Source organism: Aeromonas sp. MR7 (assembly GCF_963899385.1).
GTDB classification, from domain to species: Bacteria; Pseudomonadota; Gammaproteobacteria; order Enterobacterales; family Aeromonadaceae; genus Aeromonas; species Aeromonas bestiarum.
Genome location: NZ_CAWQXH010000011.1, coordinates 114,586 through 170,548, shown reverse-complemented (window position 1 = coordinate 170,548; position 55,963 = coordinate 114,586). Strand labels below are relative to the sequence as shown.

Here is a 55,963-nt window from a genome sequence, read left to right as displayed (position 1 = left end):
GGCGGTGGCGACCCCGACTATGTTGCCGGTGCCTATGGTGGCGGAGAGCGCGGTGCAGAGCGCCCCGAAGCTGGAGACATCCCCCTGCTTGCCCTGGCCCTGATCGCGGCCAAATACCAGCCTGAGGGCGAGCGGTAAGCGCACGACCTGAAGCAGACCCAGACGCAGGGTGAGATAGAAACCTGTCCCGACCAGCAGGGCAAGCAGGGGCGGACCCCAGATAAAGCTATCGATGGCGGTTAACGCCGATTGAATTGATGACATGCATCCTCCTTAAAAAACAAAAATTAAGGAGGAGAAGGATGATCTTCCCATAGGTGTCGCGATCGGCCGGAGGCGATCGGATGCAGGCCAAGAATTTGTTCACGCTCTTGCTGCGAGGCCGTGATCAAGGCTCATGTGCTGCCAGGAATCCTCACGTATATCCATACGCTCAGGTTCCTGCGCTGCTCTTTACCTTGCTGACGACCTCTCGTGACAGATAGTGAACAATTCCAAGCTCAGGTACAACCATCCCATCCCCTCTGTCCTTTTGCCTGAGAGTTTCCGGCGCCAGCCTGCCCTTGCGGGTCGTCATGGTGCCTTGCTCCTTCGGCGCCCGATCTAACGGGTCTCTCCAGAGTATCGTCCAGTAGCAGTCCACACCGGTTGCCCGGTACCTGAAAGATTCACTTCTTCGGTGGATGGTCCCCCATCGCTCTCCTGCTACCTTCATCCGAACTAGTTTGGATTAGGAAGCGGGCATGTTAATCCAAAAAATGTGAGCTGTCTCCCACTCGGCCGACCCGCTGCACCACTTTTTTCCCGCCTCGGCCACCACGGGGAGATATGTTATTTGTTCGTTAACTATCAATAGCTTAACGACGCCATGTTGAGCGACCCTCGATAAGGCTGCGCCACCAGGTCGCATATCAGGATGATCTTTCGTCTCGACCAGAAAAACTTGCCAACATATCCAATCAAAATGCTTGCACAGAAACGCAATAGGCCGATAATCCCGCGCATAACTAAGCACTTTGCGATGGAGTTATGCATTGTGTCTGGTTGGTCCCTCCGGACCACTCGCCTGAGCCGGCCGCTGCCGTCTCAACAAACCAAGGCTAGGGCAAATCTGCCCCCTAAGGACTTTCAAAAGAGAATGAACGAGACCCTGATCGCACAAGACTACCGTCAGCTGGTTGAACAATTCGGCTCCCCCCTGCTGCTGCTCGACAAGGCAGCCGTCCGCAAACAGTATCGGGCCCTGGCGGCCGCCCTGCCCGATGTGCGATTGCACTATGCACTCAAACCCCTGCCCCACGAGGCCGTGGTCTCTGTCTTGAAGGAAGAAGGGGCCTGTTTCGATCTGGCCACCAATGGCGAAGTGGATCTGGTGCGCAGCCAGGGGGTTCGCCCGGGACGCTGTATTCATACCCATCCCATCAAGCGCGACAGCGACATTCGCTATGCGCTCGAGTTCGGCTGCACAGTGTTTGTCTACGACAACCCGCTGGAACTGGAAAAATTCATTCCCTACAAGGACGAAGTCAAGCTGCTGCTGCGAGTCAGCTTCCCGAACCCGGAGACCAAGGTCGACCTCTCCAAGAAGTTCGGCTGCACTCCGGAGCAGGCGCTGCCGCTGCTGCAACTGGCCCACGCCAAAGGCATCAAGGTGATGGGGCTGTCGTTCCACGTCGGCTCCCAGGTGCCCCACGCCCGTCGCCATGTGCAGGCCATCGATGCCTGCCGCGAGATCATGGAGCAGGCCTGGGAGCTGGGTCTCAAGCCCTGGGTGCTGGATATCGGCGGCGGTTTCCCGGTGGATTATGAGGGGGACGAGTTCGACATCGACGGCTTCTGCACCCCGATCCGCGCCGCGCTGGCCAAGCTGCCGGCCACGGTGCAAAAGATTGCCGAGCCGGGCCGCTTCATCAGCGCACCGGCCATGACCTCCGTCTCCAGCGTGATGGGCAAGGCCCACCGCGGTGACAAGATCTGGTACTACCTGGATGACGGTCTCTACGGCAGCTACAACGGCCAGCTCTATGACCACGTCACCTACCCGGTGAGCACGCCGCTGGCCCGTGGCGAGCTGCACAACTCTGTGCTCTCGGGCCCAACCTGCGACAGCGTGGACGTGATCCGCGAGGGCATAATGCTGCCGGATCTCGCCATCGGCGAGCTGGTGGTGGGCCGGGTGATGGGAGCCTACACCTGGGCCTCGGCCTCGACTTTCAACTTCTTCCCCAAGGCGAGCATCCTCATTCTGGACAGCAGCCAACAAGGGCAGAAGCTGGTGGCGGTCGCCTGACGCGCCAGGGCGACGCAGATAACAAAGAGGGGAAGCGCAAGCTTCCCCTCTTTCATTTCCCCCGTATCGGTCAGATAAACTGACTGGCCAGCAGCCAGCCTGTGTAGGCCACGAAGCAGGCGAGCAGCAGGCCCCCTTCCAGCCGGTTGATCCGCCCCTGCCCCTTGCGGCCCAGACACATCACCAGCAGCAACAGGGTCAGTCCCATCATGATGCTCCAGTCACGGCTGAGCACCTCGGGCGCTACATCGAGCGGGTGTATGCCAGCCGCGATCCCCACCACAGCCAGGGTATTAAACAGGTTGGAGCCGAGCACGTTGCCAAGGGCCAGATCGTGCTCATTCTTGCGAATAGCGATGAGGGACGAGGCGAGCTCAGGCAGCGAAGTGCCGACAGCCACTATGGTGAGACCAATCACCAGATCGCTGATGCCGAGCGCCTGGGCTATGGTCACTGCGCCCCACACCAGCAGGCGGGAGGCGCCGATCAGCAGTACCAGGCCGACGATGAGCCAGAGGATGGCGCGCTTGAGGGACATGCCTTCGCTGCTGATGTCATCCTCGGTGTCCGTGTCGAGCGCATCCCCCTTGCCCCGCATGCCGGCCCAGATGGACCAGCCCATCAATCCCAGAAAGGTGGCCCCCAGGATCAGGGCATCCGTGCCATCGAGCCGACCATCGAGCAGCAGGGCGCCGGAGAGCAGGGTGATGCCGAGCAGGATCGGGATCTCCTTGCGCACCACCTGGGAGGCCACAGCGATGGGGCTGATCAGGGCGGTCAGACCCAGGATCAAGGCGATGTTGGTGATGTTGGAGCCATAGGCGTTGCCGAGCGCGAGCCCGGGGTTGCCCTGGGAAGCCGCCAACGCGGAGACCACCATCTCGGGGGCCGAGGTGCCAAAGCCGATGATGACCATGCCGATCAGCAGCGGCGGCATGCCGGCATAACGGGCGGTCGCGGCGGCGCCGTCCACAAATTTATCCGCACTCCAGACCAGCAGCGCCAGTCCGGCAATCAGGGCAACAACAGCCAGGGTCATAACGTCTCCATCCCATCGCCTGCAAACAACAGAGCCAGGCACTGTGCCTGGCTCTGTCCAGAAGTGGGCCCAGTGTAGCGGGCCGACTTCCCATTTCAAGGGAAAATCAAACGCCGATTGATATTTTACAGCGCCGCCAGCAGGCTCCCGGCATCCGAGACCTCGAACTTGCCCGGCGCCTCCACGAACAGCTGCTCGACCACGCCATCGTTGGCGATGAGGGCAAAGCGCTGGGCACGGATACCGCCGAAGGCCCCCGTCTCCTTGGCAAGGCCAAGCGCCCGGGTCCAGCTGCCGTCGCCATCGGCCAGCATAGTGATGGCGTCGGCATTCTGGGCCGTCTGCCACGCCTTCATCACGAAGGCATCGTTGACCGACAGACAATAGAGGGCATCGACACCCTTGGCCCTGAACTCGTCGGCCAGCACCACATAACCGGGCAGGTGGGCGTTGGAGCAGGTGGGGGTGAAGGCGCCCGGCACGGCAAACAGCACCACCTTCTTGCCCGCAAACAGGGCCTGGCTATCCTGCACCTGCTTGCCTTCCTGGGTGATGAAGGTGAATTCGCCCAAAGGCAGGGATTGGCCTATCGCTATCATGATCTCTCGTCCGTGGTGGAGGTAGGGAGCCACAGTCTACCCCAGCCCATGCCTGCGAAACACACCCCCATCAGCGCCGCCATTTGAACTAACCTTGAGCAGGATCAGCCGACCAAGGAGGCCTCATGCAGAACTATTACGATGGACTGGAAATTCGCCCCTCCGCCTTGCGAGAGCAGCAACAACTGGATCAACTAAATCACCTGCTCACCCATGTCAGCCAGTATTGCGCCGGTTACTCCAGCGCCTATCGCCAGCGTCGCCTGCAGGATCTGGGCGAGCTGACCACACTGCCCCTGCTCGACGCCGCCGAGCTGTTTGCCGCCCAGCAAGCCCATCCCCCCTTCGCCGGTCTCACCGGCCGCCCCGCCAGCCAGGCGCTGCGGGTCTTCGCCTGCCCGGGCCAGCTGGCCATTCCCGAATATGCCGGCGCCGACTGGTGGGGGGCGACGCGGGCCCTGTTTGCCGCCGGTTTCAAGGCGGGGGAGGTGCTGCTCAACGGCCACGACTACCACATCAGTCCCACCGCCTTCATCTTCGACAACGGTGCCCGCCAGCTGGGGGCACCCGTGGTACCTTGCGGCCCCCACGATACCCGGCGCCAGCTGGAGGCGCTGCAACGTTACCAGCCGACCGGCTTTGTCGGGCCGCTGGCGGCGCTGCTGGATCTGCTGGAGGCGGCGGAGCTGGCCGGGATCCCGAGCGACAGCCTGCATTGCGCCCTGCTGTGTGAAGCCTCTCACCCCGACACGGCACCGCTGCAGGCCGTTCACGGCATACGGGCGCTCAACTGTCTGCTGTTGCAGGATGTGGGGGTGATCGCCTACGAGAGCCAGCCCGGTCACGGCTTCATCGTCAACGAGAGCTGCATCATAGAGATCATCGATCTCGCCAGCGCCGAGCCCGTCATAGGCGACACAGTCGGCCAGCTGGTGGTGACCCGGCTCGATCTGGAGTATCCCCTGCTGCGCCTCGTCACCGAATGGCAGGGTCATTGGCTGGCGGGGGCCAGTTCGTGCGGGCGCACCAACCGGCGCCTCAAGCTGGTGTGACAATGCAAAACGGGCAGCCATCAGGCTGCCCGTTTTGTCTCTGGCGAGGAAACTATCTGAAAAGTGTCAGCGTCTCGCCTGCCAGGTGGCGATGGCGAGCAGGGAGTCTGGGGTGAATTCGGCGGCGCGGGCGGCGATCTCGGCCTGGCTCATCCAGTGCACCTCGCTCACCTCTTCGGCCTGCAAGCGCAGCGGCCCCTGATAATGACAGCTGTAGAGGCCACCCCAGACCCGGTAGCCTTCCCCCTCGGCATAAAAGGACCCTAAGTCCTGCAGGGGGACGCCCTGAATGCCCAGCTCCTCGGCCAGCTCGCGGCGGGCAGCGGGTTCCATCTGCTCGCCCGTGGTCACCACGCCGCCGGCGCAGGCATCCAGCATGCCGGGGCAGAAATCCTTGCTGAGGGTGCGACGCTGCACCAGGATGCGCTCCGCCTCGTCGAGTACCAGGATATAGCTTGCCCGGTGACAGAGGTTCTCCCGCCGCACCCTGGCCCGCTCGGCAACGCCGACCACCCGGTTATCCGCATCCACCACATCCACCCATTCCACGTGCAGGCCCTTTCGCTCATGTCGTTCAACTGCCCGCAGTATATCGGGGCAAGGGCTTGTCATGGCAGCACTTTTTCAACCCGTGCCAGCAGATTTTCCCATGCGGCGATGCCGAATTAAGGATTCATACAAACCTCCACCAACTGTCACATCAGTGTCATCCGGCGACGGCATAGTGTGCCCTGTCCAAACAACAGGTGTTTTGTGATGAAGGTGTTCAAGAACTTGTCTCCCCGCCAGATTGCCCGCCACATCAAGAGCTTCCATCACGGCAGCTTCATGGTGGAGGCGCTGGGGCGGTTCGAATTCAGCGGCGGAGAGATCAATCTGGAGAGCCTGACCTGCCGTCAGACCCTGAGTCTGGCCCGGCAGATCAATCTGGAGGTTCGCGGCCTGCGTCACGTCAGCCTGCTGTTGGGGTAACTTCCATAGTCCTTTCTGTTTGTAGTCTGCTTCCATACACGTCTTTGCCCGCCGCTCACCGAGCGTGCGGGCTATTTTTTATCGGACATTATCGCGCCGGGTCTGCACTCAATGCTGCAGGATCTGGGAGAGGAACAGCTTGGTGCGCTCCGACTGGGGATGGTCGAAGAACTGATCCGGCACGTTCTCCTCGATGATCTGGCCACGGTCCATGAAGATCACCCGATCCGCCACCTGCTTGGCAAACCCCATCTCGTGGGTGACGCAGAGCATTGTCATCCCCTCGTGGGCCAGCTCCACCATCACATCCAGCACCTCGCGCACCATTTCGGGATCCAGCGCCGAGGTCGGCTCGTCGAACAGCATGACCTGGGGGTTCATGCAGAGGCTGCGGGCAATGGCCACCCGCTGCTGCTGGCCGCCGGAGAGCTGCCCCGGGTACTTGAGGGCCTGCTCCGGGATCCTGACCCGGCGCAGGAAAGTCATGGCGATCTCCTCGGCTTCCCTGCGTGGCAGCTGCTTGACCCAGATGGGCGCCAGGCAACAGTTTTCCAGCACAGTCAGGTGGGGGAAGAGGTTGAAGTGCTGGAACACCATGCCCACCTCTTTGCGCACCATCTCTATGTTCTTGAGATCCGAGGTGAGCGCCGTGCCCTTGACCAGGATGTCACCGCTCTGGTGCTCCTCCAGCCGGTTGATGCAGCGGATCATGGTGGACTTGCCCGAACCGGAAGGGCCGCAGATGACTATCTTCTCCCCCTTGCCGACCTGTAGGTTGATGTTACGCAGCACGTGAAAGTCGCCGTACCATTTGTTGACGTCCTTGAGGGCAACCACAGGATCCATTGTCATTTTGAAGTCACTCCCGCTATGGGTGGTTGTTCCATCTGCAGCATAGGCAAGGCGTCATGCTGCGGGTGATTGGCGTCCTTGCGTGCCGCCAGGGTATCCGTTGTCATCTTGAAACCACTCCTAATGCTTGTGACCCGTATTGAGCTTGTGCTCCAGATAGATGGAGTAACGGGACATGCCGAAACAGAACATCCAGAAGATCATGGCGATAAACACATAAGCCTCGGTTGAAAAGCCCAGCCAGGCCGGATCCGCCAGCGCCACCTTGGAGATGGCGAGCAGATCGAACAGGCCTATGATCAGCACCAGACTGGTGTCCTTGAACAAGGAGATAAAGGTATTCACCAGGGAGGGAATGGTGATCTTGAGGGCCTGCGGCATGATGATGAGGCCCATCACCTTCCAGTAGGAGAGTCCCAGCGCCTCACCCGCCTCGTATTGCCCCTTGGGGATCGCCTGCAGCCCCCCTCGCACCACCTCGGCCACATAGGCAGCCTGGAACAAGATGATGCCGATGAGCGCCCTCAGCAGCTTGTCCAGTTCCACCTCGCTGGTCATGAACAGCGGCAGCATGACGGACGCCATGAAGAGCACGGTAATGAGCGGCACTGCGCGCCAGAACTCGATATAGACGGTGGAGAGACTGGCGATGACCGGCATGTGGGAGCGACGCCCCAGCGCCAGCAGGATCCCGAATGGCAGGGCGACCGCTATGCCCACCACCGCCAGCACCAGGGTCAGCATCAAGCCGCCCCAGCGGTTGGTTTCCACCACCTCGAGACCGGCCCCGCCGTGGATCAGCAGAAAGGCGATGACGGGAAACACCAGCAGGGTAAAGAGCGCCAGCCAGCCCTTGCGCGGGGTGCGTGGCCAGATCAGCAAGGCCAGCAGTACCGCCAGCCCGACGAAGGCCAGATTGATGCGCCAATACTGATCCCCGGGGTAGAAACCGTAGAGATACTGCCCCAGCCGGCTCTCGATGAAGATCCAGCAGGCACCGCCCTGCACGCAGTCGGCGCGGCTGCTCCCCTGCCAGCTGGCCGAGAACAGCGCCCAGTCCAACGCCGACCAGAGAGCCGGCAGCAACAGATAGGCCAGCACCAGGGTCAGCAGGCCGTTCCACCAGTTGGGGAACAGGTTCTGCCTGAGCCAGGCGAGGACGCCCCGGCGGCGGTTGGGCGGTGGCAGCGCTTCTTGCAACTCGTTCACGAACATGGCGACTCCCTAGCGCTCGACCAGCGTCATTCTGCGGTTGTAGATGTTCATCAGGACTGACGTCGAGATGCTGATGATGAGATAGACGCCCATGGTCATGGCGATCACCTCGATGGCCTGCCCTGTCTGGTTGAGGGTGGTGCCCATGAACACAGAGACCAGATCCGGATAGCCGATGGCGGTGGCCAGGGAGGAGTTCTTGGTGAGGTTCAGGTACTGACTGGTCAGCGGCGGAATGATGACCCGCATCGCCTGTGGAATGACCACCAGCCGCAGGGTCTTGCTGGCTGACAACCCCAGCGCGGACGCGGCCTCCGTCTGGCCCTTGCTGATGGCCAGGATGCCGGATCGCACTATCTCGGCGATGAAGGCCGCCGTGTAGATGGTCAGCGCCAGCAGCAGGGCCGCCAGTTCGGGCAGCACTGTCAATCCGCCCCGGAAGTTGAACCCCTGCAGGACAGGTATGCTCCAGGAGAGCGGACTCCCCGCCAGCAGGAAGGTAATGCAGGGCAGCAGGATCACCAGCCCAGCCGAGCAGCGCCATACCGGGAATATCTTGCCGATCAACTCCTGGCGCCGACGCGACCAGCGCCGCAGGCCCCAGCTCAGCAACAAGGCCAGCAGCAGGGCCCACAACACATAGCCGAAACCGTCCTCGAACAGGGGCTTGGGAAGATAAAGACCGCGCACATTGAGGAAGGCAAGCTCACCCAGCTCCACACTCTGGCGCGGCGATGGCAGGGTGCGCAGCACAGAGAAGTACCAGAAGAAGATCTGCAGCAGCAGCGGAATATTGCGAAAGGTTTCGATATAGACGGTGGCAATCTTGGCCACCAGCCAGTTGCTCGACAGGCGAGCGATCCCGAGCACGAAGCCGAGCAGGGTGGCAAACAGAATGCCGAGCATAGACACCAGCAGGGTATTGAGCAGACCGACCACGAAGGTGCGGCCGAAGGTATAGGTTTCGTCGTAGGGGATCAGGCTCTGCAGTATGCCGAACCCGGCCGTGTTGCCCAGAAAATCGAAGCCTGTGGTGATGCCACGGGTCGCCAGATTGGTCAGGGCATTGTTGATGATGTAGAACAGGAACGCCATAACGGCCGCTATGGTCAGGCACTGGAAGATCAGCGCCCGCACCTTGGCGTCATACCACCAGCGGCCCTGTTCCTTCCTGTGGTTTGATGCGTGCAGCGCCATGAGGATGACTCCGACAAAGCCAGGGCAAGGGGAAAATGGGGGGCCAGGCCCCCCGGGCGATCATCGACTCAGCGAATAGGGGGGGCGTACATCAGGCCGCCCTTGTTCCAGAGTGCGTTGATGCCGCGATCTATCTTGAGGGGCGAACCGCTCCCCACGTTGCGATCGAACGACTCGCCATAGTTGCCGACCTGCTTGACTATGTTGTAGGCCCACTTGTCATCCAGCCCCAGCACACTGCCCTTGGGCTCTTCCAGCCCCAGCAGACGGCGTATGTCCGGATTGGTGGATTTGAGCATCTCGTCCACATTGGCGCTGGTCACGCCAGCTTCCTCGGCATTGAGCATGGCGTAGAGACTCCAGCGCACCACCTTGAACCACTGATCATCCCCCTGCCGTACCGCCGGGCCCAGCGGCTCCTTGGAGATGACTTCAGGCAGCACCACGGCCTCATCCGGTTTGGTCAGCTTGATCTTGAGGGAGTAGAGCTGGGACTGATCCGAGGTCAGCACGTCGCAGCGACCCGCTTCGAACCCCTTGACGGTCTGATCCGAGGTATCGAACACCACAGGGGTATATTTCATGCCACCGTTGGCACGGAAATAATCCGCCAGGTTGAGCTCTGTCGTGGTACCGGACTGGATGCAGACCGCAGCACCATCCAGCTCCTTGGCGCTCTTGACCCCGAGGGACTTGTTGACCAGGAAGCCCTGGCCGTCGTAGTAGTTCACCCCGGCGAAGGTCAGGCCAAGCGAACCGTCCCGGGTCAAAGTCCAGGTGGTGTTGCGCGACAGCAGATCCACTTCCCCCGATTGCAAGGCGGTGAAGCGCTCCTTGGCGGTGAGAGAGACATATTTGACCTTGCCGGCATCCCCCAGCACGGCGGCGGCCACGGCGCGGCAGACGTCCACATCCAGACCCGTCCAGGTGCCCTTGGCATCCGGGTTGGAGAAACCGGGCAGCCCATCGCCGACCCCGCACTGCACGAACCCCTTCTTCTTGACCGCATCCAGGGTGCCGTCTGCCCAGGCATTCGCTGCCGCCAGCGACAGCACTATCACCATACCCGCCTTGTGTATCTGCTTCATGTCACTCTTCCCTGTGGTTTGATTCAAATTGGCACCCAAACCCTGCAAGATGCCACAGCTTTTCCTGCTTTTTCGCAGCTTATCCAGCCAGCCAAAAACCTGTCAATCGGTGCAACCAAGCCCGTTTCTGGTGTAGCAGCACAAAATGTTTGAATGGGTCGATATACACCTTATGAATAAAAAATAGACCCTTATCGACAAAATAGCATACTGAAATGACCCGCCCATACCGGGTGGATTATTTTTTAGGCAAAATGGGCCTGCACAAGCATGGGGCAGCGTATTGGTTGTTAACTATTTCATTAATATCGGGTTTTGATCGGGCTGCCCGCTCCTGGACAGCCCGATCCTGGCACTGGCATCACGGCCAGACCCCTTCATCGAAGCGCCCCTGACCGGTCGAACAAGGGGTGAAAACCTGAGGGGACAAGCGGATTCATTCGCCGCGCGGGCCATTCTCGATATCGGTGACGATGCCGTTGCGCACAGTGACGAAGCGCATGAACTCGTTCTTGCCGAAGTTGTAGGTCCAGCGCTCGCCATATTTGACCTGTACCAGATTGCCAAACTGGTTCTCCTCGTTGCGGCTGAGCTCCTCGCGCAGCATGGGCTCACCACACTTGAGCAGCATCTCGGCAGTACTGTCCCCTTCGGTGATGAGGGCATTCTTGCAACGCATCGCATCGGCGCTGGCCGGTATGCTCAGTAACAGCAGGGCCAGGACGGCCCCCAGATTCAGATGTCGCTTCATTGGCTATTCCATTTAAACAGGGCACTGCCCAGGGTGAGACAACAGAGGGTAAACAACAGGATCCAGCCCAGCGGCGCGGCCACCTCGGCCCAGCCGGCGCCCTCCAGCATGACGGCGCGGGCCGCCGTGATGATCTGGCTGAGTGGCAGCCAGGCCGCCAGCTGTTGCAGCCAGACCGGCGCCCCTTCCAGCGAGAACCAGACCCCGGAGAGGAACATCATGGGCATGCTGATGACGTTGAGCAGGCCGCTCGCCAGCTCCTCGTTCTGGATGCGGGCGGCGATGAGCAAGCCCAGCGACGCCATGGCCGCCCCGCCCGCCAGGGCGATCAGCAGCAGCAACCAGCCGGAGCCGAGCAGGGGCACGCCAAGCAGCCAGTACGCTACCAGAAACACCAGCAGGCTCACCACCAGGGTGATCACAATACGCGACAGCAACTGGGCGCAGAGAAACTCGGCGGCAGAGAGCGGCGTGGCCCTCAGCCGCTTGAGCACACCGTTCTTGCGATAGCGGACTATGACGAAGCCGACGCCGAACAGGCCGGAAAACATCAGGTTCATGCCGATCACCCCGGGCAGCAGCCAGTCCCCGTAGCGGATCGCCTGCCCGCTCAGGGTCTCCTTCACCAGCGGCCGGGAGATCGCCTGGCGCAACAGGTATTCGGCCATGGCGCCCTGACCGGCGTCCGGGTTGACCCAGTAACGGTCCGATCCGGGCGAGAGCAGCAGATCCAGCTGATGATGGCGCACCTTGAGCTGGCCCTTGCGCTCGTCGTCATAGGGGATGAGCTTGAGCAGCGGAATGGCCTTCAGGGGGGCATAGGTCACGGGCAGTTCACCTACCACGCCCATCTGCACCAGCGGCTTGGGCGGGCCGGAGAAGATGAGGGAGAAACCTACCACCAGCAGCAGCGGGAAGGCCAGGTTCCACACCAGGGCCGCCCTGTCGCGCACAAACTCCAGATTGCGGGCATAAAAGAGCGCACCGACCCGCTTGATGGCCCCCTTCATGTTCCGCTCCTCGGCCACCGCAAGGCACGCGGATAGCAGCGCGCCTCGACACGGCACGTCATGACTGCGTTCATGCGCCACTCCTCAGGCTATGGCCGGTCAGGTGCAAGAAGAGATCTTCCAGGTTGGGGGAGCGCACCTGCATGCCGGTCAGCGGCACCCCCAGGTTCAGCAGTTGCGGCAACAGGAGCGCCACATCTGGGCAAGTCAGCTCAACCTGATCACCGTGAGGCAAGAGCGGATAGCCCAGGCTGGCGAGGACCGGATGATCCGGCAGACGCACCAGCACGCCATCGAAGTGGCGGGCCAGCAGGGCGGCCGGGGTATCCAGGCTGAGCAGATGGCCGTGATCGACGATGGCGATGCGATCGCACAGCTGCTGCGCCTCGTCCATGTAGTGGGTGGTGAGCACCACCGTCTTGCCCTGGGCCTTGATCGCCTCGATGCGCTGCCAGAAGTGGTGGCGCGCTTGGGGATCCAGCCCAGTGGTAGGCTCATCCAGAAACAGCAGCTCGGGGTCGCCGAGCAGGGCCAGTGCCAGCAGCAGGCGCTGACGCTGGCCGCCGGAGAGCTTGCGGCTGTCTCTGTCGATGAACTCGCCAAGGGCGCACAGTTCGATGAGCTGCGCCTGAGGCAAGGGATTGGGATAGAGGCTGGCAAACAGGCGCAGGGTATCGCGCACCGTCAGAAAATCCTGCAGCGCCGTGTGCTGAAACTGTATGCCGATGCGGGAGCGGTAATCGGGGCCGCGCGGGGCGCCGTGAAACAGGATCTGGCCGCGGTCCGGGGTCAGGATCCCCTCCAGCAGCTCTATGGTAGTGGTCTTGCCTGCCCCGTTCGGGCCGAGCAGGCCGAAACAGCAACCGGCGGGAATGGCGAAGCTGAGCCCGTCCACCGCCTTGACGCCGGGAAAGTGCTTGATGAGGTCAATGACTTCTATGATGGCAGCCATGCGTGTTTTCCAGAGTGACCGGGAACGCCAAGCCCTGACTATATCCAAATCCCCCGCAAAGGCACATTGTCTATCGACGAGGGCCCGCCAGACGGGGGCGCCTCAAACAGAAACGGCGACCCTGAGGTCGCCGTTTGCATCAAGCCAGCCGGATCACAGAATGTCCAGCAGCTCCACTTCGAATACCAGCGCTGAGTAGGGCGGGATGGAACCGGCACCACGGGCACCATAGGCCAGATCCTGCGGAATGTAGAGCTTCCACTTGGAACCAACCGGCATCAGTTGCAGCGCTTCAACCCAACCGGCGATGACGCCAGTCACCGGGAATTCGGCCGGCTCGCCACGGGCGACCGAGCTGTCGAACACGCCACCGTGGGTGAAGGTACCGTGGTAGTGCACGCGCACGGACTGACCGGCCACCGGCACGGCGCCATTGCCTTCTACCATGACTTCGTATTGCAGACCGGAATCGGTCACCTTGATGTCGGCGCGCTTGGCGTTGTCGGCCAGGAAGGTTTCGCCATCGGCGGCGGCAGCCTTGGCAACGGCTTCCTGCTCTTCCTGCATGCGAGCTGTGATCACCTGGAAGGCATCATTGATATCGTCACGGCTGACCGCGAACTCCAGACCATTCAGGGCATCTGCCAGACCTTGTTGCAGGGCCGGGATATCCAGACCGGCGAAGGCTTGCTGCGCCAGCTGATCACCCATGTTGCGGCCGATGCCATAGCTGGCCTTCTGTTCGATAGAGTCGTATTGGGACATTGAGATGTTGCTCCAGATCCAAGTAATAAAGAGGCGGGATGATATCAGACTTTTTGGCGAGGTGCTGCCGGCGGCGACCCTGATTTCCCCGCCCGTGGGAGGAACTTCACACAAGAAGAGCAGGATCGCCGCCCATCGGCGGCGATCCTGTCAGGCACAATGGCGCGCTGAACCTCTGGACTCAAACCTCAATTGCTGTGGCATCAGCGCGATCCAGCAAAGCCCGCACCGCCGCCACCTTGGCGCCGTCGGTGATATTGACGCGACCATCGTCCGAGGTACCCATGTTGACCCCGTATGGAGAGACACCATGCCGCCGCACCGCTTCCCTTGCTCAGGAACGATCCAGCAGAGCCCGCACCGCGGCTACCTTGGCACCATCGGTGATATTGACCCGGCCATCATCAGAGGTGCCCATGTTAACGCCATGGGGCACCATGCCGCCACGCCAGCCCATACCGGACATGTGCACCTCGCTCACCCCGGTGAACTCCAGTATGGTGCGCACGTTGTCGGCATTGACTCCGGCACCTGGCATCAGGCTGGCACGGCCCGCCAGCGCCTGCTGCATGGCCTGCAGTGTCTCCAGCCCCGCCAGCGCGGTCGGCGCATGACCCGAGCTCAGGATGCGCTCGCAGCCGGCCGCGACTATGGTCTCCAGATCCAGCCGCCAGTCGGAGGAGAGGTCAATGGCGCGATGGAAGGTGACGCCGAGCGGCCCGGCCGCGTCCACCAGCTGGCGCAGCGGGTCGGCGGGCACCCGCCCCTCTTGATCCAGCAGGCCGATCACCACCCCCTGCAACCCGGCGGCGCGGGCGGCGGCGATATCCAGCAGCATAAGTTCAAACTCGGCGGCGCTGAAGCAAAAATCCCCGGCGCGGGGGCGGATCATGGCGTAGACGGGGACGCTGGCGTGGCGCGCTGCCAGCTGCATGAAGCCATAAGAGGGGGTCAGGCCACCCAGCCCCAGCGCAGAGCAGAGCTCGATGCGATCCGCGCCGGCTTGCTGGGCGGTGAACAGGGATTCCAGGTTGTCGATACAAATTTCAAGACGGGTCATGATGACTCCTTTATTGGAGAGATCAGACAGCACATCTGATCTCATAAATTGAGCAAGGCCGCGCCGCGCACCCCGCCGGCGCCACCGAAGCGGGCCTGGCGGATCTCGGGCAGGGCGACACCGGGCAGCAGATGGCCGGGCAGGCGCAGCGGCAGCTGTTGGTACAGGGCAGGCAGGCCGCTCAGGCCGCCCCCCAGCACCACCACCTCGGGATCAACCACGGAGATGGCGGTCGCGAGCCCCGCGGCCATGATCTCGAGCCAGCAGTCGACCGTGGCCACCGCATGGGGCTCATGGGCCTCGAAGCGTCCCACTATCTGGTGACCGCTGGCACGCTGGCCATGAAAATGGTGATAGAGCCGCTCCAGCCCGGTGCCGGATGCATAGGTTTCAAAACAGACCAGGCGACCGCAGCCACAACGGGGACGAGGCAGGTCGGGATACTTCATCAGCATGGTGGCCGGCAGCGGATAGTGACCTATCTCCCCCGCCAGCCAGTTGCGGCCCTGGATCAGCTTGCCCGCCAGATAGACGGCGCCGCCGATGCCGGTGCCAATGGTGACCCCCAGCGCGCTGTCGGCCCCGGCTGCCGCGCCCTGGTGCACTTCCGACCAGAGGAAGCAGTTGGCATCGTTGTCCACCTTGACCGGGCGACCCAGCAGTTCGGCCAGATCGGCGCCCAGATGGCGGCCATTGATGGAGGGCAGGTTCGCCGCCACTATGCTGTGATCGTGCCGATTGAGGATGCCGGGAAAGCCGATGCCCACAGCGCCTCTCGCGCCGAAACGGGCGTCCGCCTGCTCGACCCGGTCACGGATGAGCTGCTGCAGCCCCTCGTAATCGTTGCCGGGCGTGCTCATGCGCTCCTCATGGCAGAGGTTCAAGGCGCCGTCATACACGGCGAACGCTATCTTGGTGCCACCAATATCAAAGCCGTAATACATGCCCACACTCCCTTGTCGGTGAGTCACCTCACCTCAGCCTGTCCAGAGCAGCACATTGTATTAATTCGCAAAAAAAATAAAGTGACCGGGGGCGAAAAATGGGAGAGAGATCAAAGCAAACGGAACATTTGCCGTTGCAGGCAAGCCTGGCCAAGGCTCATCAGGGTGCGCTCCTGGCCGTCGAAGACGAAGCCGCGCCTCAGGTAAAACCCCTCGCCGATCCGGTTGCCATCGAGCAGCCACAATCTGACGCTGTCGCAGCCGGCGCGCCGCATCTGCATGGCCACCGCCTGCCACAGCCGCTTGCCATGGCCTTGGCGCCAGTGATCGGGATGCAGGTAAAAGGCGCGGATCAGGGCGTTCGGCTCTGTGCCATCCAGCACGAGCTGCCAGTAGAGCAGGCCTATGACCACCTCGTCCTGGCAGAGCAGCATGGGCCTGGGGCCGGATTCGGCGAGCCGGCTCTGCCAGATCTGCAGGTGCTCGGTCACCGAAAGCTGGGCCAGCATGTCGGCACCGAGCACCTCGCCATAGGCCGCGAGCCAGCTGGCCCGCTGCATCACCGTCATGGCAGGCGCGTCATCGGGCCGCGCCATGCGCAGGCTTACGCCTTGCATTGGGGTACCAGACCGGAGGCGCGGGCCTGTTCGTAGAGCGGCATAGCTTCAGCTTGCTGGGCCTGCAGCTCGGCGATCCGGGTCTCGTTACTGGGGTGGGTGGAGAGCAGTTGCGGCGGCGCCTTGCCACCGGCGGCGGCACTCATGTTCTGCCACAGGGGAACGGCCTCGGCGGGATTGAAGCCGGCGCGGGCCATCAGATCCAGACCGAGGCGGTCCGCCTCGCTCTCCTGCTCGCGGCCATAGGGCAGCATGACCCCCACCTCGACCCCGAGCCCCAGCGCCGCCATGGTGGCGCCGCGATACTCGCTGCTGCCCATGGCGATGTCGGCCGCCGCCAGACCGAGACCGGTCAGCTGGCTGCGAGAGAGCCGTTCATTGGAGTGCTGGGCCAGCACGTGGGTCAGCTCGTGGCCTATGACGGTGGCGAGCTGATCCTGATTCTTGGCAACCTTGAGCAGACCGCTGTAGACCCCGATCTTGCCGCCGGGCAGGGCGAAGGCGTTGACCTGCTTGGAGTCAAACACCACCACTTCCCAGCTGGTGATGCCGTACTGGCTCGGCACCTGGGCGGTCACCGCCTTGGCGACACAGGAGACATAGGCATTGATCCTGGCATCCTTGCTCACCTTCTCCTGCTTCTTCATCTGCTCGAAGGAGTCGGCCCCCAGCTGGCTCATCTGCTGGGGCGAGAACAGCAGCATCTGGCTGCGGCCGGTAGGAGACTGGGCACAGCTGGCCAGCAGGGTGGAACAGAGTGCCGCCAGGCCGAGCTTGAACAGGGGAGATGTCATGGAGGTGTCCTTCACCATAAAGATGCCCTATTTTCGGAAATGCGGGCGTCCGGCGCAAGTCGACAGATCACGCTGTTCGGCGAAAGCGGTCACATGTCGTCATTGTAGATCCACTCAAAAAGAAAACGGGCCCCGCGGGGCCCGTGTTGCAGAGGAAACCGGCTTACATTATGCCCAGTTTCTTCAGGTCGGCTTCGACCACCTTGGCCGGTACAGGTACGTAGCCATCTTTGGCGACTATGTTCTGGCCCGCCTTGGAGAGCACCATCTTCAGGAACTCTTGCTCCATCGGGGAGAGCGGCTTGTTCGGGTGCTTGTTCACGTAAACGTACAGGAAGCGCGACAGCGGGTACTTGCCGGTGATGGCGTTGTCGGCGCTCGCTTCGATGAAGGTCTTGCCATCCTTGGAGAGCGGTACGGCGCGCACACCCGAGGTGACGTAGCCGATGCCCGAGTAGCCGATGCCGTTCAGGGAGGAGGAGACGGACTGCACCACGGAGGCAGAACCCGGCTGCTCGTTCACGCCGCTCTTGAAGTCACCGTTGCACAGGGCGTGTTCCTTGAAGTAACCGTAGGTACCGGAGACGGAGTTGCGACCGAACAGCTGCAGATCCTTGGAGGACCAGTTGCCATCCAGACCCAGATCGGCCCACTTGGTGGCGGCCTTGGCTTCGCCGCACTTGAGGGTGCTGGAGAAGATGGCATCCAGTTGCGGCATGGTCAGCCCCTTGATGGGGTTGTCCTTGTTGACGAACACGGCCAGGGCATCGACCGCGACGCGGATGGCGGTCGGCTTGTAGCCGTAGCGCTTCTCGAACGCCTCTTCCTCGCCGGACTTCATGGCGCGGCTCATAGGGCCAAACTGGGCGACACCTTCGGTCAGTGCGGTCGGGGCGGTAGAGGAGCCGGCGGCCTGGATCTGCACGTTGACGTTGGGGTACATGCGCTTAAATTCTTCGGCCCACAGGGTCATCATGTTGGCCAGGGTGTCCGAGCCGACAGAGGACAGGTTGCCCGAGATGCCGCTGGTCGGAGTGTAATCCGGCAGGTTTTTATCCACACCGGCAGCCAGGGTGCTGACGGAAAACAGGGTAGCTGCGGTGAATCCGATTACACCAGCCAGTTTGTTGAGTTTCATCCAATCTCTCCAAGGTTGCAGAACGCAGTCCATCAAAACACGGGTTAACTTGGCGCACCGTCGGTCACGCCGAGCGATTCGCTGAGTGTCATTTCATGCCCTCTTCCCCACGTCCAGCGGTGACAGAAGGCAAGCGTCAATCTGAGGCCGAAAGTTGTAGCATCCCGAGCATAGCGATCGGCTGGTCGCATTTCGTACTCTGCCTGCGCCAAGTCGGCGACAGGTCCGTTCTCAAGACGGCGCCAGTATCTGACCTGGCAGTGACAAATTTATGGATTTAATGTGACACTTTAATGACATGGCGAAGCTTTTGAGCAAATGAAAAGAGGGCCGCTGTCGCCGCCCTCTCTGCACTGCTAACCCATTGCTGAAAAAGACTATTTCAACACCACCATGCGGGCCGGAATGAGGAAGCTGAAGCGGCTGCCGAGGCCGACCCGGCTCTCGATATCGAGCTGGGCGTCGTGATGGCTCAAGGCGTGCTTGACGATGGCGAGCCCCAGCCCGGAGCCACCCGTATGGCGCGAGCGGGCCCTGTCCACCCGATAGAAGCGCTCGGTGAGCCGCGCCAGATGCTCGGGCGGGATCCCCTCCCCCTCGTCCTGTACCACAAACAACGCCATGGCCCCCTGCTTGCGCCACTCCACGCTGATCTTGCGCTCCGCCGGGGTGTAGTGAATGGCGTTGTAGACCAGGTTGGAGACGGCGCTGCGCAGTTGATCCTGATCCCCGCGCACGAACAGATTGGGTTGCACGCTGAATTCGATCTGGTGCGCCCGCTCCCCCGACAGCGCCCGCGCCTCCTGCTCCAGCAACCCCAGCATGGCGGGCATGTCCACCAGGTGGGAGAGATCCACCGAGGGAGCCGCCTCGATGCGCGACAGGGTGAGCAGCTGATTGACCAGATTGTCCATGCGGATGGTCTGCTCCATCATCACCCTGTGCGCCTTGGCCCACAGGGCGGGGGGCGGCGGCTCTTCGGTCATCTCCAGATAGCCCTTGAGCACGGTGAGCGGCGTGCGCAGTTCGTGAGAGACGTTGGAGACGAAGTGCTTGCGGGTCTTCTCCAGGCTGCGCAGCCGGGTCACGTCCCGCACCACCAGCATGGCCTGATCCTCGGCGTAGGGCATGATGCGAAACTCGAGAAACTTCTCCTCGTTGATGGGCGAGGTCATCTCGAACGGTTCGTCATACTGCCCCTTGTTCAGATAAGCCCCGAAGGCGGGATTGCGAATGAGGTTGCCTATGTGCTGACCGGCGTCTTCCGGCCAGCGAAAACCGAGCAGCTGCTCCGCCAGCCGGTTGCACCAGAGGATGCTGCCGTCGGTGCGAAACACCACGGCGGCATCGGGCAGGGCCTCTGCCCCTTCCCGAAAGCGGCGGATGAGGCCCGCCAGCTCGCGGCGCCGGGCACGGTGGCGCTGCTGCAACTTGTAGATGCCGTTGAAGATGTACTCCCAGCTGCCGCTGCCGTTGGGGGGCACCAGGCTGCGATCGTGCCACAGCCAGTCCGACAGCCGCTTCTGGAAGCGATAGTGCCAGCCCAGATGCAGCACGGTCGCCACCAACAGGCAAAGAGTGAGGGTATTCGTCAACCAACCGACCAAGACGAAGGGCGTATAAAAAAACGCCATCCGCCACAACTGTCGCCGCCAGGCGTAAGGTTGCAACATAACGTCCTCTACAGACGGGTTGAGAAGCGATAGCCTGCGCCGCGCACCGTCTGAATCAATCGATCGTGACCCGTCTCTTCAATGGCCTTGCGCAAGCGACGAATATGCACATCCACGGTTCTGTCCTCGACGTACACATTGGTACCCCAGACATTGTTGAGCAGCTGCTCGCGGCTGTAGACCCGCTCTGGGTGGGTCATGAAGAAATGCAGCAGCTTGAACTCGGTCGGCCCCATGTCCAGCGCCTTGTCTTCGGCGCTGACTCTGTGGGAAACCGGATCCAGCTTGAGCCCCTGTACCTCGATCACCTCGTCCACCGAGGTGGGGGAGACGCGGCGCATCACGGCGTGCAGGCGGGCGGTCAGCTCCTTGGGGGAGAAAGGCTTGGTGATGTAGTCATCGGCACCCGCCTCCAGACCACGCACCTTGTCCTCCTCCTCGCCGCGGGCGGTCAGCATCACCACCGGGATCTGGCGGGTCACCTCATCCTGCTTGAGTTGCTTGATGAACTGGATGCCACTGCCACCGGGCATCATCCAGTCCAGCACGATGAGTTCGGGGTAAGGCTCGCGCACCTTCGCCAGTCCATCGGCGTAATCTTCAGCTTCAACCGTCTCATATCCCTTTTGCTCGAGCACGAAGCAGAGCATTTCGCGGATCGGTGCTTCGTCCTCGACCACCAGAATTCGCTTAGCCATATCCCTTCTCTCTCCTGTGTGAAGATGGGTGCGCCAATTATTAGAACTTTCTGTGACAATTTTATGACTTTATGACAGGCGGGATGATAAACGTTTTCAGATTCAGTTGGCAGCAGCGAGTTGCAGCAGGTCCCAGCGGTTGCCACTGATGTCCTCGAACACCACCACCATGCCGTAGGGCTCGCTACGTGGCTGTTCACAAAAATGAACACCGTACGCCTGCATGCGCTGGTAATCCCCCCAGAAGTCGTCGGTCTCGAGGAACAAAAAGACCCGGCCGCCCCCCTGCTGACCGATGGCGGCCTGCTGCTCCGGCGTGGCGGCCCGCGCCAGCAAGAGCGCTGAACCTGGCGCGCCGGCAGGCGCCACCCGCACCCAGCGCTTGCCCGGTTTGCCCGGCTCGTCGAGGGGCGTGTCTTCCAGCAGCGCAAAACCCAACCCCTGGGTGAAGAAGGTGATGGCCTCGTCATAGTCGGCCACCAGCAGGGCCAAGGCGCCTATGTGTTGTGACATGGAAATACTCCTCAACAGATGGATGAAGGGGGCTCACGCCCCGGCTGGCGCGCATCATAGCGGCTGGAAGACCTGGGTTCCAGCCGCTATGTCCCGCTCGCAGAGCGGGTGCTTCGGCGCGGGCCTGGCCTGCGAGCTAGGCCACCTCGACCCGGTTGCGACCCCGTTTCTTGGCCTGGTAGAGCGCCTCGTCGGCCCGCTTGAGGGCCTGCTCCAGCGGATCCCCGCGCCGCTCCGCCACCCCGAACGAGGCCGTGATGGGCAGCGCCAGCGGCCAGTGCGGATAGGCCACCAGGGCGACTCGCAGCCGCTCTGCCAGCCCCTCTGCGCGGGCCTGCTCGTAGTGCAGGCAGACCAGCACGAACTCCTCCCCGCCCCAGCGAACCAGCCGGCACAGGCTATCGCAGTGGCGCAGCACCTCGCTCACCATGTGCTTGAGCACCTCGTCCCCCACCGGATGACCGTGGCCGTCGTTGACGCGCTTGAAGTGGTCTATGTCGATGTAGATGAAAGAGAGCGGCATCTCGCCGAGTTCGGCCAGCAGCTTGTTGCCGCCGAGCCGGTTGAGGGCGCCGGTCAGGGGATCGTACCTGGCCTCCTCCTCGGTGCGCCGGGTCTTTTCGCTCAAACTCTGGCTGAGCGCCTCCGCAGCCAGCCTGGCCGTACGAGCCTTGCGCAATCGATCCCGCATCAGCAGGTGTTGCACCAGAAACAGCAGCAGGCAATAGCCCAACCAGCTCAACAGCAGGGGACGATAGAAGGAGCCTGGCTGCACCCAGCGACCATGAAACTCCATCTGTTCCAGCACCAGCCGGTAGTGGCCGGGCTGCATGCCGATGCCGGAGGCCAGCTCGACGGCATAGACATGCCTCAGATCAGGCCCCTGTTGCGCCAGCGGTATCTTGTACTGCTGCACCCACCAGGTGGCCGGGGTAAACACTTTGAGCGGCACATCCTGCACCCGGCCGTAATCATCGGGGCGGAAGATCACCTCGTTGAACTTGTGGGACGACGCATCCCCGGCCCTGGAATAGGCGGGGTGATAGTTGCGCAGGTAGAGCCGCCAGATCTGGGGCCCCTCCCCCTCGACCCTGAGCCGGATGCGCACCCAGTCGAAGCGGGAGAGATCGATCCCCCGCTCTGGCTCGGTCAGGGTCAGCACCAGCTCGCAGAACGGAAAGGCATACCCGGCGCGCAGCTGGCAATCGATGGCGGGTTTCTCCGCCACCGCATCGTGGTGCGCCGAGCCGCCCCCGGCCGACAGCAGTGTGGTAACCGACTGGCCGCCGTGGACCCTGTCATCCTGCGCCGTGACGGACAGGCGGGCATTGCTCACCATGTCCAGCCGCCGATCGGGCCCGAATTCAAACAGCAGGATCGCCAGCAGGCTCAATCCCAGCAATACCCAGAACAGCACATTGGCCAGACGAGAATAGGAAGGGGTCATATAGGCTCCGCCCGACTAGGGGCTCTGACTCTATATCAGGGGATCCGGCGCGCCAGGATCCCTGGTTATTACACGCGCCGACACCGGCGCCATAGGGTATTTTCTCAGCCGGATACCGGCGGACAGGGCCGGACTCGCCCCGGGATCAGGCGCGCCACCCGGGCGCGGCCGTCCTGCGCCAACCGGGAGGTGCCAGGTCGGCCCCCCGGAGAAACGCGCGCTTGCCAATCAGATGTGAACACAGGATAGAGCACTCCATGCCATGGAAAAATAACGAGAAATAAATAAAAAGGGCCCTGATGGGCCCATCTTACACAAGGGAAATGGTGAGCAACAACACCCTCATGGTCCCTCGCGCAGCGTCCGGTAGAGGGTGGTGCGGCTGATGCCGAGCTGGCGCGCCGCCTCGCTCACGTTGCCCCCGCAATCCGCCAGGGTCTGCTGCACCCGCAGCCGGTTCTGCTGGCGCAAGGTGTGGGTACTCGCCTGCGACGAGGGCGCGGCCGATGCGGCGGGCAGATGCAGGTGGGCGGATTCAATCCAGCCCTGTCCCTCCGCCAGCACGCAGGCCACCTCCAGCGCCTGCTTGAGCTGGCGCACGTTGCCGGGCAGCGGGTGAGCCAGCAGTTGCTGCTCAGCATCACCCGTCAGGCGCAGCGCCGAGTCCATCTCCGCCAGCAGCCGCTGGATCAATCCCAGGCGCTCGCCCCGTGGCCATGCCCGCAGCGGTGTCAGCGACTGGCGCCAGCCGCAGATCCGGTAATAAAGATCCTCGCGAAACGTGCCGGCCTGCACCATGGCCGCCAGATCCCGGTGGCTGGCGCTGACCAGCCAGAAGTCCACCGGCTCGGGTCTGTGGCTGCCGACCGGGGTCACGCTGCGCTCCTGCAACACCCGCAGCAGCCGGGTCTGGGCCAGCAGCGGCAACTCGCCGATTTCATCCAACATCAGGATGCCGCCGTGGGCGGCGCGCAGATAACCCTGACTGCCCTGGCTGCGGGCACCGCTGAAGGCCCCGCCCACGTAGCCAAACAGCTCGGCCTCCACCAGATCTGCCGGCAGGGCGCCGCAGTTGACGCACACCAGGGGCCTCTCCTGCCGACTCGACTGGCGGTGCAGGACCCGCACCAGGTGCTCCTTGCCGCTGCCTGTCTCCCCCTCGATGAGCAGCGAGATGCCGCGCTCCAGCATCTTGAGCGGCACCTGTGCCGACCCTGGTTGCTCGATTTGCCGGGGCGCCGCAACCGGCTCGGGCACCAGCCGCAGGCCACGGCGCTCACGCAGCAACTGCCGGCCATCGAAGGGGTGCTGGCCGAGCCAGAGCCGTCCGGCCCGGTTGGCACCGAGCAGCTCGCCCGCCTCCCCCAGCAGCAGACGGGCGGACCAGAGACTCTGGGGATCGAGATCCACCAGCCAGCCCGGCTGGCGCGCCAGCAGCGCGTTTTCCAGCGTCATGGCCAGCAGCCGCACAGTGCCCAGCATGTCGCCGTCGTGGTGGGCCGCGTCGGTGGAGATGTCGAGTACCCCGAGCAATTGCCCGTCGGGCCCGAGCAGGGGGCTGGCGCTGCAACTGAGGAAGCTGTGCTGGGCGAAGAAGTGATCGGACCCCAGCACCTGCACCTCGCTCTGCTCGGCCAGCGCTGTGCCGATGGCGTTGGTGCCCTTGCTCGCCTCCCCCCAGCGGGCGCCGCTGCGCAAAAAGATGCGCTCGGCGTGGCGGGCGAAGCCGTCGTCACCGCTGGCGGCCAGTATGGCCCCCTCGCCGTCACACAGCAGCAGGCGACAGGGCCTGCCCGCCAGCAACTGGGCAAATAGCGGCAGCACGAAGCGCTGGAAGCAGGCGATCAGCGTCCTGTGCTGCTCCTGGCGGGCCGACAGCTCCCCCTGGGGCAGCAGATCCAGCTCGGCGCTCTGCTGGCGATGCAGGCCCTGATGCAGGCAGCGCTGCCAGGAACGCTGGATCGGACTGGGGCTGAGACTGGATTGAGGTAACTCGCTCATCATGCCTCCTGTTCACAAACGGCACGCATGGGGCCGGCAAATGTGGGTAACTCGCTCATCACGCCTCCTGTTCACAAACGGCACGACTGTCACGGCCACTGTCCAAAAACAGCACAGCGTCATCGTCACGGCCGGGGTCATTGGTTAATCAAGATACGCTGCCGCACCCCGTTTGGTAACGTTTTTGTAACCTTTTGCCCGCTGGTCAGACCCTTTGGCATGGCCCTTGCGATACCCCCTGCGTACCACCCCGGCCAGCCAGCCAGCGCGTGCAGCCGGGCAGGACCTTCACACACATAAGGATGATGAGATGATTTATACCGCTCCCGGTCAGGCAGGTGCCCTGGTCAGCTTCAAGTCCCGTTACGACAACTTCATCGGTGGCGACTGGGTGGCGCCGCGCGCCGGCCGCTATTTCGAGAACATCTCGCCGGTGGACGGCAAGGTGTTCTGCGAGGTGGCCCGATCCGATGCCGCCGACATAGAGCTGGCGCTGGATGCCGCCCACAAGGCGTTTACCAGCTGGAGCAAGACCAGCGTCACCGAGCGCAGCAACCTGCTGCTGCGCATCGCCGATCGCATCGAGCAGAACATCGAAGTGCTCGCCATCGCCGAGACCTGGGAGAACGGTAAGGCGGTGCGCGAGACCCTGGCCGCCGACCTGCCGCTGGTGGTGGATCACTTCCGTTACTTCGCCGGCTGCATCCGTGCCCAGGAGGGCTCGGCCGCCGAGCTGGATCAGCACACAGTCAGCTACCACTTCAAGGAGCCCATCGGCGTGGTCGGCCAGATCATCCCGTGGAACTTCCCGCTGCTGATGGCGGCCTGGAAGCTGGCCCCCGTGCTGGCGGCAGGCTGTTGCAGCGTGCTCAAGCCCGCCGAACAGACCCCAGTCACCATCATGCTGATGATGGATCTCATCAAGGACATACTGCCCCCCGGCGTGGTCAACGTGGTCAACGGCTTCGGCGCCGAGGCGGGTCAGGCGCTGGCCACCAGCGACAGGATCCAGAAGCTGGCGTTTACCGGTTCGACTGAAGTCGGCGCCCATATACTGCGCTGCGCCGCCGACAAGCTGATCCCCTCCACCGTGGAGCTGGGCGGCAAGTCCCCCAACATCTACTTCGCCGACGTGATGCAGCATGAGAGCCAGTACATCGACAAGGCGGTGGAAGGCATGCTGATGACCTTCTTCAACCAGGGCGAGGTGTGCACCTGCCCCTCCCGCGCGCTGGTACACGAGAAGATCTACGACGACTTCATGGACCGGGTGCTGGCCCGCGCCCGCACCATAGTGCAGGGCAACCCCCTCGACACCGCCACCCAGGTGGGAGCGCAGGCGTCCCGCGAGCAGTTCGACAAGATCCTGAGCTACATGGAGATAGGCCGTGGCGAGGGGGCCAAGATGCTGATCGGCGGCGGTCCGGCCAGGGTGAATGGGCTGGAGGGGGGCTTCTACATCCAGCCCACCATATTCCACGGCCAGAACAAGATGCGGGTGTTCCAGGAGGAGATCTTCGGGCCGGCGCTCGGGGTCACCACCTTCAAGGACGAGGCGGATGCTCTGGCCATTGCCAACGACACCCAGTACGGGCTGGGGGCGGGCCTGTGGACCCGCGACAGCAACCTGGCCTGGCGCATGGGGCGCGGCATCCAGGCCGGCCGGGTCTGGGTCAACTGCTACCACGCCTACCCGGCCCACGCGGCCTTTGGCGGCTACAAGAAGTCAGGCATAGGCCGCGAGACCCACAAGATGATGCTGGACCACTACCAGAACACCAAGAACCTGCTGGTGAGCCACGACATTAATCCCCTCGGCTTCTTCTAAGCCCATCCTGTCATCAACAAGGGCGCCTGCGGGCGCCCTTTTCATTGCTTAGAGTGGTCGCAGCTAGAGCGCCGCCTGCCCGGCACCGATACCCAATTGCTGGCGATAGCGCTGGGGGGAGCAGCCCAGTTCACGATTGAACATGGCGATAAAGGCCGAGGTGGAGCCGTAACCGAGCCGCCAGCCAATCTCCTGCACCGGCAACTCCCCCTTGAGCCAGGCCAGCGCCTTGAGCAGCTTGAGCCGGGCCCGCCACTGGCCGAAGTTCATCCCCAATTCCCGCACGCAGCGCCGGGCCAGGGTGCGCTCCGTGCTGTGCAACTGTTCGGCCCACTGGGCCAGGGTGCGCGGATCGGCGGGATCGCTGTGCAGCGCCGCCAGCATGGGGGCCAACAGCTTGTCCTGGCTCATGGGCAGGTAGCTGTCCTGGCAGCGGGTGCGGGTCAGCTTCTCCACCAGCAGCTCGGCCTGGCGCACGTCCCACTCATCCTGCATGTGGCCCAGCTTGCGCTCGCAAAAATCCGCCAGCATGGCCCGGATGAGCGGCGTTATCTGCAGCAGGCAGGGCTCTGCCGGCAATCTGGCCGCCAGGGCGTGATTGACATAGATGGAGGTGTAGTCGAGGGCCTGCTGGTTATAGGAGGCGTGCTCCAGGTTCGCGGGCACCCAGATGAGGTAGTCCGCCGGCGCCACCAGCCGGTGATCCTCCAGCACTATCTCCAACACCCCCAGGCTTATCATGCTGAGCTGGCCCCAGGGGTGGCTGTGGGACGCACAGGCGCTCTCGGCCTGGATCTGCTGATAGCGCAGATAGAGGGGATTGGGCTCGGGCAGATGCAGATCCGTCGGATGGTAGTGACGTATGGCCATAACGGGCGGATTGTCCTTTGCACGGGATAATTTGTCATTTTTACGTTACTTGATAACAGAAAGACAAGGGTAGACTGGCCATCTCGATAATAAGGAGCCTTTGATGCGTATCTTCTTCCCGCTTATGTTCCCTCTGATGGCCGTGCTGATCTGGGCCACCAATACAGTGGTGTCCAAGGCCGCCGCCGATGTGCTGGATCCCGCCGCCATCTCCTTTTACCGCTGGGTGATCGCCGCCCTGGCGCTGACCCCCTTCTGCCTGCCGCAGCTGTGGCGCCGCCGTGGCGAAATTCGCCCCTGGCTCGGCAAGCTGCTGGTGCTGGCGGCCCTTGGCATGGTGCTCTACCAGTGCCTCGCCTATTACGCCGCCCACACCACCTCGGCCACCAACATGGGGGTCATAGGCTCACTCATCCCGTTGCTGACCCTGCTGCAGAGCGCGCTCTTCTTCGGCCAGCGGCCGGGCAAGCAGGCCCTGCTCGGCATGAGCATCTCGCTGTTCGGGGTGCTCTGGCTGCTGAGCCAGGGCCAGCCGCTGGCCCTGCTGCACAACGGCATCAATCAGGGGGACGGGCTCATGCTGCTCGGCTCCGCCAGCTACGCCCTCTATGGCCTGCTGATCCGCCGCTGGCAACTGCCGTTCGGCCCCTGGCTCAACCTCTACATGCAGATCCTGCTGGCTGTGCTGCTGCTGATCCCGGTCGCCCTCAGCGCAGATTCCCTGGCGGTCCCCGCCGAGGGCTGGGGCCTGGTGCTGTTTGCCGGCATAGCCTCTTCCCTGCTGGCGGCCTATTGCTGGATGCGCGGCCTCGCCTGCATGGGGGCGGAACGTACCTCCGTGTTCATGAACCTGATGCCGCTGTGCACGGCGCTGATCGCCGTCATCACCCTGGGGGAGCCCATTCACGGCCATCACCTGCTCGGCGGCGGCCTGATCCTGAGCGGCGTCATGCTCTCCCAGTTCAAACCCAGGGTACGCCCCGCCCTCGCCGGGGAGGCATAAAGCGGCACGGTAAAGTGTGTGCAACACAAGACAAGAAGGGAGCCCAGGCTCCCTTCTTGTTTGCATCTTAGCGCTAAAAACCACCGGCTCGGTTGCCCCGGCACCGGCGGAGCGAGCCGGGCCCGCAGCGCAAAGGCTAGTTCACGCCGATCGGGCTGTGCCCGCTCATGCGTTCACCCCCTTCATGCCTTCCCGGGTGTAGCGCTCCCCCGCCACCGGCAAGGCCGTGATGGCGCTGTCCAGCGCGGCGAGATCCTCTGTTGCCAGGCGCACCGACAGGGCGCCCAGATTGTCCTGCAGATGGGGGATCCGCCTTGTGCCGGGAATGGGCACTATGTCACCCCCTTGCGCCAGCAGCCAGGCCAGGGCGATCTGCGCCGTCGTGCACTGCTTGCGTGCCGCCAGGGCCATGATCACCTCCACCAGCGAGCGGTTGGTGGCGATGTTTTCCTGCTGAAAGCGCGGCAGGCTGGCCCGAAAGTCGCCCTCTTCAAACGCCGTATCCTGCTGGAAACGTCCGGTCAGAAAGCCCCGCCCCAAGGGGGAGTAGGCCACCAGCCCTATGCCCAGCTCGCGGCAGGTCGGCAGCACCTGGGCTTCGACATCCCGCGTCCAGAGGGAATATTCCGTCTGCACCGCCGCCACCGGATGCACGGCATGGGCGCGCCTCAAGGTGGCCGCGCTGACCTCGCACAGGCCGATACGGGCAATCTTGCCCTCCTGCACCAGTGGCGCCAGACCCGCCATCGTCTCTTCGATGGGGTGCGCCGGGTCGATGCGATGCACATAGTAGAGGTCTATCTGCTCGACCCCGAGCCGGCGCAGCGAGGCTTCACAGCTCTGCCGTGCATACCGGGCGCTGTTGTCCAGGGTGCGCCTGTACTCGCCACTCTGGCGCACTATGCCGAACTTGGTGGCAACCTTGACCCCGGCGCCGTGGGTCGCCAGGAAGCGGCCGATCAAGGCTTCATTGTGGTGCGGGCCATACATGTCGGCGGTGTCGAGAAAATCGATCCCCATCTCGATGGCCCGGGCCAGCACCCGCAGCGCCTGCTCATCATCCCGCGGGCCATAGAATTCACTCATGCCCATGCAGCCGAGGCCCATGGCGGATACGTCCAGATCGGTTCCCAGTGTTCGTCGTTGCATCACATTTCCTCCCTTACAAGATGGGAGTCAGTATGGTCTTGTGAATAGGGTTTCGGTATAGACTGGATTGGCAGCCAGCTTTCCGATTATGGAAGATACATGAACTCTCTCTTGCTATGGGATGATGCCCGGGTCTTTCTGGCCATCGCCCGCAGCGGCACCTTGAGTGGCGCCGCCCTCACCCTTGAGCTGGGCATTGCCACCGTCTCTCGACGGCTGGATCGCCTGGAGTCGGCACTGGGCCTGCCGCTGTTCAGTCGTCATCAGCACGGCTATCGGCTGACCGATGATGGGGATGCCCTGCTGGCGCGAGCCGAGGCACTGGAACATGCCGGACATGCCTTTGGCGACGCCGGGCAGCAGCAGGGGCAGGTGGCCGGCTCCGTGCGCCTCGCCACCGCAGACAATCTGGCCAACCCGCTCATCATTCCCTCCCTGGCCAGGCTGTTTGCCATTCATCCCGATCTGCGAGTGGAGCTGGTCACAGGCGTGCAAACGGTGAACCTGCACAGGCGCGATGCCGATCTGGCCGTGCGCATGGTCAAACCTGACGCCGGCAACGTCACCATCAAGCGGCTGGGCACCCTGGGCTTCGGCCTCTATGGGGCTCGCAGCTATGTCGATACCCGCCAGCCGGGGACAGATGCGGCCAGCTTGGATGAGGATGCCTTCATCGGCTGGGGGGAAGCCCACGGCCATTTGCCCGCCGCCAAATGGATGGCTCGCATGCTGCGTGGCCGCCCCTGCAGGGTGGAGACCAACACGCTGTCGGCCCAGCTGGCCGCCGCCACCGCCGGTCTCGGGCTGGCGGTGCTGCCCCATTATCTGGCCAAAGAGACGGATCTCGTCTGCCTCCTGCCCGAGCTGGGGGTGGATCAGCCGATCTGGCTGGTGATCCACACAGATCTCGCCCACTCCAGACGGGTGCGGGCCGTCGCGGATCACCTGATCCAGCTGTTCGAGGAGGCCGAGTCAGCCCTCCACCCTTTCCCGCTGGGCGCACTGTGAACCAGGCGGGGTAGCAAGGGCTGCAACCCATGCCGCAACGGGCAGACAGCAAGAAGGGAGCCCAGGCTCCCTTCTTGCATTGCATCTTCGCGCAAAACACGCGGGCTCAGTTGCCCCGGCGCCAGTGGTAGCGGCGCTCGGGCCGGCCACGCTGACCGTAGTTGAGATCCACATCGACCCTGTCTTCCGACTCCAGATACTCCAGATAACGGCGCGCCGTGGTGCGGCTCAAGGAGAGGCGCAGCGCCACCGTATCGGTGGAAAACGCGGTATCCGGCTCGCCGGCCAGCAGCTCCAGCACCTGACGCAAGGTGATGGCGTCGATCCCCTTTGGGGTATCGCGCACCTCCCTGGCCTGGGGGCGCCCCTTGCCCATCAGCCGATCCAGATCGCTCTGCTCCAGGGATCCGCGCTCGCAGATGCGCCTGTGCAGGGTGAGGATCTCGTCCAGGCTCTGCTGGATGCGAAACAGCCGCAGCGGCTTGATGATGTAATCCTGCACCCCCAGGTTGAGGGCCTGCTGTATGGTCTCAACGTCGCAGGAGGCGGTCACCATGATGACGTAAGCCTCGCGGTTGTGGCTGCGCAGCCGGTTCACCCACTCCAGGCCGGAGCCGTCGGGCAATGAGATGTCCACCAGCAGCAGCTGTGGCTCGGTCGCACGCATCATGAGATCGGCCTGGGTCAGGCTCTCGGCCCGACCCAGCAGGGAAAATCCGGGGGTGGAGGAGACCAGCTCGGCCAGAATGGATCCAATCCGTTCGTCATCCTCGATCACCAGAGTGAAAATGGGCTCCATAGATCACACCAATTGGTTTTTATTCAAGTAGATACCGAACAAGGTTGTCTGTTCGGCGGTGCGTCGCCATTCTATCACACCCCCTCGCCTGGCCACCGTCTCCTTGACCAGGAAGAGGCCGACCCCGTGATCGCCGGTCTGGCGGCTGATGCCGTAATCAAACAGATGATCCGCCAGCGCCTCGTCCACCCCCTCGCCGCTGTCCTCCACTTCGATCACCAGCCGGCGACCAAAATCGTTGAGGGAAATCAGCACCCGCGGCGGACACAGCTTGCGCCGCGCCCAGGCGGCGCGAATGCCGTTGTCCAGCAGGTTGCCGATGAGAGTGATGAGATCCGCCGACACGGCCGCCGGATACTCCGTCAGCGCCGAGTCGGGATCCAGCACCAGCTCCACCCCCAGCTCCCGCGCCCGGCTGAACTTGCCGAGGATAAGCCCGGCCACCGGTTTGTCCTCGATGGCCCGCAGCAGACCCTGCAGCATGGTCTGGCAAGCCTCGCTCTCCTGCTGGATGAGCTCCACCGCCTGATCCACGTGGCCCAGCTGCAGCAGGCCGGAGAGGCTGCTGAGCTTGTTGGCGAACTCGTGGGTCTGCATCCGCAGCATCTCGGCATACTGGCGCAGATGAGTCACCTGCATGCCGAGGCTGCCGGTCACCTCGGGGCGGCTGAAGATGAGCAGGCGCCCTGGCACCTTGCCCTCCACCGCCTGCCAGCGCCCCACGAACGACTCCCCGTGCACAGTAAAGCCGAGCTCGGTCTCGAGCTGGGTCAGGGCCGGGGCCAGCGGCGGCGACAGCTCGGCCAGCGACTGACCCAGCAGGGAGTGCCGCCCTGTGCCCGGCAGACGCAGCTGATAACAGGCAGCGCTGTTGAGCATGCGAATATTGCCCCCGCTGTCGATGGCGATCACCCCCTCGGAGATGTGCTCAAGCACCAGCTCCTGCAGCACGAAGCGGTTGACGATGGCCTCGGGCTCCAGATCCAGCAGGGTGCGACGCAGCAGGTGTTGCAGCCAGAGCGCCAGCAGCAGGCCACAGCCCAGCACGGCGCCGATGGCGCTGACGAGCAGGGTGATCCGCTCCAGATAGATGCCCTCCACAGTCCGCATCAGGTAGCCGACCGCCACCACCCCCATGGCGCGCCCGTCCGCCCCTATCACTGGGGCGAAGCAGCGAATGGCCGGCCCCAGGGTGCCCTCGTCCCTGGAGCAATAACTGCCCCGCTCATTGAGGGCTGGCCAGATGTCCTCACCACGGAATTTCTGCCCCACCAGCTCGGGCCTGGGATGGCTGAGGCGACGGCCATGCTCGTCGGTCACCACCATGTAGGCGGCGTCGGTGCGGCTGCAGATCCCCTGCACATAGTCCCGCAGACCGGGATCCCTGCCCAGCTGCAGGGCCTGCACCACCCGGCTGTCCGCCGCCAGCACCCGCGCCAGATCGCTGCCTTTCTCCTGCAGATTGCTCTCCAGCAGGTGGCGGATAAAGAGGGCGAGCAGGCCGCCCAGGATCAGGATCAGCAGCAGGGAGAGCCCGAGGGAGAGGGTGACCAGTTGGTGGCGCAGTTTCATCGATTAGCCTTGCAACATCAGGAAGCGGACCAATAGTGCGGGCGCCACCAGGTCTGGTCAATCAGTGGCGCAGGATCACCGCTAAAATCGGCCAGCCCCTCCTCGCGGGCGGTGAGGGCTACCGCCCTGGCGACCGCGCGGGCCACCTCCCCCACCTGCTCTATGGGGGGCAACAGGCGCCCCTCGGCCAGCGGATAGGCGCCCACAGCCCGCACCGCCGCCTGCAGCATGCCGTCGCTGATGCGGCGCGCCTTGACCGCGCAGGCCCCGAGACCAATGCCCGGAAACACATAGACGTTGTTGCACTGGGAGACCACCCGCGCCTCCCCCGCCACCGTCACAGGAGCAAAGGGGCTGCCGGTGGCGAGCAGGGCGCGCCCACCGGTGGCCTGCCACACCTGCTCCGGCGTCGCTTCGGCACTGCGGGTGGGGTTGGAGAGCGGGAGGATCACCGGCCGCTCACAGGCGGCGCCCATGGCCGTCAGCACGGCCTCGTCAAACAGGCCGCCCTGGCCGCTCACCCCGATCAGCACCCCGGGGCGCAGCCGCTCAATGAGCGCAGGCAGCTCGGCGCAGGCCTCCTCCGCGGGTCGGGCAAACGGCCGCTGGGACGGCGTCAGGTTGGCGCGATCCAGGCAGACCAGTCCATCCTGATCAAACAGCTGTACCCGCTCCGGGCCGCCCGCCAGTTGGGCCAGCATGGCGGCGATGCCGCAACCCGCCGAGCCGGCGCCGACGATCAGCACAGGGGTGTCGGCCAGCCGGCTGCCCGCCTGCTGCAAACCCGCCAGCACGCAGGCCGAGGCGACCGCCGCCGTGCCCTGGATGTCGTCGTTGAACATGCACAGCTCGTCTCTATAGCGGGCCAGGAGGTTGGCGGCATGCTTGCCGGCGAAGTCTTCAAATTGCAGCACCACCTGGGGCCAGCGCGTGCGAATGGCCGCCACCACCCGATCCATGAAGTGGTAATAGGACTCGCCATCCACCCGGTTGGCCTGCCAGCCGAGGTAGGAGTCATCCTCCAGCAGCTCGGGGTTGTTGGTGCCGACATCCACGCACAGCGGCAGGGTGCGCGCCGGGTTGATACCGCCGGCGGCCGAGTAGAGCGCCAGCTTGCCGATGCAGATCCCCATGCCGCCGATGCCGAGATCGCCGAGCCCCAGCACCCGCTCACCATCGGAGATGACGATGACGTCCACCTCCTGTTCTACCGCGGCGAAGATGGCGTCCAGATCGTCCCTGTCGTGCCAGGAGAGATAGAGACCGTGGCTGCGCAGATAGAGGTCGCTGTGACGCTGACACGCCTCCCCCACCACAGGGGTGTAGATGATGGGCAACAGCTCGGGCAGGTGGTGGCGCACCAGATCGTAAAACAGTACAGGGTTGTCTTCCTGCAGCTGGCGCAGCAGCAGGTGCTGATCGAACGGGCTCTGCATGGCAGAGACAAGGCGGTATATGCGGCGCCGTTGCTGGGCCAGGGACTCCTCCTTGTGGGGCATGCGCCCCATCAATCCCTGTCGCTTGCGTTCGGCATAGGGCAAGCTGGTGCCCATCATGATGTCGTTCATTGTCGATTCCTTATGCCAGCAGCGAGATGAGCAGGGTGGCCAGGATCAACATGACGGCGCCCCCGAGACGGGAAGATATCTGGGCAAACGGCATCAGCTTCATGCGCTGGGCCGCCGACAGCACGGCCACATCGCCCGTGCCGCCCATGTTGGCCATGCACAGACCGCCGGTGATGGCCGCCTCTATGGGATAGAAACCTATCATGCGCCCTACCAGGGCCGCCCCCAGGGCACCACCGACCACGGTCACCAGCACCAGCACGAAGTAGCTGATGGAGAAGGCGCTGATGAGCTCGGGGATGCTGGTGTAGGCAACCCCTATCCCCACCAGCAGGGAGGGCGTCAGATTGCCGACCACGAACTGGTACCAGTCGGCGGCCGCCTGCTCGTAACGGCGCGGCAGCAGGCCGCTCACCTTGATGATGGCCACCGCCAGTATCATGAGCGCGAAGGGGTGCATGGGAATGAAGTTGCCGAGCAGGGAGCCCAGCACGAACATGCTGGAGCTGATGAAGAGCCCCATGCCGAGACTCTCCAGGGTCGGTGCCTGAACCTGCTCTTCGGCCACCTTCTGGCTGCTCTCCTTGATCATCAGCTGGCCGTTGCCGGTCAGGGAGGGGTAACGACGGCCGAGACGGGCCAGCAGGGTGCCCACCAGAATGGCCAGAGTGTTGGCGATCACCACGGCGGGCACCATGCGTGACAGCAGATCGGCGCTGGACATCTGCATCGGGCCCGAGAGGATCTCCACCAGCGGCACGGCGCCGGCGCCCATGCCACCGCCCATGATGGGCAGGCCGATGAGCAGCACCGCATTCTTGAAGCCATAGCCCATCAGGGAGCCGACCAGACCGACGCTGAGCAGCGCCAGGGTCACGCCCCCCAGGATCACCGGCAGGTAACGCATGGCGGCATTTTTCAGCAGGGCACTGCTCATGCCAAAGACGGAGCCGGTCACCAGGCTGGCGATGAAGAAGTTGAGAAAGCCCCCCTCTTTCATGAAGCCGATGATCACCTGCCCCGCCTCGATTGGCAGGATCCGGTATTCAAACAGGGCGGCGCCGCCGAAGATGGCGAGTATGGTGCCGCCCCCCAGGTATTCACGTATGGGGGTGATGCGCTCGCCCAGCTCGGTCAGCAGGGTGCCGAGCACGAACATCAGCGCCAGTGCGCCGACCATGCCAAGCGGCAAGGATCCATTCCAGCCCGAGAAGAGCACGCAAGTGGCAAGCCCGAGGAAGATCATCATGGGCATGCCGGCAATCTGTCGGTCGCCAAACAGCGCGACCCGGGTTTGTGGGGTAGAGAGGTTTTTCATTGTTATGCTCCAGCGTGTGGTGTGGCGCTACTCTAGTGATCCTCTCCTTCCCTGTCGGTTAGCCCGATTGCAAAGGCATATAAAAACATTAAAATCTTAAACGCTATGACCCAAAAACGGCCATAAACTGCCCCCGCCAGCGTTATTCCAGAGCCCTGAACTGCGCTAACCAGACGTAGAAATAAAGAGTGATGTCGGCATGACACCACGACCTGGCGGGACAAACATTAAACATTGATTAAATTTCACTCACCAACAGACAAGAAATAATCGGATCGCGGTCGGATGATGACAGCCCCATATATAGGCTGCGTCTTCATATCAAAGCGGCAACAAGGCTGGTATAGCGCCAATGTTCTCCCATGAGCTGAGGCAGGTAGATCACCAGGCCCCGGGCGCCACCGGCAAGAGAGGGTTCCGAGAGGGATGCCATGTGGGTTGCATCGCAGGCGCGCTGCGACAACTGTGCCTTCCAGAACGATAAATGAGGCAGACGGGACAGTGCATGCCCCAAGGATCTAGCACACCTGAATGGCCAGCGCCTCATTTCAACCTGCTCGTTTTCGCTATTCGGCTAATAACAGTGGAATATTGGCAGGGTCAAATTCATGACAGATATCGCTCGCTTCCAGACTGAGGCCATAATGCGCGTCGGCAACATATTCTCCATCGGCCAGCAGGCTCTCGATTGAAAAATGGGGGTCACCCGATTCATATCGTTCCACAGCTATCGTCTCCCTGTTTAGCTGACCCATCAATATTAGTGGATAAAAAACAGGCTGCCGAATTTATATGACACCTTGTTGACAAAAAATAATAGCAGACGTGACCCTTTCCTTATTTTCATCCCACCAACCAGCCCACGTTTATTTATCCCGCCAGGGTATGCCATGGGATTTCACGCACTTTTCGCTCATTTCCAACCAAAAAAGCCTCTTATGAGGCTCTGCACTCATCAAAAAAGCGCCATAAGAAACCTGTTTTAATTTTTTCCAAACAAGATCCCGATCACACTATTTACTTAGCCTGCTAAATAACTACAATGCTTAGCAGGCTAAGTAAGTGGAGAGCACGAATGATGAAGGATCTGGAAATGTTGCGCGAGTTGTCCCTCGCCGAGCGCGTCGGGCGTCTGCATCGACTGTGGCGTACCGTGGCCGATCTCGAGCTGGCGCCCCTGGGCCTGACCCATCCGCGCTGGACCGCACTGTGGAAACTCAGTCAGCTCGGTGGTCACCTCAGCCAGAAGACGCTCGCCGAGGCGCTGGAGATAGAGCTGCCCTCCCTGATGCGCACCCTGGGTCTGCTGGAAGAGCAGGGGCTGATTGAGCGCCACAGTTGCAGCCAGGACAAACGGGCCCGCATCGTCACCCTGACGCCAGAGGGCAAGGCGCTGCTCGACCAGATCGAGGATCGCATCATAGGGGTGCGTCGGGATCTGCTCGCCGGCATCAGCCAGAAAGAGCTGACGCAATTTGAAGACATAGTGCACCGGATCTCCGCCAACGCCCTCGGCAAGATAGGTTCACAGAGTGAAGAGAGAGAATAAGATGACCCCGGATCAACAATTCAAACGCTGGATAAAATGGGCCATGGGGTCCTTCATACTGGTATTTGGCTACTTCCTGCTGGCCGACCTCAAGATGCCGCTCACCCCGCAAGCCATGGCCACCCGTGTCGTGACCAAGATGGCCCCCCAGGTCAGTGGCAAGGTGGCGCAGGTCGCCGTCGGCAACAACCAGCATGTCAAACAGGGGGATCTGCTGTTCACGCTCGATCCCGCCCCCTTTGCACTGGCCGTCGAACAGGCCCGGCTCGCGCTGGATCAGGCCGAGCAGCAGAACCGTCAGCTCGACGCCACCCTGAACGCCGCGACCGCCGACTTCAACTCGTTGCAGAGTCAGGCCTCCCAGAAGCTGCGGGAAGCCGAACGCATCGACGCCCTCTATCGCCGTCACATGGTGTCGGAACAGCAAAAAGATGATGCCGACAGCGCATTTCGCACCGCCCAGGCCAACCTGATGGCCAGCAAGGCCCGCATGACCCAGGCCAGAGTGAACCGCGGTTTGTCCGGCGATGACAACCTCTTGCTGCGTCAGGCGCGCAACCACCTCGCCCAGGCCGAGCTCAACCTCGCCTACAGCCAGGTACACGCCAGCCAGGATGGCATCATCACCAACCTGCAACTCAAGCCGGGCAGCTTCGCGGCGGCGGGAGCCCCGCTGCTGGCACTGGTCTCCGAGCAGGTGGACGTGATCGCCGATTTTCGCGAGAAGAGCCTGCGCCACGTGGCTCAGGACAGCCAGGCGCTGGTCGCCTTCGATGGCGAGCCGGGCAAGCTCTATCCGGCCCGGGTCACCAGCCTGGATGCCGGTGTCAGCGCCGGTCAGTTCGATGCCAACGGTCTGCTGGCCAGCCCCACCGAATCGGATCGCTGGGTGCGCGATGCCCAGCGACTGCGCCTGCACCTGACACTGGAGCAGTTGCCAGGCCACCTGCCGGCCGGTGCCCGCGCCACCGTCCAGCTGCTGCCGGACAACGCGCTGAGCGCCCTGTTCGCCCGCGGCCAGATCCGCCTGCTCAGCCTGCTGCACTACATCTACTAAGGTGGCGACCATGAACCTGTGGCACAGGCCCCTCACCGCCAACGAGCTGCGCCAATGTCTGCGCATCGCCTTTGGCTGCACCCTGGGGTTCTTGCTCTGTAAAACCTTCGGCTGGAACTATGGGGTCTTCTATACCGTGACCCCGGTATTGCTGCTGGGCATGGTGCCAGTGATGAACGGCCATGCCGCCCGTCAGCTGATCGCGGCCGCCATCATCTGCGGTGTGGAAGTGGGTCTGCTGGGAGGGCTGTTTGGCGGCCATCCCGGCCTGATGATCCCCATCGCCTTTTTGCTGTTTCTCTATCGCTTCGCCGCCATGTCGCGGGGCAGTCTGTTCCTGTTCGGCGCCAATGGCGTGTTGAGCCTGAGCATAATGCTGCACTTTGCCAGCTATCCGCAGACCGATCTCAACGACCTCATCTTCAGCAACCTGTGGGCCAGCACACTGTCGGTGCTCATCGCCTACCTGATGACGGCGCTGATCCCGGATGTGGAGGAGCGGCCCAAGCCGGCGGCGACCCCCAAGGCACCACACAGGATGCGGCACGAGGCCCTGCTCGGCGCCAGCATAGCCACCCTCTCCTTCATGGTGTTCCAGATCTTCGACTTGCGGGACTCCATGTCCGCCCAGGCCACCACCCTGCTGCTGCTGTTTCCCATGCACTGGAACGGCGCGCTGAGCTATGCCCGCAAGCGGGCCATGGGCACCCTGCTCGGCGTGACCTTCGGCCTGCTCAGCCAGCTGGTGCTCTACGACTGGTCCGGCTTGCTCCTGCTCGTCGCCCCCATGCTCTGGCTCGGCGCCATGCTGTTCAGCCACGCCCATGTGAAGGAGGCGAGCGGCTCCGGGGTCGGCTTCGGCGCCCTCACCACCCTCGGCATACTGTTTGGCCAGTACCTGACCCCGGGCAACGATCTGGTGTTCAGCGCCCTCTATCGGGTGAGCAGCATACTGTTTGCCATCGTCGCCACCCTGCTGGCCTGTTATCTCATCCACCGACTGCTTAACCGCTTCGAGGCGACTCGGTTCGGTTATTGACTCCCTGTTGTTAGCTCAAGGATGTGCTGTTTTTCGCCCCGCTATGCCTACCGGGGCGTTTTTTTGTCCGCATTTTGCAGGCCAGCCGCGCTGGTCGGACAACAACTGCAACTATGCTTGCTAGGGTAGTCACAAGGCGGAGAGGCACAATGGCACGAGTTCACAATGGCTGGCTGGCAGTCGCCCTCTCGCTGGGCATAAGCAGCGCCTGGGCCGCCCCTGTGCTGATCGCCGCCGAGGATGACTGGGCCCCTTATTGCGAGCTGAACAAGGAGACTGGCCAGCCAGAAGGGCTGGCACCGGATCTGGTGAAGGCCATCTTCGCCGTGGAGGGCATAGCCGTCGAGTTTCGCACCATTCCCTTCGCCCGCTGCATGCACGAGGCCAAAAGTGACAAGGTGCTTGGCTGCTTCGATGCCACCATCACGGAGGAGAACCGCTACCAGTACTATTGGCACGAGACCCCCATGTTCGAGGAGGATCTCGCCATCTTCGCCTTGGCCAGCGAGCCTCGTCGGGATCTCAAACTTACCTCGCTGGAACAGAAAACGGTGGGCATCACCCTCGGCTACACCTATCCCACCGATTTCATGGAAAACCCCAGGATCACCCGCTTTCAGGCCAAGTCGGACACCCAGATCATCGAGATGCTGGTGCGCGGCCGGGTCGATTACATACTGATGAACGAGATGCCGGGCTACCTCAAGATCCAGCAGAAGCAGCTGACCGGCCGGGTGGTCAAGGTGGGCAAGCTCTCCACCGACGGCTTCTGGCTCGCCTTCTCCCGCGCCCATCCCCAGGGAGAGGCCATGGCCAGGCGCTTCGAGGAGGGGCTGCAGAAGATCAAAAACAATGGCACCTACGAGGCGCTGGTACGGGACTTCGAAGCCAGGCTTGGACTCCATTGAACAGTTTTGCTGCGCCACCGGCGATATATGACGACGCTGGCCCGAACCGTGCTACTGTGGCCCCTCACTCGTCGGCCGATTGCGCTCTGCACCTGATGACAGGCTTGTCATGCAAAAGAGTCGCCAGCCAGGGCAGCCCTTGCCCACCTCTCACCCTCAACCCGACGTCGCCAGACCAGCTGTATTGACCCGATGCCATAAGGCGCATCCCCTCCCCGTCGCAGCCTGTTCTCACTGTTGTTATCTGCTATCCACTCTTTTTTACTGCGACAGCGGCCATCCCGACGAGAACAAGCTTCAAGCCAGCGGCCTGAGGCGATTTTCTGTTTGGCGCAGCCCTGCCGCCCACACAGGACACATCGACATGATTGCCTACCTCATTCTGGTTCATCGCTATCCCGGTCAGTTCAAGCGCCTGTTCAAGGCGATTTACCACGACAGCAACCACTACCTGATCCACGTGGACAAGCGCTCGGGGCCGGATCTGCAGCAGGAGATAGCCCGCTTTCTGGCCGATTACCCCAACGCCACCCTGCTCCCCAGCAAGAATGCGCTCTGGGGCGGTTACAGCCTGGTGGATGCAGAGCTGCGCGGCATAGCGGCGCTGCTGGAGCAAAACAAGGAGTGGGAGTTCTTCATCAATCTGAGCGCCCAGGACTTCCCGCTGCGTTCCCAGCACGACATTCACGACTTCCTGCGCGATCACAAGGGCAAGGATTTCCTCAAGGTCGCGGATCAGCGCCAGCACAGACCGGACACCCTGCACCGCATCGATCACTATGTGACCGAAACCGCGAGTAAGCTGGTGTGCGAGCCGGTGAAGACCCGTCCCTATCTGGCGGGTGTGACCCCCTATATTGGCAATCAGTGGATGATCCTGAGCCGGGCCTTCTGCGAATTCGTCAGCCACAGCCCGGAGGTCGACCGTTTCAAGGATTTCTACCGCCACACCCTGATCGCCGACGAGGGCTTCTTCCAGACGGTGATCATGAACACCAGCTATCAGGGCCAGATAGTCAACGATGACAAGCGAGCCATCGACTGGATCCCCATGGGTGACATCAAGCTGCGCCCGCGCGACTACACGGTGCACGACGCCGAGGCCCTGCAGCAAAGCGAGCACCTGTTCGCCCGCAAGTTTGACGAGACCATAGACAGCGACATCCTGGATATCCTGGAGCGCGCCATGAGATGCCCCCTCGACACACCCGTCATCCGGCAGGCTGCGTTGGTATGACCATGCGATTCACCCGGACACTTACCGACGCAATCCGCCTCCGGGATGATTGCGACTTGGGCACAAGCTGGTAGGCTCAAGCCCGGATGACACCGATGGAGAGTTCAAGATGAAACACACCAATATTCTGTTGCTGGGCATCACGGCCCTGACCCTGCTGAGCGGTTGCGAACGCGGGGCCACCACCTTGAGCGTGACCGGCGGCGATCCCGTCACCTATCAGTGTGAGCAGGGCAAGAAGGTGCAGGTGAGTTACTTCGCCCTCTCCGACCAGAGCCTGAACTTCGTCAAGCTGGCACTGCCCGATGGCAAGGATTACACCCTGCCGCAGACGGTCTCCGCCTCCGGCGCCCGCTATACCGATGAGCATGAGGCCGTCTGGTGGAACAAGGGGGAGGAAGGATTCGTCGAGATGCGCGACAAGGATGGCGAGTGGCAGAGCGTCTACAACGACTGCAAGCAGCAGTAATGAGAAATCCCGGCCTGGCCGGGATTTTTGTTATTTGACCCCGCCATCGAAGCGACTCACTGCACGCCCCCGTATAACGTGGAACTTCTGCTCATACACCCGATAACGCGTTCCAGAACGATGTTGCGCCATCCTCCGGCATGGTTGCCGGCCTGCTGCCATCACAAGTCGACACCGTTTGAGCATCATAAAAAAAGCCAACCCGGTCGGGTTGGCTCAGCATGCAACGAAGGGCCTGATTCAGCCGCGCTTGTCGCTCACCACCAGCCAGAGCGCATGGACCATGCCGGGTAGGCCGCCGAGCAGGGTCAGCACTATGTTGATGAAAAAGTGCAGACTGAAGCCTACCTGGATAAAGGCGCACACGGGGGGCAGAAAAATGGCCAGCAAGATCTTGAGCAGATTGTTCATCTCGCACTTCCTCGTCAAAGATGTTTCACGGTTCGGGATGGGCTCACCATAAACAGCCTTGGCCTCAACTGCAAACGAAACAAAGGGCCGCTCACGGCTGAGTGAAACAGGGGATCCGCGTCTCCTGCTGCTCACGCCAGGCCTTGAGGTCATTAATCACCTGATTGCTGCTGCCGCGCCAGAGCAGACCGGGATCCGCCAGCCCCTTCTCGAACTTGCCATCCACCAGCACATCCAGCAAGGCCACCAACTCGCACTGGGCCGGCGAGAGCTCGCCAAGCAGATAACCGGTCCAGCACCAGATGTCCTTGCCGGGGCACTCGGCCCGCACCCGTTTCACCAGCGCCAGCACCTGGGGCACATTGGCCGGATGCAGTGGATCGCCGCCGGAGAGCGACAGACCCCGCCGTTTGATGCGCGTGTCGTTGAGATCCGCAATGATGCGATCGCTCATCGCCTCATCAAACGGCTTGCCGCCATCGAGCCGCCAGGTGCTCTGGTTGTAGCAACCCGGGCACTGGTGCTCGCAGCCCGACACAAACAGGGTGGCGCGGGTGCCGGGGCCGTTGATCACATCGACCGGGTAGTATTGGTGGTAGTGCATCTCGTATCTCCTCAACCCGTCATGGGCCGGGTTCGCCAATAAAAATGGCTCCCTCATCATCGGGAGCCATCTCGCCGCTCAGCCGCCCGGCTTACATATGTTTGACGCGGCGTTTCACCTCTTCCTGCTTGCCCGCGTTGAAGGGGCGCGCATCCGGGCTGCCGAGGTAACCGCACACCCGGCGGGTCACCGATACCTTGGCCGGATCGTGATTGCCGCAGCGCGGGCAGGTGAAGCCCTTGGAGGTGCACTCGAACTCGCCGGTGAAACCGCAGTCGTAGCACTCGTCAATCGGGGTGTTGGTGCCGTAATAGGGCACCTTGTCATAGCTGTAGTCCCAGACGTTTTCGAGCGCTTCCAGGTTGTGCTGGATATTGGGGTACTCGCCGTAGCAGATGAAACCGCCGCTGGCGATGGGCGGATAGGGCGCCTCGAAATCCAGCTTGTCGTACGGGTTCACCTGCTTCTCCACGTCGAGGTGGAAGCTGTTGGTGTAGTAACCCTTGTCGGTCACACCGGCCACCACGCCAAACTCCTTGGCGTCTATGCGGCAGAAACGGGTGCAGAGGTTCTCGCTCGGGGTGGAGTAGAGGCTGAAGCCGTAGCCGGTTTCCTCTTTCCACTCGTCGGTCGCCGCCTTGAGCCGCGCTATGATGGCGATGGCCTTCTGGCGCAGGGTGTCGCTGTCGAACAGATGGACATCGGTGCCAAACAGGGCGTTGATGGTCTCGTGCACCCCTATGTAGCCGAGCGAAATGGAGGCGCGGCCGTGCTTGAAGATCTCGCTGACGTTGTCGTCGGCCTTGAGCCGCACCCCGCAGGCCCCTTCCATGTAAAGGATGGGGGCAACCCGCGCCTTGACACCGTCGAGCCGCTCGATGCGATACATGAGCGCCGTCTTGGCCACTCTCAAGGCGGCATCCAGCTTGTCCCAGAAATCCGCCTCGTCGCGGGATTTCAGGGCGATGCGCGGCAGGTTGAGGCTCACCACCCCGATATTGTTGCGACCTTCATGGATCAGCTCGCCATTTTCCTCGTAAGCGCCGAGGAAGGAGCGACAGCCCATGGGGGTCTTGAAGGAGCCGGTCACCTTGACCACCTGGTCGTAGTTGAGGATGTCCGGATACATGCGCTTGGAGGCACACTCCAGCGCCAGCTGCTTGATGTCGTAGTTGGGATCGCCCTGCTTGTGGTTGAGGCCATCCTTGATGGCGAACACCAGTTTCGGGAACACGGCGGTCTTCCTGTTCTTGCCGAGGCCGGCGATGCGGTTGCTGAGGATGGCCCCCTGGATCATACGGGACTCCCAGCTGTCGCCAAGGCCGAAGCCGAAGGTGACGAAGGGGGTCTGGCCGTTGGCGGTGTGCAGGGTATTGACCTCGTACTCCAGCGACTGGAAGGCGTCGTAACACTCCTTCTCGGTGCGGGCCATGGCGTAGGCGTCCACATCGCTGATGCCCCACTCCTCGGCCACTTCCCTGTGTTTCTGCCAGCTGATGGTCACATAGGGGGCCAGCACCTCGTCGATGCGGTTGATGGTGGTGCCGCCATAGATGTGGCTCGCCACCTGGGCGATGATCTGGGCGGTCACGGCGGTGGCCGTGCTGATGGATTTGGGGGTGTCTATCTCCGCATTGCCCATCTTGAAGCCGTGGGTCAGCATCCCCTTCAGGTCGATCAGCATGCAGTTGAACATGGGGAAGAAGGGAGAGTAGTCGAGATCGTGGAAGTGCAGATCACCGCTCTCGTGGGCCTGCACCACGTCGCGGGGCAGCATGTGGCTGGTGGCGTAGTGCTTGGCGACGATGCCCGCCAGCAGGTCGCGCTGGGTCGGGATCACCTTGGAATCCTTGTTGGCGTTCTCGTTGAGCAGGGCCGCGTTGGTCTGCTCCACCAGGCCACGGATCTCCTGAGCCAACCGGCCGCGGGCCTCGCGAGCCTGATCCCGGTCGTGACGGTATTCGATATAGGCACGGGCGATGGCCTTGTCGTCGGAAGCCATCAGGTGGTTCTCGACCCGGTTCTGGATCTCGTGGATATCCACCTCGCCACGCCCTTCCAGCTCCTGAGTGACGGCGGCGGCAACGCGCTCACCCAGGGTCGGATTGGCCTGACTGACCGCCTCTGCCGCTCGGCCCACTGCCTCGGCAATCAGCTGGGCATTGAATGGTGCGCGACATCCATCACGTTTGATCACAACCGGTTTCATGCGTTTTCCCCGTTTAAAAGGCCAGGCTATCGCCTTCGGCTTACCCTTGTTTGGTGCCCTTCTCCACGCCTCGTCCTGGGCGCAAATAAATTCAGCCGAGGCTTGACAAGCCAGGGCTGACGATGAGAAGAGAACAGCTTGTACACAGCTTAATAACACAACATATAGGTGTTTTATATGAATGCGTCCCTATATGTGGTGTCTATTAGGCACCAAAGCGCAGCCTCATTTCTTGATCCAGAACAGGTTTTGAGGCGAGTGGCGCAGTTCCCGACCAGTGAAAAACAGCCCCATACAAGGCCATTCCCAAGCCTGGTGCGGGCTGGCGTTCGACGGGGCCGTGACAGAAAAAAATCCCCTCCTGCGACAGTGGCTGACGAGGGCACGTCTGGCGCAAAACAGGCATAATGAGTGGAATATCATTGCTATCGACGGGACCCCACATGGCCAAGACCCTGCTACTGCTGCTGTGCCTCCTGCCCTGCCGGTTGTGGGCGGCCGAGATCCTGGTGATCAGCAGCTATCACCCCGAATACCTGTGGGATCAGAGCTACAACGCCAGCCTGCAAGCCCATCTGAGCGGCAAGAATCACATCAGCCACTTCTACATGGACACCAAGCGCCACCCCAATGGCGATTTCGACAAGATTGCCGAACAGGCGCTGGCCTTTTACCAGCAGGTCAAGCCGGACCTGGTGGTGCTCGGCGACGACAACGCCATCAACTATCTGGCCAACGAGATTGCCTCCCTCGGCACTCCCGTGGTGTTTCTCGGCATGAACGAGAACCCGCGCCACAAGGGGCTGGTCGGTCACCCCAAGATCACAGGCGTGCTTGAGCGCCCCCTGCTCAAACGCAACATCAGCGAGATGAGCCAGCTGATGGGGGGTATCGAGAAGGCGCTGGTACTGTTTGATTCCAGCAACGTGGCGCTCACCGCCATCGAGGACGAGTTCAAGACCCAGACCGATCTGCGGGTCGGCCAGACCCGGGTCAACAGTCAGCTCATAGGTGACTACAGCCTGTGGCAGGAGGCGGTGCTCAACGCCAAAAAAAATGGCTACGAAGCCATCTTTATCGGCCTCTACCACACGCTGGTGGACGATGATGGCAAGCACGTGAGCGAACAGACTGTGCTGGAGTGGACCAGCGCCCACAGCCCTGTGCCCCTGTTCTGCTTCTGGGAGTTCACCGTGGGCCCGGGCAAGGCCATCGGCGGCCTGGTGCTGGATGGACGCGATCAGGGGGCCAAGGCGGCCGAGCTGGTCAACGCCATACTGGCGGGGGCCCAGCCCAAAACCCTGGCACCGCGCGCCGCCCTGCGCGGTGAATATGTGTTCAGCAAGCAGGAGCTGGCCCGCTGGCAGCTCACCCTGCCAGACAAGTGGCGCTACAAGATCCTCTGGCGTGAGTGATTCACCGCCCAAAAACAAAGAGAGAACCCGGCCAGGCCGGGTTCTCTCTTATCGGGTTGCGCTGCGAGCAAGCTGGACGGGGGCGACTCAGCCTTGCAACGCCTGTTGCAGCTCTTCTTCGGTCCAGATGGTGATGCCGAGCTCCTGCGCCTTGGTCAGCTTGGAGCCGGCCGCTTCCCCCGCCACCAGCACATCCGTCTTGGCCGACACAGATCCCGCCACCTTGGCCCCCAACGCCTGCAGCGCCGCCTTGGCGTCGTTGCGTGACAGCTGGGTGAGGGTGCCGGTCAGCACGAAGGTCTTGCCGGCAAAGGGCTGATCGCTTGCCTCCTTCTTCTCGATGGCCGGCCAGTGGATACCGGCCGCCAGCAGGGCTTCCAGCACCTCCACATTGTGAGGTTGACGCAGGAAGTAGTAGACGTGCTTGGCCACCACGTCCCCCACGTCGGCCACTTCGAGCAGCTGCTCCACCGAGGCGGCGCGCAGGGCCTCCAGGGTGAGGAAGTGGTTGGCAAGGTTCAGCGCGGTCGCCTCCCCCACCTCGCGAATGCCCAGCGCAAACAGGAAGCGCGGCAGGGTAGTGCTGCGCGCCGCATCGATGGCCGCCACCAGATTGAGCGCTGACTTCTGTCCCATTCGCTCCAGCCCGGCCAGCTGGATGGCGTTGAGGCTGAACAGATCGGCCGGGGTCTTCACCAGCCCCTTGTCCACCAGCTGCTCGACTATCTTGTCACCCAGGCCGTCCACGTCCATGGCGCGGCGTGCGGCGAAGTGCTTGATCGCCTCCTTGCGCTGCGCCTCGCAGAACAGACCGCCGGAGCAGCGGGTCACCACCTCCCCCTCCAGCCGCTCCACCGCGGAGCCACAGACAGGACACTGGGTGGGGAAGAGGATCTCGCGGGCATCAACGGGACGCTGCGCCTCCACCACGGCGACTATCTGCGGGATCACGTCCCCGGCCCGGCGCACTATCACTGTATCGCCGATCATGACGCCAAGGCGCTCAATCTCGTCGGCGTTGTGCAGGGTGGCGTTGGAGACGGTGACGCCGCCGACAAACACCGGCTTGAGCTTGGCGACCGGGGTCACGGCGCCGGTGCGGCCGACCTGAAACTCGACGTTCTCCAGCAGTGTCATCTCCTCCTGGGCCGGGAACTTGTGGGCCGTGGCCCAGCGCGGGGCCCGCGCCACAAAGCCCAGCTCCTCCTGCAGGGGGATGGCATCGACCTTGTAGACAACGCCGTCGATCTCGTAGGCCAGCTCGCCACGGCGGGTCAGGATGTCATCGTGGAAGGCCTGGCAACCGGCCGCCCCCTCCTTGAGTTTCACCTCCTGACTCATGGGCAGGCCCCACGCCTTGAGCTGACACAGGCGACCAAAGTGAGAATCCCCCAGCTGATCGCCGCCCACCCCGACGCCATAGGCATAGAAGTTCAAGGGCCGGCTGGCGGTGATGCGCGAATCGAGCTGGCGCAGGCTGCCTGCTGCGGCGTTGCGCGGGTTGACGAACACCTTCTCCCCTGCCGCCAGCGCCTTGGCATTCATCGCCTCGAAGCCGGCCTTGGGCATGAAGACCTCCCCCCTCACCTCCAAGCGGGCGGGCCAGCCCGTGCCCCGCAGGACGAGTGGGATCGCCTTGATGGTGCGCACGTTCTCGGTGATCTCCTCACCCGTGGTGCCATCGCCCCGGGTGGCAGCCTGCACCAGCTGACCATCCACATAGAGCAGGCTCACCGCCAGACCGTCCAGCTTGGGCTCGCAGCAGAAGGTAAAGCTCACCTCCCGCTTGAGACGATCGCGCATGCGCTGCTCGAAGGCCTGCAGCTCCTCGCTGCTGAACACGTTGTCCAGACTCAGCATGGGGATCTCGTGGCGTACCTGCTTGAAGGCGGTCAGCGGCTGACCACCGACCCGCACGCTGGGGGAGGCGGAGGTCTTCAGCTCGGGATGGTCGGCTTCCAGCGCGATCAGTTCGCGCATCAGCCGATCGTATTCGGCGTCCGGCACGGTCGGCTCGTCCAGCACATAGTACTGATGACCGTATTCAATCAGCAGCTCACACAGTTGACGGTGGCGGGAGAGGGTTTCGCTCATGGAGAAGTCTCGGACTGTGGTTGGAATAATAAGTTAACCGCACAAACAAAAATGCGGCACCTGGGTACCGCACTCTTGATGTACTCGACCCGCGTGGAGTCTTAGTCGCGACTGGCCTCGTAGGCAGCCAGTTCGTGCCGGTAACGGGCTATGGTCTCGTCGCTCAGCGGGCTGCGATCCATGTCAGTCAGCATGGCATCCAGATCGCTGGCCAGCTGGTCGGCAGCCTGCAGCATGTGCTCGAAGGCAAAGGCGGCATTGCTGCGCAGCGGCAACTGCATGAACAGGGAGACACCCGGGGTGTCGAACTGTTCCATCCGGTAGGGATTGAAGGTGCCCGGCTTGACCATGTTGATCATGGAGAAGAGCACTTCACCCTTGCCGTTGAGATCCTCGTGGCGATGGAAGATGTCCATCTCGCCAAACTTGAAGCCCAACGCCATCAGGGAGGCCAGCAGGGTGGCCCCTTGCAGATCGTGACCGGGGCGCGCCATCAGGTTGATGACATAGACATCCTGCCAAATCTTCTCGACCGGCGGGGTATCGAGCAGCGGCTCGCGGACGGGCTCTTCATACACGGGCTCCTCGTAGGCAGGCTCGGGGACTGCATAACGGGCCTGCTTGTATTCGGGTGCCGGCGCCTGAACCGGTTCGCGCACACCAAACGTCGGGGCTGTGGCATAAGCCGGTTCGACCAGTGGTTCATCATCCAGCGGTTGCAGCAGCGGCTCGCGCTGGGGACGGGAACGGTGTACCGGGGTACGACGGATCACCTGGGCAGGCTTGCGCACCGGCGCGGCAGGCACTTCCTCTGCTGTCTCGGCCAGGGGCTCCTCGAACTCCTCCTCGTCCTCTTCATAGACGGGGGGCGGGGCAACCGGGCGAGCGGCAGGCTTGCGCACCACGGGCGGTGGCAGCTCTGCGTCATCATCCTCATCATCGAAGGCGGGGACGGGCGCACGACGGCTGACATCCGGCTGGCGAGCCTCGTCGCTGTGGAGCTTGGGCTCGGCACGACGGCTGCCGCTGACCACACGCACCTGACCTATGCCATCGCTGTCGAAGGCGTCATTGTCACGAGTCCGTGATTTGGATTCCATCCGGCCCAGAGGTTTCTCTTTGATCGGTGCCTGACGATTCTTTCTGTTGCTCCACAACCCGTGAATGAGCAATGCCGCAATAGCAATACCGCCCAGGGCAACCAAGATGTAACGCAATTCCTGCATTAGCTGCTTCTCTTTCTAGTTTTGCTCAGCCAAAGCGACGGCTTCACCGATATCGACCGACACAATGCGAGAAACCCCGGGCTCTTGCATCGTGACGCCAACCAGCTGCTCAGCCATCTCCATGGAGACCTTATTATGACTGATGTAAACGAACTGTACTGTGCTCGACATCTCTTTGACAAGAGAACAGAAGCGACCGACGTTCACTTCATCGAGCGGTGCATCCACCTCATCCAGCAGACAAAATGGTGCTGGGTTGAGTCTGAAGATGGCAAAAACCAGCGCAAGTGCGGTTAACGCCTTCTCCCCCCCGGAAAGCAGGGCAATGGTAGCATTCTTCTTACCCGGAGGTCTTGCCATGATGCTCACTCCGGCCTCCAAAAGATCATCCGAGGTCAGCTCAAGCCAGGCACTGCCACCCCCAAACACTTTTGGAAAGAGGGATTTTAAATCTTCGTTGACCTTATCGAAAGTGTCTCGGAAGCGTATTTGTGTTTCTTTATCAATTCTTTTAATGGCTTGGCTCAAGGTTTCCAGCGCCTGTTCCAGATCCTGGCACTGGTTTTCCAGGTAGCTTGAACGGGTTTTCGCCTCTTCATACTCCTCCAGCGCCGCCAGGTTGATGGCACCAAGCGCCTCCACCTGAGCCTCCAGCGTCTGGATCTCCTGGCGCAATTTGCCGCGATCGGCGGCGATCAGCACCGCCTGATCGAGATCCACCAGCCGCACCCCCAGCTCTTCGAACTGCTCGTGCAGCCCTTGCCGGCGGGTCAGGTTGCGCTCGCGCTCCAATCTGAGCTGGGCCAGCTTCTCCTGCAGGGTCACCAGCTGCTTGTGATCGGCGCTGCGGGCCTGCTCCAGCTCGGTCAGCTGGCGCTCCAACTCTGCCAGCCGTTGATGGCAGGCAAGTTGCAGCGCCTCAAGGTTGCGCTGCTCGGCCAGCAGGGGCGACAGATCCTGACCCGGCACAGCTCCCGGCGCCTTGAGTTCGGCCAATTCCAGTCCGAGGCGGGCCAGCTCCTGCTCACGCAGCGTGATGAGCTGGCGCTGATTCTGCAGTTCCAGCTGCAAACGCTGGCAGCCGGCCTGCTGCTGCTCCCGGCGCAGGCGAGCCTCTTCCACCGCCCGCTCGACACTGGTGACTCGCTCCTGGGCAAGTTGCAGCGCCTGAGCCAGCGGCTCGCCCTGCTCCTGCAGTTCGCCGAGCCGCGCTTCATCGAGCTCGAGCTGCTGCAGGGCCACGGCCAGTCGCTCGGCCTCCTCGGCCTGCTCCTGGTCGAGCCTGATCAGCTCTTCGCCAAGCTGACCGAGCCGCTGCAGCCGCTCCTGGCGCTGGCCCTGTTGCAGGCTCCAGGCTTCGCGCAGTTGTTGCCATTTTTGCTCCTGCTCGCGCACTGTGCGCTGGGCCAGCTCATGGGCACTGTGCAGCCGGGCGCGCTCGGCATCGGCCGCACCCAGTTGCTCATCCAACCGGCCAAGCGCCTGCCGGCCTGCCGTCAGCTCTGTGTGTAACCGCTCACGTTCACCGAGCAGCGCCAGGGTGCCGAGCGCCCCACCCTGACCGAGGTCGGCCCAGTTGGGACCAAACCAGTCTCCCGCCGGGGTCAGTACCGACTCACCGGCCAGGAGGCCTGGCTGGCGGGCCAATGCCGCCTCCCGACTCTCCGCCAGCCAGATGGCGTTGAGAAAGGCGGGAATGTGATCGCCCTCGAACCGGGCTGCCAGGGTACCGGCAACCGCGGGCAGGGCCGGGCCAATCCAGAGTCCGCTCTGCTCAAGGTTGCACTCGTCCCCTGGCTGGGCGGTGAGCCAGCGCCCCAGCACCTTGTCCAGCGCCTGGGCCCACTCGGGCGCCACCTGCAGCCGATCCGCCAGGGTGGCGCCCACCATCTGCTCTCCCAGAATTTGGTCAAGCGTGGTGAAACGGGCCTCAAGTTCCCGCAGCAGACTGCTCTGTTGGCCCTGCTCTGACTTGCACTCTTCATGGCGAGCCACGCTGGCCTGCCACTGTTCATCGAGCTCGGCGAGCCGGGCGCGGGAGAGCGCCAGCTCGGCCGTCAGGGCATCGAGCCCGGGTTGCAGGCTCTCCCCTTCTCCGCCGAGGGGGCCGGCCTGTTCATCCTCCAGCTTGAGGCGGGCCAGCCGGGTCTTGGCCTGTAGCTCCTGCAGACCGTTCACCTGTGCCCGGGTCTGGTTGAGCCGCCCCTGCAACTGGCCGAGCTGCTGCTGCCACTGCTGCTGTCGCTGCCGTGCCTGTTCCAGTTGCTCGCCGGCAGCCAGGCGCGCCCCCTGCTGGTCGGTGAGCAACTGCTCACACTGTTCGAGTCGCGCCGACTCAACCTCCTCTCTGAGGGTGCCGTCGCTCAGCTGCTCCTGCTGGCTGGCCAGCTGGGCCTTGATCGCCTCGATACGCTCGCCAAGCGCCTGACGCCGGGCCTGCCAGTCGCGGCCAAGCTCGGTCTGGTGCAGTTGCTGTTGTTCGAGGCGGGCGATGGCCTGACCACCGAGAAAAATCTGCTGCTGGCGGCTCGCCTGCTCGGCCTGGCCCTCCTGGCGGGCCACCGACAGGCTGACGTGGCGCCCCTCGTCGGCGGTGCGCTTGGCATCCAGCGCCGCCAATACCTGCTCGGCCTGGACCAGCTCGGCCTTGGCTTCGCCGAAGCGGGTCTCCAGCGCCCACAGCTCGGAGCCAATCAGCTCGGCCCTGGCGGCGCGACTGCGGCCCTTGAGCTGCTTGTAACGCTCGGCGGTTTCGGCCTGGGCTTTCAAATGTTCGAGGCGCGATCCCAGCTCGCCACGAATGTCGCCGAGCCGCTCCAGGTTCTCCTGGGTATGGCGGATGCGCTGCTCGGTTTCCCGGCGCCGCTCCTTGTAGCGGGAGACACCGGCGGCCTCTTCCATGAACAGCTTGAGATCGGCGGGGCGTGACTCCACCAGCCGGCTGACGGTGCCCTGCTCTATGATGGCGTAGCTGCGCGGGCCCAGCCCTGTGCCGAGGAAGAGGTCGGTGACATCCTTGCGGCGGCACTTCTGGCCGTTGATCTGGTAATGGTTGGAGCCGTCGCGCAGCACCTCGCGGCGCACCGAAATTTCGGTAAAGCGGCCAAATTCACCGGGGACCCGGTTGTGGGGGTTGTCGAACACCAGCTCCACCGAGGCGCGGCCGTGGGGGCTGCGGTTGATGGAGCCGTTGAAGATGACGTCTGTCATATTCTCGCCGCGCAGATGGCGGGCCGAGCTCTCCCCCAGCACCCAGCGCACGGCGTCGATGACGTTGGACTTGCCGCAGCCATTGGGCCCCACCACGGCGGTCATGTCGGCCGAGAACTCGATGCGGGTCGGCTCGACAAACGACTTGAAACCGGCGAGTTTGATCAATTTCAGACGCATGGGGGCCTATGTGGGTAACGAAATAAAGAGGAGGCGGGCAGGCGACTTTACCAAATCCAAACCTTGTTTGTAATATGCTGGCAGTTTCCCATGAACAGATGGAGCTCAGATGAGCCAATCACCCCCAATGGTCAAAGACTCAATCAGCGGTGCGGACTACTTCCTGCGCGGCTTTTCGCTCATCCGCCAGCCCGGCATCCGCACCTTCGTGCTGATCCCCCTGCTGGTCAACTTCGTGCTGTTTGCGGGGGCCTTCTACGCCCTCTTGCTGCAACTGGACGGCCTGTTCGGCTGGCTGCACCAGCAGATCCCGAGCTGGCTCGACTGGCTGGACTACCTGCTCTGGCCCATCGCCCTGGTGACCATACTGGTGGTCTTCTCCTTCCTGTTCAGCTCGGTGGCGAACTGGATAGCGGCCCCCTTCAACGGCCTGCTGGCGGAGAAGGTGGAACAGACCCTCACCGGCGAGGTGGTCAGCGACACCGGCATGCTGGACATAGTCAAGGATGTGCCCCGCACCTTCGGCCGCGAATGGACCAAGTTGAAATATTACCTGCCCAAGGCCATCGGCTGCCTGATCCTGTTCCTCATCCCTGTGGTCGGGCAGACGCTCGCCCCCGTGCTCTGGTTCCTGTTCAGCGCCTGGATGATGGCGATCCAGTACATCGACTATCCGTTCGACAACCACAAGATCAGCTTCATCACCATGCGCGATGCCCTCAAGCAGCGCCGCGGCAAGTGCCTGAGCTTCGGCGCCCTGGTCACCCTCTTCTCCGCCATCCCGGTGGTGAATCTGTTCGTGATGCCAGTGGCCATCTGCGGCGCCACCGCCATGTGGGTGGATCACTACCGCGCCGAACAGCTCAAACGCTGATCCCTTACCGTGCGGCAAACGGGCACCCTGGCGGTGCCCGTTTGCTTTTTGCATTATAAAAAATAATGCATAGCCTTCATTGCTTGTCGCCTATAGCCTGAATTGATAGGATGCGGGCCTTTCTCGCACCCTGGGATATCTCATGTTACATGCACTCTTCTTGTTGGGCCTGGTGGCCGAAGGGATGACTGGCGCGCTGGCAGCGGGTCGGCGACGGATGGATCTGTTTGGCGTGGTGATCATCGCCTCGGCGACGGCCATAGGCGGCGGTACCATACGGGACGTGCTGCTTGGCCACTATCCGCTGCTCTGGATCGAGCATCCGGAATATGTGTTGCTGGTGGCCGGCGCGGCCATGGCGGCTGTCATCTCGGCGCCGCTGATGCGCTACCTCGGCAAGCTGTTCATGGCGCTCGATGCGCTGGGACTGGTGGTCTTCTCCATCTTCGGGGCGGCCCGTGCGCTTGAGATGGGTCATGGGGCCGGCATCGCCTGCATCATGGCGGTGGTGACGGGTGCCTTTGGTGGCGTGCTGCGGGATCTGCTCTGCCAGCGCATTCCGCTGGTGTTTCGCCGCGAGCTCTACGCCGCCATCTCGCTGGTGACGGCCGCCCTCTACTGCCTGGCACTGGATCAGGGCCTGCCCAACGACTGGGCCGCCTTCGGCGCCATCGGTATCGGCTTCGTGCTGCGGTTGCTGGCGGTGCGTTTCAAATGGGGGCTGCCCACCTTCCATTACCAGTACGCGACGCACTGAGCGCGCCAGGTTCTGGCGAGACGGTACGGATCGCCGACAACAAAAAAGCGCCTGACAGGCGCTTTTTTGCATTGATAACCGGGCGCTTGCCTCAGTTGATCCCTTCCGAGCTGAAGAAGGTCGCCTTGTCGGCGATGAAACGGATCTTGATGTTCTTGCCCTCGTTGCCCCAGATGCAGCTGGTGGTGCCGAGCGTATCGTCGCAGCGCTCCGCCTTGCCGAGTATGCTGCTTGCTTGCGTATAGCTGATCCCCATCTGCAACTTGTCGTAGTTCTCGCGATTGAGCTTGCTGCAACCGGTCAACAACAGGGCGATCAGGCCCCCGAGCAAAATATGTTTCATCTGGTTCTCCTCTGCATGGTGTCCAGAGCCTACCAGCTCGGCCACCCTGTTTGCCAGCCGCCATCCGCGCGGCCACACCCCAAGTTGAGGCCGCCCATGATTACCAGCTGCGCACAGGCCCGGTATCGAGGTGCACGAAGTTGTCGCTCGGATAGTAGCCGACCCCGCCCACCTTGAGATTGAGCGCCGCCTTGCGCAGGTGTGCCAGCTGCACGCCCGGGATCCGCACATCCACCGCCTGCCCCAGGGTGTGGTAGCTGTGCTTGGCCACACCGCGGCTCCTGCTGCGCTTCTGGCGGTTGGTCACGGGGGAGCGATAGCCCGAGATGAGCTGGATCTCGCCGTGACGGCCCAGCTTGTGCTGCAACAGATAGAGCTGATCGAACAACTTCTTGTCTATGTTGAACACTTCGTTGCGACGGTAGTCGCGGAAAATATGGTTGAGCTCGGCCAGCCCGTCTTTCAGGTAACGGCCATCCTCCCAATAACTGGCGCTCACTCGCTCGCCGGTATTGAGATTGAAGAAACTGAGTTCACGTCCCGCCGTACTGCGACTCGCCATGGCCGGGGATGACAGCATGGCGCCCCCCAGCAGGCAG

Annotated in this window: 52 protein-coding genes and 1 riboswitch (2 of these 53 running past the window's edge); of the genes, 15 read left to right on the top strand and 37 right to left on the bottom strand. The window is 62.7% G+C overall.

Going from position 1 to position 55,963, the window contains the following annotated elements; all coding sequences use genetic code 11:
* Positions 1 to 264 carry the 5' portion of an alanine/glycine:cation symporter family protein gene (locus AACW87_RS05695; RefSeq protein WP_241324431.1) on the bottom strand. Its footprint begins 1,119 nt before the window's first position, so only the first 264 of its 1,383 coding nucleotides appear in the window; the start codon lies at positions 262 to 264; the stop codon falls past the left edge of the window.
* A gap of 250 nt (positions 265 to 514) precedes the next feature.
* Positions 515 to 630, bottom strand: a riboswitch (glycine riboswitch).
* A gap of 508 nt (positions 631 to 1,138) precedes the next feature.
* Between AACW87_RS05695 and AACW87_RS05690 the strand changes: the two genes are divergently transcribed.
* On the top strand, positions 1,139 to 2,290 hold the full coding sequence (locus AACW87_RS05690; protein WP_241324430.1) for a type III PLP-dependent enzyme: 1,152 nt from the start codon (positions 1,139 to 1,141) through the stop codon (positions 2,288 to 2,290).
* A gap of 70 nt (positions 2,291 to 2,360) precedes the next feature.
* Here the strand turns inward: AACW87_RS05690 and AACW87_RS05685 are convergent, their stop codons facing one another.
* Both AACW87_RS05685 and AACW87_RS05680 read right to left on the bottom strand, forming a co-directional pair.
* Complete coding sequence (locus AACW87_RS05685; RefSeq protein ID WP_098984716.1) at positions 2,361 to 3,329, bottom strand: calcium/sodium antiporter; 969 nt, start codon at positions 3,327 to 3,329, stop codon at positions 2,361 to 2,363.
* 125 nt (positions 3,330 to 3,454) lie between these two features.
* Positions 3,455 to 3,928 carry a peroxiredoxin gene (locus tag AACW87_RS05680; RefSeq protein WP_043134592.1) on the bottom strand — a complete coding sequence of 158 codons (474 nt, stop codon included), beginning with the start codon at positions 3,926 to 3,928 and terminating at the stop codon, positions 3,455 to 3,457.
* A 125-nt stretch (positions 3,929 to 4,053) separates the two neighbouring features.
* On the opposite strand from AACW87_RS05680, the gene AACW87_RS05675 reads away from it, so the two are divergent.
* A complete protein-coding gene (locus AACW87_RS05675; RefSeq protein ID WP_043134591.1) occupies positions 4,054 to 4,980 on the top strand; it encodes a phenylacetate--CoA ligase family protein in 927 nt (308 codons plus the stop codon).
* 66 nt (positions 4,981 to 5,046) lie between these two features.
* Here AACW87_RS05675 and yfcD read toward each other — a convergent pair whose 3' ends face one another.
* Entirely contained in the window at positions 5,047 to 5,529 is a 483-nt protein-coding gene (gene yfcD, locus AACW87_RS05670) for an NUDIX hydrolase YfcD (protein ID WP_043134589.1), read from the bottom strand.
* A 207-nt stretch (positions 5,530 to 5,736) separates the two neighbouring features.
* Between yfcD and AACW87_RS05665 the strand changes: the two genes are divergently transcribed.
* Positions 5,737 to 5,952 (top strand): DUF1107 domain-containing protein, encoded by a 216-nt coding sequence (locus AACW87_RS05665; RefSeq protein WP_042867285.1) that lies wholly within the window; start codon positions 5,737 to 5,739, stop codon positions 5,950 to 5,952.
* 108 nt (positions 5,953 to 6,060) lie between these two features.
* Here AACW87_RS05665 and AACW87_RS05660 read toward each other — a convergent pair whose 3' ends face one another.
* The 18 genes from AACW87_RS05660 to AACW87_RS05575 form a co-directional block, all read right to left on the bottom strand.
* The gene (locus AACW87_RS05660) at positions 6,061 to 6,804 is read right to left on the bottom strand and encodes an amino acid ABC transporter ATP-binding protein (RefSeq protein WP_043134587.1); all 744 of its coding nucleotides are present in this window, start codon (positions 6,802 to 6,804) and stop codon (positions 6,061 to 6,063) included.
* A 120-nt stretch (positions 6,805 to 6,924) separates the two neighbouring features.
* On the bottom strand, positions 6,925 to 8,019 hold the full coding sequence (locus tag AACW87_RS05655; protein WP_043134586.1) for an amino acid ABC transporter permease: 1,095 nt from the start codon (positions 8,017 to 8,019) through the stop codon (positions 6,925 to 6,927).
* Between the two features lie 9 nt (positions 8,020 to 8,028).
* A complete protein-coding gene (locus AACW87_RS05650; RefSeq protein ID WP_052159019.1) occupies positions 8,029 to 9,216 on the bottom strand; it encodes an amino acid ABC transporter permease in 1,188 nt (395 codons plus the stop codon).
* 68 nt (positions 9,217 to 9,284) lie between these two features.
* A complete protein-coding gene (locus tag AACW87_RS05645) occupies positions 9,285 to 10,304 on the bottom strand; it encodes an amino acid ABC transporter substrate-binding protein (RefSeq protein WP_043134584.1) in 1,020 nt (339 codons plus the stop codon).
* A 436-nt stretch (positions 10,305 to 10,740) separates the two neighbouring features.
* On the bottom strand, positions 10,741 to 11,055 hold the full coding sequence (locus AACW87_RS05640) for a DUF2845 domain-containing protein (protein ID WP_043134583.1): 315 nt from the start codon (positions 11,053 to 11,055) through the stop codon (positions 10,741 to 10,743).
* Positions 11,052 to 12,065 (bottom strand): ABC transporter permease, encoded by a 1,014-nt coding sequence (locus AACW87_RS05635; protein WP_241324429.1) that lies wholly within the window; start codon positions 12,063 to 12,065, stop codon positions 11,052 to 11,054. Before AACW87_RS05635 ends, AACW87_RS05640 begins: the two co-directional genes overlap by 4 nt.
* A 70-nt stretch (positions 12,066 to 12,135) precedes the next feature.
* The gene (locus AACW87_RS05630; RefSeq protein WP_103471354.1) at positions 12,136 to 13,017 is read right to left on the bottom strand and encodes an ABC transporter ATP-binding protein; all 882 of its coding nucleotides are present in this window, start codon (positions 13,015 to 13,017) and stop codon (positions 12,136 to 12,138) included.
* Between the two features lie 153 nt (positions 13,018 to 13,170).
* Positions 13,171 to 13,782 (bottom strand): FKBP-type peptidyl-prolyl cis-trans isomerase, encoded by a 612-nt coding sequence (locus tag AACW87_RS05625; RefSeq protein ID WP_277606736.1) that lies wholly within the window; start codon positions 13,780 to 13,782, stop codon positions 13,171 to 13,173.
* A 334-nt stretch (positions 13,783 to 14,116) separates the two neighbouring features.
* Positions 14,117 to 14,842 carry a copper homeostasis protein CutC gene (locus tag AACW87_RS05620; RefSeq protein ID WP_241324428.1) on the bottom strand — a complete coding sequence of 242 codons (726 nt, stop codon included), beginning with the start codon at positions 14,840 to 14,842 and terminating at the stop codon, positions 14,117 to 14,119.
* Between the two features lie 41 nt (positions 14,843 to 14,883).
* On the bottom strand, positions 14,884 to 15,786 hold the full coding sequence (locus AACW87_RS05615) for an ROK family protein (RefSeq protein ID WP_042867273.1): 903 nt from the start codon (positions 15,784 to 15,786) through the stop codon (positions 14,884 to 14,886).
* Between the two features lie 110 nt (positions 15,787 to 15,896).
* The gene (locus AACW87_RS05610; RefSeq protein WP_241324427.1) at positions 15,897 to 16,403 is read right to left on the bottom strand and encodes a GNAT family N-acetyltransferase; all 507 of its coding nucleotides are present in this window, start codon (positions 16,401 to 16,403) and stop codon (positions 15,897 to 15,899) included.
* Positions 16,391 to 17,197, bottom strand: a complete 807-nt coding sequence (locus AACW87_RS05605) for a M48 family metallopeptidase (RefSeq protein WP_103471359.1) — start codon at positions 17,195 to 17,197, stop codon at positions 16,391 to 16,393. The genes AACW87_RS05610 and AACW87_RS05605 overlap by 13 nt, the downstream gene beginning before the upstream one ends.
* 163 nt (positions 17,198 to 17,360) lie before the next feature.
* Positions 17,361 to 18,335, bottom strand: coding sequence for a PstS family phosphate ABC transporter substrate-binding protein (locus tag AACW87_RS05600; RefSeq protein WP_017408555.1), 975 nt, complete (start codon positions 18,333 to 18,335; stop codon positions 17,361 to 17,363).
* Between the two features lie 377 nt (positions 18,336 to 18,712).
* The gene (phoR, locus tag AACW87_RS05595; protein WP_043554831.1) at positions 18,713 to 20,008 is read right to left on the bottom strand and encodes a phosphate regulon sensor histidine kinase PhoR; all 1,296 of its coding nucleotides are present in this window, start codon (positions 20,006 to 20,008) and stop codon (positions 18,713 to 18,715) included.
* Between the two features lie 8 nt (positions 20,009 to 20,016).
* A complete protein-coding gene (gene phoB / locus AACW87_RS05590; RefSeq protein ID WP_043134568.1) occupies positions 20,017 to 20,706 on the bottom strand; it encodes a phosphate regulon transcriptional regulator PhoB in 690 nt (229 codons plus the stop codon).
* Between the two features lie 102 nt (positions 20,707 to 20,808).
* Entirely contained in the window at positions 20,809 to 21,219 is a 411-nt protein-coding gene (locus AACW87_RS05585) for a VOC family protein (RefSeq protein WP_043134567.1), read from the bottom strand.
* A gap of 136 nt (positions 21,220 to 21,355) precedes the next feature.
* Positions 21,356 to 22,666 (bottom strand): GGDEF domain-containing protein, encoded by a 1,311-nt coding sequence (locus AACW87_RS05580; RefSeq protein ID WP_241324426.1) that lies wholly within the window; start codon positions 22,664 to 22,666, stop codon positions 21,356 to 21,358.
* 342 nt (positions 22,667 to 23,008) lie between these two features.
* Positions 23,009 to 24,667, bottom strand: a complete 1,659-nt coding sequence (locus AACW87_RS05575) for a sigma-54-dependent Fis family transcriptional regulator (protein WP_241324425.1) — start codon at positions 24,665 to 24,667, stop codon at positions 23,009 to 23,011.
* Between the two features lie 310 nt (positions 24,668 to 24,977).
* Between AACW87_RS05575 and exaC the strand changes: the two genes are divergently transcribed.
* Positions 24,978 to 26,495: an acetaldehyde dehydrogenase ExaC gene (gene exaC, locus AACW87_RS05570; RefSeq protein ID WP_241324424.1), complete on the top strand. Its 1,518-nt coding sequence runs from the start codon at positions 24,978 to 24,980 to the stop codon at positions 26,493 to 26,495.
* A gap of 63 nt (positions 26,496 to 26,558) precedes the next feature.
* Here the strand turns inward: exaC and AACW87_RS05565 are convergent, their stop codons facing one another.
* Positions 26,559 to 27,365 (bottom strand): AraC family transcriptional regulator, encoded by an 807-nt coding sequence (locus tag AACW87_RS05565; RefSeq protein ID WP_241279241.1) that lies wholly within the window; start codon positions 27,363 to 27,365, stop codon positions 26,559 to 26,561.
* A 103-nt stretch (positions 27,366 to 27,468) separates the two neighbouring features.
* Here AACW87_RS05565 and AACW87_RS05560 point away from each other — a divergent pair, with 103 nt between their 5' ends.
* Positions 27,469 to 28,368 carry a DMT family transporter gene (locus AACW87_RS05560; RefSeq protein ID WP_043134561.1) on the top strand — a complete coding sequence of 300 codons (900 nt, stop codon included), beginning with the start codon at positions 27,469 to 27,471 and terminating at the stop codon, positions 28,366 to 28,368.
* Positions 28,369 to 28,533: 165 nt separating this feature from the next.
* Here the strand turns inward: AACW87_RS05560 and AACW87_RS05555 are convergent, their stop codons facing one another.
* Positions 28,534 to 29,517, bottom strand: a complete 984-nt coding sequence (locus AACW87_RS05555) for an aldo/keto reductase (RefSeq protein WP_241324423.1) — start codon at positions 29,515 to 29,517, stop codon at positions 28,534 to 28,536.
* A gap of 99 nt (positions 29,518 to 29,616) precedes the next feature.
* Here AACW87_RS05555 and AACW87_RS05550 point away from each other — a divergent pair, with 99 nt between their 5' ends.
* Positions 29,617 to 30,525 (top strand): LysR family transcriptional regulator, encoded by a 909-nt coding sequence (locus AACW87_RS05550; RefSeq protein WP_043554822.1) that lies wholly within the window; start codon positions 29,617 to 29,619, stop codon positions 30,523 to 30,525.
* Between the two features lie 106 nt (positions 30,526 to 30,631).
* On the opposite strand, the gene AACW87_RS05545 is transcribed toward AACW87_RS05550, so the two are convergent.
* The 5 genes from AACW87_RS05545 to AACW87_RS05525 all read right to left on the bottom strand — a co-directional run bounded on the left by AACW87_RS05545 (position 30,632) and on the right by AACW87_RS05525 (position 36,540).
* On the bottom strand, positions 30,632 to 31,324 hold the full coding sequence (locus AACW87_RS05545; protein ID WP_005316875.1) for a response regulator: 693 nt from the start codon (positions 31,322 to 31,324) through the stop codon (positions 30,632 to 30,634).
* Positions 31,325 to 31,327: 3 nt separating this feature from the next.
* Entirely contained in the window at positions 31,328 to 32,896 is a 1,569-nt protein-coding gene (locus AACW87_RS05540) for an ATP-binding protein (RefSeq protein ID WP_241324422.1), read from the bottom strand.
* 17 nt (positions 32,897 to 32,913) lie between these two features.
* Positions 32,914 to 34,464 carry an oxaloacetate-decarboxylating malate dehydrogenase gene (maeA, locus tag AACW87_RS05535; protein WP_241324421.1) on the bottom strand — a complete coding sequence of 517 codons (1,551 nt, stop codon included), beginning with the start codon at positions 34,462 to 34,464 and terminating at the stop codon, positions 32,914 to 32,916.
* 10 nt (positions 34,465 to 34,474) lie between these two features.
* Positions 34,475 to 35,782 (bottom strand): 2-hydroxycarboxylate transporter family protein, encoded by a 1,308-nt coding sequence (locus tag AACW87_RS05530; protein WP_241324420.1) that lies wholly within the window; start codon positions 35,780 to 35,782, stop codon positions 34,475 to 34,477.
* Between the two features lie 566 nt (positions 35,783 to 36,348).
* Positions 36,349 to 36,540, bottom strand: a complete 192-nt coding sequence (locus tag AACW87_RS05525; RefSeq protein WP_084214009.1) for a hypothetical protein — start codon at positions 36,538 to 36,540, stop codon at positions 36,349 to 36,351.
* Positions 36,541 to 36,857: 317 nt separating this feature from the next.
* Here AACW87_RS05525 and slyA point away from each other — a divergent pair, with 317 nt between their 5' ends.
* From slyA to AACW87_RS05495, 6 genes are all read left to right on the top strand, one after another.
* Positions 36,858 to 37,331 (top strand): transcriptional regulator SlyA, encoded by a 474-nt coding sequence (gene slyA / locus AACW87_RS05520; protein ID WP_043134552.1) that lies wholly within the window; start codon positions 36,858 to 36,860, stop codon positions 37,329 to 37,331.
* Position 37,332: 1 nt separating this feature from the next.
* Complete coding sequence (locus tag AACW87_RS05515; protein WP_043554817.1) at positions 37,333 to 38,388, top strand: HlyD family secretion protein; 1,056 nt, start codon at positions 37,333 to 37,335, stop codon at positions 38,386 to 38,388.
* A gap of 10 nt (positions 38,389 to 38,398) precedes the next feature.
* The gene (locus AACW87_RS05510; protein WP_241324419.1) at positions 38,399 to 39,427 is read left to right on the top strand and encodes a DUF2955 domain-containing protein; all 1,029 of its coding nucleotides are present in this window, start codon (positions 38,399 to 38,401) and stop codon (positions 39,425 to 39,427) included.
* Positions 39,428 to 39,576: 149 nt separating this feature from the next.
* Positions 39,577 to 40,335 carry a substrate-binding periplasmic protein gene (locus AACW87_RS05505; protein ID WP_043134548.1) on the top strand — a complete coding sequence of 253 codons (759 nt, stop codon included), beginning with the start codon at positions 39,577 to 39,579 and terminating at the stop codon, positions 40,333 to 40,335.
* 364 nt (positions 40,336 to 40,699) lie between these two features.
* The gene (locus tag AACW87_RS05500; protein WP_241324418.1) at positions 40,700 to 41,572 is read left to right on the top strand and encodes a beta-1,6-N-acetylglucosaminyltransferase; all 873 of its coding nucleotides are present in this window, start codon (positions 40,700 to 40,702) and stop codon (positions 41,570 to 41,572) included.
* A 109-nt stretch (positions 41,573 to 41,681) separates the two neighbouring features.
* Positions 41,682 to 42,041, top strand: a complete 360-nt coding sequence (locus AACW87_RS05495) for an MliC family protein (protein ID WP_241279234.1) — start codon at positions 41,682 to 41,684, stop codon at positions 42,039 to 42,041.
* Between the two features lie 240 nt (positions 42,042 to 42,281).
* Here AACW87_RS05495 and AACW87_RS05490 read toward each other — a convergent pair whose 3' ends face one another.
* From AACW87_RS05490 to nrdD, 3 genes are all read right to left on the bottom strand, one after another.
* Entirely contained in the window at positions 42,282 to 42,452 is a 171-nt protein-coding gene (locus AACW87_RS05490; protein ID WP_042867241.1) for a YqaE/Pmp3 family membrane protein, read from the bottom strand.
* 91 nt (positions 42,453 to 42,543) lie between these two features.
* A complete protein-coding gene (nrdG, locus tag AACW87_RS05485) occupies positions 42,544 to 43,056 on the bottom strand; it encodes an anaerobic ribonucleoside-triphosphate reductase-activating protein (protein WP_241324417.1) in 513 nt (170 codons plus the stop codon).
* Between the two features lie 91 nt (positions 43,057 to 43,147).
* Complete coding sequence (gene nrdD / locus AACW87_RS05480; RefSeq protein ID WP_241324416.1) at positions 43,148 to 45,265, bottom strand: anaerobic ribonucleoside-triphosphate reductase; 2,118 nt, start codon at positions 45,263 to 45,265, stop codon at positions 43,148 to 43,150.
* 443 nt (positions 45,266 to 45,708) lie between these two features.
* Between nrdD and AACW87_RS05475 the strand changes: the two genes are divergently transcribed.
* On the top strand, positions 45,709 to 46,680 hold the full coding sequence (locus AACW87_RS05475) for an ABC transporter substrate-binding protein (protein WP_098984738.1): 972 nt from the start codon (positions 45,709 to 45,711) through the stop codon (positions 46,678 to 46,680).
* A gap of 87 nt (positions 46,681 to 46,767) precedes the next feature.
* Here the strand turns inward: AACW87_RS05475 and ligA are convergent, their stop codons facing one another.
* From ligA to AACW87_RS05460, 3 genes are all read right to left on the bottom strand, one after another.
* Positions 46,768 to 48,774 (bottom strand): NAD-dependent DNA ligase LigA, encoded by a 2,007-nt coding sequence (gene ligA / locus AACW87_RS05470; RefSeq protein WP_241279232.1) that lies wholly within the window; start codon positions 48,772 to 48,774, stop codon positions 46,768 to 46,770.
* A 101-nt stretch (positions 48,775 to 48,875) separates the two neighbouring features.
* A complete protein-coding gene (gene zipA, locus AACW87_RS05465; RefSeq protein ID WP_241324415.1) occupies positions 48,876 to 50,000 on the bottom strand; it encodes a cell division protein ZipA in 1,125 nt (374 codons plus the stop codon).
* Between the two features lie 15 nt (positions 50,001 to 50,015).
* Positions 50,016 to 53,390 (bottom strand): AAA family ATPase, encoded by a 3,375-nt coding sequence (locus AACW87_RS05460; RefSeq protein WP_241324414.1) that lies wholly within the window; start codon positions 53,388 to 53,390, stop codon positions 50,016 to 50,018.
* 109 nt (positions 53,391 to 53,499) lie between these two features.
* Here AACW87_RS05460 and cysZ point away from each other — a divergent pair, with 109 nt between their 5' ends.
* Positions 53,500 to 54,264 (top strand): sulfate transporter CysZ, encoded by a 765-nt coding sequence (cysZ, locus tag AACW87_RS05455; RefSeq protein ID WP_043134533.1) that lies wholly within the window; start codon positions 53,500 to 53,502, stop codon positions 54,262 to 54,264.
* A gap of 142 nt (positions 54,265 to 54,406) precedes the next feature.
* The gene (locus AACW87_RS05450) at positions 54,407 to 55,021 is read left to right on the top strand and encodes a trimeric intracellular cation channel family protein (RefSeq protein WP_042038201.1); all 615 of its coding nucleotides are present in this window, start codon (positions 54,407 to 54,409) and stop codon (positions 55,019 to 55,021) included.
* A gap of 91 nt (positions 55,022 to 55,112) precedes the next feature.
* Here AACW87_RS05450 and AACW87_RS05445 read toward each other — a convergent pair whose 3' ends face one another.
* Together AACW87_RS05445 and AACW87_RS05440 are read right to left on the bottom strand one after the other, a co-directional pair.
* Positions 55,113 to 55,364, bottom strand: a complete 252-nt coding sequence (locus AACW87_RS05445) for a hypothetical protein (RefSeq protein ID WP_043134531.1) — start codon at positions 55,362 to 55,364, stop codon at positions 55,113 to 55,115.
* 100 nt (positions 55,365 to 55,464) lie between these two features.
* On the bottom strand, positions 55,465 to 55,963 hold the 3' portion of the coding sequence (locus tag AACW87_RS05440) for a DUF882 domain-containing protein (RefSeq protein ID WP_065401437.1). Its footprint extends 47 nt past the window's final position; only the last 499 of its 546 coding nucleotides appear in the window; its start codon lies beyond the right edge, outside the window; its stop codon occupies positions 55,465 to 55,467.

What these genes read in the sequence shown, in the direction of transcription:
- AACW87_RS05690 (WP_241324430.1), top strand. Translation starts at nt 1,139, where the DNA reads ATGAACGAGACCCTGATCGCACAAGACTACCGTCAGCTGGTTGAACAA.
- AACW87_RS05685 (WP_098984716.1), bottom strand. Translation starts at nt 3,329, where the DNA reads ATGACCCTGGCTGTTGTTGCCCTGATTGCCGGACTGGCGCTGCTGGTC.
- AACW87_RS05680 (WP_043134592.1), bottom strand. Translation starts at nt 3,928, where the DNA reads ATGATAGCGATAGGCCAATCCCTGCCTTTGGGCGAATTCACCTTCATC.
- AACW87_RS05675 (WP_043134591.1), top strand. Translation starts at nt 4,054, where the DNA reads ATGCAGAACTATTACGATGGACTGGAAATTCGCCCCTCCGCCTTGCGA.
- AACW87_RS05665 (WP_042867285.1), top strand. Translation starts at nt 5,737, where the DNA reads ATGAAGGTGTTCAAGAACTTGTCTCCCCGCCAGATTGCCCGCCACATC.
- AACW87_RS05660 (WP_043134587.1), bottom strand. Translation starts at nt 6,804, where the DNA reads ATGACAATGGATCCTGTGGTTGCCCTCAAGGACGTCAACAAATGGTAC.
- AACW87_RS05655 (WP_043134586.1), bottom strand. Translation starts at nt 8,019, where the DNA reads ATGTTCGTGAACGAGTTGCAAGAAGCGCTGCCACCGCCCAACCGCCGC.
- AACW87_RS05650 (WP_052159019.1), bottom strand. Translation starts at nt 9,216, where the DNA reads ATGGCGCTGCACGCATCAAACCACAGGAAGGAACAGGGCCGCTGGTGG.
- AACW87_RS05645 (WP_043134584.1), bottom strand. Translation starts at nt 10,304, where the DNA reads ATGAAGCAGATACACAAGGCGGGTATGGTGATAGTGCTGTCGCTGGCG.
- AACW87_RS05640 (WP_043134583.1), bottom strand. Translation starts at nt 11,055, where the DNA reads ATGAAGCGACATCTGAATCTGGGGGCCGTCCTGGCCCTGCTGTTACTG.
- AACW87_RS05635 (WP_241324429.1), bottom strand. Translation starts at nt 12,065, where the DNA reads ATGAAGGGGGCCATCAAGCGGGTCGGTGCGCTCTTTTATGCCCGCAAT.
- AACW87_RS05630 (WP_103471354.1), bottom strand. Translation starts at nt 13,017, where the DNA reads ATGGCTGCCATCATAGAAGTCATTGACCTCATCAAGCACTTTCCCGGC.
- AACW87_RS05625 (WP_277606736.1), bottom strand. Translation starts at nt 13,782, where the DNA reads ATGTCCCAATACGACTCTATCGAACAGAAGGCCAGCTATGGCATCGGC.
- AACW87_RS05620 (WP_241324428.1), bottom strand. Translation starts at nt 14,842, where the DNA reads ATGACCCGTCTTGAAATTTGTATCGACAACCTGGAATCCCTGTTCACC.
- AACW87_RS05615 (WP_042867273.1), bottom strand. Translation starts at nt 15,786, where the DNA reads ATGTATTACGGCTTTGATATTGGTGGCACCAAGATAGCGTTCGCCGTG.
- AACW87_RS05610 (WP_241324427.1), bottom strand. Translation starts at nt 16,403, where the DNA reads ATGCAAGGCGTAAGCCTGCGCATGGCGCGGCCCGATGACGCGCCTGCC.
- AACW87_RS05605 (WP_103471359.1), bottom strand. Translation starts at nt 17,197, where the DNA reads ATGACATCTCCCCTGTTCAAGCTCGGCCTGGCGGCACTCTGTTCCACC.
- AACW87_RS05600 (WP_017408555.1), bottom strand. Translation starts at nt 18,335, where the DNA reads ATGAAACTCAACAAACTGGCTGGTGTAATCGGATTCACCGCAGCTACC.
- phoR (WP_043554831.1), bottom strand. Translation starts at nt 20,008, where the DNA reads ATGTTGCAACCTTACGCCTGGCGGCGACAGTTGTGGCGGATGGCGTTT.
- phoB (WP_043134568.1), bottom strand. Translation starts at nt 20,706, where the DNA reads ATGGCTAAGCGAATTCTGGTGGTCGAGGACGAAGCACCGATCCGCGAA.
- AACW87_RS05585 (WP_043134567.1), bottom strand. Translation starts at nt 21,219, where the DNA reads ATGTCACAACACATAGGCGCCTTGGCCCTGCTGGTGGCCGACTATGAC.
- AACW87_RS05580 (WP_241324426.1), bottom strand. Translation starts at nt 22,666, where the DNA reads ATGACCCCTTCCTATTCTCGTCTGGCCAATGTGCTGTTCTGGGTATTG.
- AACW87_RS05575 (WP_241324425.1), bottom strand. Translation starts at nt 24,667, where the DNA reads ATGAGCGAGTTACCTCAATCCAGTCTCAGCCCCAGTCCGATCCAGCGT.
- exaC (WP_241324424.1), top strand. Translation starts at nt 24,978, where the DNA reads ATGATTTATACCGCTCCCGGTCAGGCAGGTGCCCTGGTCAGCTTCAAG.
- AACW87_RS05565 (WP_241279241.1), bottom strand. Translation starts at nt 27,365, where the DNA reads ATGGCCATACGTCACTACCATCCGACGGATCTGCATCTGCCCGAGCCC.
- AACW87_RS05560 (WP_043134561.1), top strand. Translation starts at nt 27,469, where the DNA reads ATGCGTATCTTCTTCCCGCTTATGTTCCCTCTGATGGCCGTGCTGATC.
- AACW87_RS05555 (WP_241324423.1), bottom strand. Translation starts at nt 29,517, where the DNA reads ATGCAACGACGAACACTGGGAACCGATCTGGACGTATCCGCCATGGGC.
- AACW87_RS05550 (WP_043554822.1), top strand. Translation starts at nt 29,617, where the DNA reads ATGAACTCTCTCTTGCTATGGGATGATGCCCGGGTCTTTCTGGCCATC.
- AACW87_RS05545 (WP_005316875.1), bottom strand. Translation starts at nt 31,324, where the DNA reads ATGGAGCCCATTTTCACTCTGGTGATCGAGGATGACGAACGGATTGGA.
- AACW87_RS05540 (WP_241324422.1), bottom strand. Translation starts at nt 32,896, where the DNA reads ATGAAACTGCGCCACCAACTGGTCACCCTCTCCCTCGGGCTCTCCCTG.
- maeA (WP_241324421.1), bottom strand. Translation starts at nt 34,464, where the DNA reads ATGAACGACATCATGATGGGCACCAGCTTGCCCTATGCCGAACGCAAG.
- AACW87_RS05530 (WP_241324420.1), bottom strand. Translation starts at nt 35,782, where the DNA reads ATGAAAAACCTCTCTACCCCACAAACCCGGGTCGCGCTGTTTGGCGAC.
- slyA (WP_043134552.1), top strand. Translation starts at nt 36,858, where the DNA reads ATGATGAAGGATCTGGAAATGTTGCGCGAGTTGTCCCTCGCCGAGCGC.
- AACW87_RS05515 (WP_043554817.1), top strand. Translation starts at nt 37,333, where the DNA reads ATGACCCCGGATCAACAATTCAAACGCTGGATAAAATGGGCCATGGGG.
- AACW87_RS05510 (WP_241324419.1), top strand. Translation starts at nt 38,399, where the DNA reads ATGAACCTGTGGCACAGGCCCCTCACCGCCAACGAGCTGCGCCAATGT.
- AACW87_RS05505 (WP_043134548.1), top strand. Translation starts at nt 39,577, where the DNA reads ATGGCACGAGTTCACAATGGCTGGCTGGCAGTCGCCCTCTCGCTGGGC.
- AACW87_RS05500 (WP_241324418.1), top strand. Translation starts at nt 40,700, where the DNA reads ATGATTGCCTACCTCATTCTGGTTCATCGCTATCCCGGTCAGTTCAAG.
- AACW87_RS05495 (WP_241279234.1), top strand. Translation starts at nt 41,682, where the DNA reads ATGAAACACACCAATATTCTGTTGCTGGGCATCACGGCCCTGACCCTG.
- AACW87_RS05490 (WP_042867241.1), bottom strand. Translation starts at nt 42,452, where the DNA reads ATGAACAATCTGCTCAAGATCTTGCTGGCCATTTTTCTGCCCCCCGTG.
- nrdG (WP_241324417.1), bottom strand. Translation starts at nt 43,056, where the DNA reads ATGCACTACCACCAATACTACCCGGTCGATGTGATCAACGGCCCCGGC.
- nrdD (WP_241324416.1), bottom strand. Translation starts at nt 45,265, where the DNA reads ATGAAACCGGTTGTGATCAAACGTGATGGATGTCGCGCACCATTCAAT.
- AACW87_RS05475 (WP_098984738.1), top strand. Translation starts at nt 45,709, where the DNA reads ATGGCCAAGACCCTGCTACTGCTGCTGTGCCTCCTGCCCTGCCGGTTG.
- ligA (WP_241279232.1), bottom strand. Translation starts at nt 48,774, where the DNA reads ATGAGCGAAACCCTCTCCCGCCACCGTCAACTGTGTGAGCTGCTGATT.
- zipA (WP_241324415.1), bottom strand. Translation starts at nt 50,000, where the DNA reads ATGCAGGAATTGCGTTACATCTTGGTTGCCCTGGGCGGTATTGCTATT.
- AACW87_RS05460 (WP_241324414.1), bottom strand. Translation starts at nt 53,390, where the DNA reads ATGCGTCTGAAATTGATCAAACTCGCCGGTTTCAAGTCGTTTGTCGAG.
- cysZ (WP_043134533.1), top strand. Translation starts at nt 53,500, where the DNA reads ATGAGCCAATCACCCCCAATGGTCAAAGACTCAATCAGCGGTGCGGAC.
- AACW87_RS05450 (WP_042038201.1), top strand. Translation starts at nt 54,407, where the DNA reads ATGTTACATGCACTCTTCTTGTTGGGCCTGGTGGCCGAAGGGATGACT.
- AACW87_RS05445 (WP_043134531.1), bottom strand. Translation starts at nt 55,364, where the DNA reads ATGAAACATATTTTGCTCGGGGGCCTGATCGCCCTGTTGTTGACCGGT.